The following is a 57,671-nucleotide window of genomic DNA, read 5'->3' as shown; positions in this document are numbered from 1 at the left end:
AGGCAACCCGGCGTCCTTGGCCACCCGCGCCACATCCAGCAATTCGGCGCGCGGCAACCCGCCACCCTCCAGAAGCTCGACCCGAAAGAAGGAATAGACCGACTTGGCGTCCGGTTTCGCACGCACATAGTTGCCCGACCCCTGCACGCGTTCCAGCAGGCCCTTGTCGGTCAGATCGGCCAGCGCCTTGCGCAGCGTCCCGACCGAGGTGCCAAGCTGCGCCGCCATCTCACGCTCGGGCGGAAGCCGCTCGCCACTGACCAGCCGCCCCGCGCTGATTTCGCGGATCAGCATCTCGCTCAGCTGCACATAGAGCGGAAGGGCATGGCGGTCGGCAGTCACGGCTGGGCGCATCCAGAGGATATTGATACACTATTGATCTACATCATTGACGATGCTACGCAAGTGAAAACCCGGCTACCCGGAAAGTGCCCAGATGACCGTCGTGCCCATCACTTCGCCCGATCTTGACGCCGCCGAGGTGTCCTGGTTCTCGGCCCTCTGCTCGGACGATTATGCCTATCTGGGTGTGCCCGACGGGGCGCTGCGCTCCAGCTGGCAACATTGTTCGGACATCGTGAAAGAGGCCGAGGCGCAGGGCTTTCGCAACATCCTCTGTCCCTCGTCCTATCAGGTCGGGCAGGACACCCTGTCCTTTGTCGCGGGCTGCGCACCGATCACCGACCGCATCAACATGCTGGCCGCCGTGCGCTGTGGAGAGATGCAGCCGATCATGCTGGCCCGCACCATCGCGACGCTGGATCACATGTTGCAGGGGCGTCTGACGGTGAACATCATCTCGTCGGACTTCCCGGGGCAAAAGGAACCCTCGCCCTTTCGCTACCAGCGGTCGCGCGAGGTGGTCGAGATCCTGAAACAGGCCTGGACCCGGGACGAGATCAATTACACCGGCGATGTCTATGATTTCAAAGGCCTGACCACCGACCCGGTCAAACCTTACCAGACCGGCGGCCCGCTGCTTTATTTCGGCGGTTATTCACCGGATGCGCTGGAATTGTGCGGCCAGCACTGCGACGTTTACCTCATGTGGCCCGAAACCAAGGACGCCCTTGCCCAACGCATGCAGGATGTTCACGCGGTCGCGGCCAGATACAACCGCACGCTGGATTATGGCCTGCGCGTCCACGTCATCGTCCGCGACACCGAGGCCGAGGCCCGCGAATACGCCCGCCACCTTGTCAGCCAGCTTGACGATGATCAGGGCAAGGTGATCCGCGACCGGGCGCTGGATGCCGGGTCGCTGGGTGTGTCGCATCAGGCAAAAAACCGCGAGCTGGCCGATATGGAAGGCTTTATCGAGCCGCATCTGTGGACAGGCGTGGGCCGCGCCCGGTCAGGCTGCGGCGCGGCGCTGGTGGGGTCGACCGATCAGGTGCTGTCAGAACTGGAAAGTTACCAGAAAATGGGCATCCGGGCCTTTATCCTGTCGGGCTATCCGCATATCGACGAATGCAGGCACTTTGGCAGCCGCGTATTGCCGCAGATGAAAACCTGTTCGCTTCCGCACGCCTACGGTCGCGTGCCTGCAACGACACCCCAAACGCCGCTTGGCGTAGGAGAAAGACGCTGATGGACCGCATTTCCCTGACCCCCGATGTCACGTTCAGCCGCCTTGTCTATGGCATGTGGCGGCTTGGCGATGACAAGGATCACGGCCCCCAGCATGTGCGCGCCAAGATCGACGCCTGTCTGGATCAGGGCATCACCACCATCGATCAGGCCGACATCTACGGCGGCTACATGGCCGAAGAGATCCTGGGCGACGCGCTGACACCCTCCCTGCGCGCCAAGATTGAAATCATCACCAAATGCGACATCGTTGCGCCTGCGGGGCGGTATTCGAATGCGCGTGTCAAACATTACGACACCAGCCGCGCACATATCCTTGCCTCGGTCGACCATTCCCTGCGGCTGATGAAGACCGACTATATCGACGTGCTGCTGATCCACCGCCCCGACCCGCTGATGGACCATGTTGAAACGGGCACCGCGCTGGATGAACTGGTTGCCTCCGGCAAGGTCCGCGCCGTGGGCGTGTCGAACTTCCGGCCATGGGACTGGACCCTGCTGCAATCGGCGATGAAGACACCGCTCTGTACCAACCAGATCGAGATTTCGCTGCTGGAATATGGCGCATTCACCAATGGTGACATCGCCTTTTTGCAGGAACGTGGCGTCCCGCCGATGGCCTGGTCGCCGCTTGGTGGTGGCTCGCTGTTCTTTGACACCAAACATGCCTCTCTGCTGACCGCGCTCAAGGACGTTGGCGCGGCGCACGGCACGGATGAAACCGCCGCCGCCATCGCCTGGCTCTTGGCACATCCCGCGCGCATCCTACCTGTTCTCGGCACCAACAATCTGGACCGCATCGCCCGCATCGGTGATGCTGCCAAGATCAACATGGATCGGGAGACCTGGTTTGAAATCTATACCCACGCCATTGGCGAAGAAGTGCCGTAGCGCCATGTCCCCGCAAAAAAAGGCCCCGGCATGACCGCTCCATCCCTCAGCTTTGATCCAGCGACAGAGGATGCCCGCACCTTCCGCGAGGCGCTTGGCCAGTTCGGCACCGGCGTCACCATCGTCACCTGCGCGACCAATGACGGCCCGCTGGGGATCACCGCCAACAGCTTTGCAAGCCTGTCGCTCGACCCGCCGCTGGTGCTCTGGTCGCCGGCCAAATCGTCTTCGCGCTACCCGTTTTACGCCGCCGCAGAGCACTTCGCGATCCATGTGATCGGCGACGATCAGCTGGACCATTGCAAGGGTTTTGCCCGCAGCGGCGATGCCTTCCATGAATTCGACTGGACGACAGGGGCGCATGGCGTGCCACTGCTCAGCGGCTGCCTGTCCCGCTTTGAATGCGAAAAGACCGCTGAACATGAAGGCGGCGACCATACGATCATCGTGGCGCGTGTGACGCGCGTGACCACGCGCCCCGGCACGCCGCTGCTGTTCTTTGGCGGCACTTACGGGGGCTTTGCACCAGCGTCATAGACCGCCCTCAGAGACAACAAAACGTGGGGGCATGAGTGGGAGGAGGAGACCGATGGCCATGTTGCTGGGGATTCTACGCCCCCTGCAAATAGCGCTGGACCACGTGCTGCGGCTGGGCCGCGCGCTGGCCATTGTCGCGATTGCGCTGATGGTGGTCTGCATCCTGTTGCAGGTGTTTTTCCGCTACGTCCTGAACAACGCCCTGCCCTGGCCGGAAGAGGCCGCACGGTTCCTCATGCTCTGGATGACGGGGCTGATTGCGCCTTCGGCCTACCGTCGGGGCGGATTCGTTGCCATCGACATGCTGACAGCCCTGCTGCCGCGCAGCCTTGGCGCGGCGCTGTCGCTGCTCCTGCTGCTGCTGTCCGGCGCGGTCCTGATCATGGGTCTGGAACTGGGTCAGAAGCACGTCACCTCGGGATGGATGTTTGCGTCTTCGTCCCTGCGCGTCCCGATGGAATGGATCGGCATGAAGGGCTTCAAGATCAAGCTCGCCTGGATGTATCTGTCGCTTTACACCGGGCTGATCCTGCTGCTGGCGGTGAATGTGGAACTGGTTCTGCGGTCCCTGATCGCCATGCTGGGGCATGGCGCGCGCCTGCGTCCGGTGATGGATGCCGAGTTGAGGGTCGAATAGATGCTGGTCTGGTTCCTGCCCCTGTTTCTGCTGTTCCTCATGCTGGGCCTGCCGGTGTTCTTTGGAATGCTTGCCGCACCCGGAATCCTGCTGCTGCTGAACGGCCAGGAACGCGATCTGTCGCTGCTTTACCGCAATGTCTACAACGGCATGGACAGCTTCCCTCTCATGGCCATTCCGTTCTTCATGCTGGCCGGGGAACTCATGAACCGCGGCGGCATCACCCTGCGGCTGGTCGAGTTTTCGCAGGCCATGATGGGCCACTTTCGCGGTGGCCTTGCCCATGTGAACATCCTGTCTTCGATGCTCTTCGCGGGGCTTTCCGGCTCTGCCGTGGCGGATACATCTGCGCTGGGGTCGATGCTGATCCCCGCGATGGAGCGTGAGGGCTATACCCGCCGTTTCGCCGCCGCCATCACCGCCGCCTCATCCGTGATCGGCCCGATCATCCCGCCCTCTGGCATCATGATCATCTATGCCTATGTCATGGGTGAATCCGTCGCCGCGCTGTTTCTGGCCGGGATCGTCCCGGGCATCCTCGTCGGGCTGGGGCTGATGCTGATGGTCAAGGTCATGGCCAACCGCTACGATTTCCCCGCGTCACGGACCAAGGCGACCTGGCCCGAACGCGGGCAGGCGTCGCTCAAGGCATTCTTTCCGCTGCTCACACCAGTGATCATCCTTGGCGGCATCCTTGGCGGCGTCTTCACCCCGACCGAAGCCGCAGCCATCGCCGTCGCCTATGCCATCCTCATCGGCATGTTCGTCCTGCGCACGCTGACCCTGCGCGACCTGCCCGACGTGCTGTCCCGCGCGGCCATGACATCGGCGGTGGTGCTGCTGCTGGTCGGGGCCGCCATGGCGTTCAAGACGGTGGTAAGCCTGTCCCACGCCCCCGAACATCTGGCCGCCTTTATCCTCGCGCTCAGCGACAATCCACTGATCCTGCTGTTCCTGATCAACCTGCTGCTGTTCGTCGTCGGCATGTTTCTGGACGCCGGCCCCGCAATCATCATCCTTGGCCCGATCCTTGGGCCGATCTTTGTCAGCCTTGGCATCGACCCGGTACATTTCGCGATCATCATGTCGGTCAACCTGACCGTTGGCCTTGCCACGCCGCCGATGGGGCTGGTGCTGTTCGTCGCAAGCTCGGTCTCGGGCGAACGGGTCGAAACGATTGCCAAGGCCATCCTGCCATTTCTGGCTGTCGAGGTGGTGGTGATCTTCCTGATCACCTTCATCCCGGCGCTTTCGCTGACGGTCCCGCGCCTTGCGGGATTTGTCCAATAACCGACCAAAGATACGACCACACAACAGGGAGAGAGAAACATGTTCAAAGGTCTGACAAAGGTGGCGCTTACCGCCGCACTGCTCGCCACCAGCGCGATAGGCGCCGCGGCGCAGGATTTCACCATCCGCGCCACCGCAAATTCCAACGAAAATGACGAAGATTACGACGGCCTCGTCGTGTTCAAGAATTACGTCGAATCCGCATCGAACGGCGCCATCGCGGTCGAACTGTTCATCGGCACGCAGCTGTGTTCAGGCGGGGCGGAATGCCTTCAGGGCGTGGCGGACGGGTCCATCGACGTCTTCGTCACAACCTCGGGCGGCGCTGCGGGCATCTTTCCCTATGTGCAGGTTCTGGACCTGCCGTACCTCATGTCCAGCGACCGCGTGGCCGAGGCCGTGTTGTCGGGCGACTTCACCCGCACCATGCGCACCATGGCGCTGGCATCGTCGGGCGACTCCATCCGCATCATGACCATCGGCAACACCGGCGGCTGGCGCAACTTTGCCAACACCCAGCGCCGCGTGACCAAACCCGAGGATCTGGCCGGTCTCAAGATCCGCACAGTTGTCGCCGACCTGCCGCAGGAACTGGTCAAGGCAATGGGCGCATCCCCCACGCCGATTTCCTGGCCCGAGCTGTTCACATCCTTGCAAACCGGCGTGGTCGAAGGGTCCAAGAACGGCATCACCGACATCATGAACATGAAGTTCCCCGAGGCGGGGCTGAAGTACATGACACTGGACGGGCACGCCTACATGGGCGCGATCTGGGTGATGAACAACGAAAAGTTCCTGTCCATGCCCGAAGATATGCGCCGCGTCGTGGTTGACGGCTTTGCCGAACTCCAGCAGGCCACATTCGCCAGCCCCAAGCGCAAGTCGATCCAGGCCTATCAGGATTTCGTGGCAGACGGCGGCGATCTCTACGTGCCGACGCCCGAAGAAAAGGAAGCCTTCCGCAAGGCCGCCGAGCCGGTCTACGACTGGTTCCAGGAGAACGTCGAAGGCGGACCGGAAATCTTTGACGCGCTCACCTCGGCCGTATCCGAAGCCGAAGCCGACCTGACCAAGGGCTACGCCAGCGACCTGAACTGATCCGCCGGACGTCCCAGACAAACGGCCGCAGTTTCCACGCAAGCCGTTTGCATACATCATGATGATTGCGCTCCCATCGGGCGCAATCATTCCGCCACGAATGCCTGCATTGAGCCCACTTTGACGGATGTTGCATCCGCAGAAATGGTGATAGTCAGGCGTATGGTTGCCGTACTTCATACCCAGACAAGCCTTCTCGATGATCTTATATCGCTCGGCGTTCACGCGGGAGACGGACTTTTTGTGCATGGCTCGATGAGTGCCGTAGGCGCTACCGTGGGCGGTGCCCGAACAGTTGTGGAAAGCCTTCTGAAAACGGTGGGTGGAACAGGTCTTGTAGGAATGCCCGGGTTCTCTTCCGACGCCTACTTTCCTGCTGGAGTTGATCCGTCCCGTTTAACCCAAGACCAGACTGCCGAAATCGAAGACGCGGTCCCCGGTTTCGATGTAGCGAAATCCCCAACGTCTGGCATGGGTGTCATTGCGGAGACTTTCAGAACCTGGCCGGGAACCCAACGCAGCGACCACCCGGCTGTATCGATCTGCCTCAATGGCGAGAAAGCAAACGACTTTCTCAAGGAGCACAGCCTCGCGTGGGCAACGGGCGAGAAAACGCCCCTTGGGAAGCTTCGTGATCGCCATGCCATGAAGATCTTGCTGATCGGGGTCGGCTGGAACCGATGCTCAGCCCTTCACACAGCCGAGACCTTTGCACAACACAAGCGGACCAAGACGCGGCGCTTCAAGAACGGTGGCCCCAACGGGTCATGGATCGAAACACCCGACGTAGCAGATGATATGAACCGACTGTTTCCGGCAATTGGTGAGGCGTTCGAAAAAGCCGGCGCCGTTTCTTTCGGAAAATTCGGAGGTGCCGAATGCAAGGTATGCGATTTTCGATCTCTAGTCGATTTCGCCTCTGACTGGATCGACTGCGCCAACAAACGAAGCGGTGATCTCAGCTAAAGGAGCTGTGCTGCCCAATGGCAGGTTTGTCACGCACACCCGCCGAACACACCCCCTCTCACTCTGGCAGAGAGCGTCGTGGCCGCGCCGCCGGTATGGCGGCGCAGCCATACGAAAACCATACGGTTTCCATACGCATGCCATACGAGGGTTTCACGGCCCCTCCGGCCCAAGGGTCGCCACATCAGGCAGGCGATTGCGCCCGCGTCTCTGCCTTTTTCCGGTCACCCTGCGCCCCTCATCAACCTGTCACAAAACCCAAATAAAACTGTCACAGAACCCGACTACCCCGGCCCCACCGAAGTATTCAGGAGTCTCCCATGACACGCACCCTTCTTGCTGGCGTTGCGGCAATCGCCCTCGCCGCACCCGCATTCGCTCAGACCACAATCGCCCAGGCCGACGATCCCTGGTTCACCGCCGCGCAGGAAGTGATCGCCGCGCATATGGCCAACCAGCCCAACACCAACCGCGCCAAGAACGTGATCCTGTTCACCGGTGACGGCAACGGTGTCGGCACCAACTACGCCATCCGCCTGTTCGAGGGTCAGTTGAACGGCGGCACCGGTGACGATTTCGTCCAGCCGCACGAAGCTTTCCCGAACTCGGCTCTGGTGAAAACCTACACCACCAACGGCCAGACGCCTGACTCTGCCCCCACCGCATCCGCGATGAACACCGGCGTCAAATCCAAGAACACCATGATCAACGTCTCTGACGCCGTCGCGGTGAACGATTGCGCGGGCATGAAGGGTCACGAACTGACCACCTTCGCCGAGATCGTTTCCGGCATGGGCAAATCTGTCGGCGTCATCTCGACCGCGCGCCTGACCCACGCGACCCCTGCGGCTGTCTACTCCAAGACCGTGAACCGCAACTGGGAAGACAACACCGCCGTCCCCGAGGATTGCACCAATCAGGAAGACATCGCAGCCCAGCTGATCGCCGCAATGAAGGCCGGCACGATCGACGTGGCCATGGGTGGCGGTCGCCGTCACTTTATCGGCACGGACGTGACCGATGCCGAAGGCAAGACAGGCAAGCGCACGGATGGCCGTAACCTGGTCGAAGAAGCACAGGCCATGGGTGCCCAGTACGCCCAGACCGAAGAAGAGTTTCTTGCTCTGACCACGGCAGGCAGTAACGCTCCGATCCTCGGCCTGTTTGAACCGTCGCACATGATGTACGAACAGGACCGCACCGGAGAGCCGTCGCTGGCCGAAATGACCGAGGCGGCAATCAAGACGCTGTCATCCAACGAAAACGGTTTTTACATGTCGGTTGAAGCCGGCCGTATCGACCACGCCAACCACGACGGCAACCTGCACCGCACCCTGACGGACGGTGTTGCCTTCAACGCCGCCATCCGCAAGGCGATGGAGATGACCAACCCCGAGGACACGCTGATCATCGTGACCGCGGACCATGAACATGCCATCGCGTTCAACGGCTATTGCGGTCGCGGGTCGCACATCACGGGCCTCTGCATGGATATCAACGACAACGGCATGATGAACACCGGCGAACCGCTGCTTGGCGCCGATGGCAAGCCCTACACCGTTGCGGGTTACCTGAATGGCGTCGGTTCGGTCCTGACCGAACAGGCCGATGGCACATACGCCGGTTCGCGTCCCGACGTGACCGACGAAGAGGCGATGGACGCCGACTACATCCAGCAGGCGCTGATCCCCACATCCTCCGAGACCCACTCGGGTGAAGACGTCGCCGTCTTTGCACAGGGTCCCTGGGCGCACCTCTTCAACGGCGTGATCGAGCAGAACGTGATCTTCCACGTGATGAACCAGGCCGTCACAGCCGAATAATCCCCGGCTGACACGATCCGAACCGGGCCGCCCGTCGGCCCGGTTTCCCGTTTGGAACCGCTACACCGGAGAATGCAGATGCAGCGCCGCACCTTCCTGACCTCCCTCGCCGCGACTATGGCCCTGCCCTACCCCGGACATGCCGCCCAGTCCGGCGTCATCAAGATGCGCGATCTTTACAACAAGGATCTCAGTTTTTCGGACCTCGCCCTCACGAACCAAGGCGAACAGATCACCGTCTCCGGCTTCATGGCCCCACCGCTCAAGGCGGAATCGCAATTCTTCGTGCTGACCAAGATGCCCATGGCCATCTGTCCGTTCTGCGAACCCGGCACCACCTGGCCGCGCGACCTGCTGGCCATCTATGCCCGCCGCATCGTCGATGTCGTTCCGTTCAACGTTTTGATCAACGTTACCGGAACGCTGGAACTTGGCGACTACGTTGACCCCGATCTTGGCTTTTATTCCAAGGTGCGGATCGCTAACGCCACCTTCGCGCGGGCCTGACCATGACCTCTGCCCTGTCCCTCTCCCTGCGCGATGTGCGTGTCACAGCACCTTCCGGGCGTATGCTTCTTGACCTGCCATTCCTTTCGCTGCCCGCCGGTCAAAGTCTCGCCATCCGTGGCCCTTCGGGTGCCGGTAAATCCACGCTGCTGCATGTGCTTGCCGGATTGCAGCCTGTCCAGCGCGGCGAGGTTCTCTGGGATGGCACCGACCTTGCCCGCCTGACAGAAACACAACTCAGCACATTTCGCCGCCTGCACATCGGGCAGATCTTTCAGGATTTCCTGCTGTTCGACGAACTCCCGGCGCTGGAAAATGCCGCCGTTGCCCGGCTGTTCGCCCCTCGTTCCGCCCGCGACAGCATCTTGCAGCGGGCCGATCATTGGCTGACCACTCTTGGGATTGATCCAAGGGATCCGCGCCGGGTCGCGACCTATTCCGGCGGCGAAAGACAGCGCATCGCCGTGGCCCGCGCACTGGCCCAGAACCCCGCCGTGTTGCTGGCGGATGAGCCCACGGCCAGCCTTGACCGCGCCACTGCCGACCAGCTGACGGATGACCTGATCGCCGCCGCACAAACCACGGGCCTAAGCCTGATTTGCGTCACCCATGACGAGGCCCTGTCGCGCCGTCTGAACCGGGTTCTGACGCTAAGCGATGGCACACCGGAGGCCGCCCATGCTGCCTGAAACACTGACACGCCTGTGGGCTGACCTGCCCAACGCCGCGCAGGACACCGTGACCTTTGTTGCCCTGCTGCTGCCGGCCGTGCTGATCGGCATCTGGGTTCTGCGTGGACTCGCGCCCGGGGCGCTGATCACGTCGATGCTGCGCCGCTACGCCGCCGTAAACCTGGTCTTTACCGGCCTTGTCGCCGTATCGGTCGCGCTGGGTGTCGGGCTGATCGCGCAGGAACGCGGCTTGCGACAGGGCAGCGCCCGCGCGGCGGACAAATTTGACCTGATCGTCACCGCGCCGGGATCCGAGATCACCGCGATGCTTGCCGCCGTCTATCTGCAGCCCACCGACCTGCCGCTGCTGAACGGTGCGCAATATGCCGAAATCGCCGGGGCCGAAGGCGTTACATTTGCCGCCCCTCTGGCGTTCGGCGACAGCTGGCAGGGGCACCCCGTCGTTGGCACAACCACAGACTTCATCACCCACCTGTCGGGCGCGTCCGTGCAGGGCCGGATGTTTGCCGACCACGAAGAGGCCGTTGTCGGGGCGCTTGTCCCGCTGGGCATCGGGGACGAAGTCGTGCCCACCCATGGCGCGGTCGAAACGATGGACGAAGAGGATGATCACGGCCACCATGATATCCACTACAAAGTCGTCGGCAAACTGCCCGCCACGGGCAGCCCCTGGGACCGTGCGATCCTTGTTCCGGTCGAGATTGTGTGGGAACTGCACGGCCTTGCCAACGGCCACACGCCCGAGACCGCAGAACAGTTGGGCCCGCCCTTCGCGCCCGAGAACTTTCCCGGCACCCCGGCAATTCTGGTCAAGCCGGAAAAGCTGTTTCAGGCCTACGCGCTGCGCACCGAATTTTCGCGCGCTGACATGATGGCCTTTTTCCCCGGCGCGGTGCTTAGCCAGTTGCACGGGCTGGCATCGGACGTCCGCGAGGCGATGTCGCTGCTCACTGTGGTCAGTCAGATCCTTGTCGCCGCCGCGATATTGGCGGGGCTTGTCCTGATCACCCGGCTGTTTGCGCGCAATCTGGCGGTGCTGCGTGCACTTGGCGCGGCACCACGTTTCCTGCTGGCCGTGGTCTGGAGCTATGCGGCGACACTGCTGACCCTTGGCACGGTTGTCGGCTTTGGCCTTGGCATCGGGGCGGCGGCGGTATTGTCGCGGATCCTCACGGCGCGCACTTCGGTGCAGATCAGTGCGACACCGGGCTGGAGCGAGTTGCACCTTGCCGCCGCGTTCCTGTCGCTGTCGCTGATCTGCGCGCTGTTGCCCGGCCTGCTGGCCATGCGCCGCCCGCCCCTCGCGGATTTGCGGGCATAAGGGTGCCGGAATAAACAACGCCCGCCCGACAGCATACTTGCTTTTGGTCCGGGTTTGTTTTTCTATGTCGCGAATTCTGTAAACCATGCCTATAAAGCGCCCCCTATACATCCTGCGAAAGAAGGATTAGGGAACGACCCTTGCCCGGGCCCCGTCCGGACCACCCGTTTCCAGGACGCCCCGCTGCCATGATTCAGACACTCGCCGATGCACTAGCCGAAAAAGGCTACACCACCCTCACCCCCGTTCAAGAGGCGGTCACCGACCCTGCCCTTGAAGGACGCGACCTTTTGGTCTCGGCCCAGACTGGGTCTGGCAAAACGGTGGGCTTTGGCCTCGCCATTGCCGACACACTGCTGGACGGCAGCGAAAAGATGGGCCGGGCCGGTACGCCGCTTGCGCTTGTCGTTGCCCCGACCCGCGAACTGGCCTTTCAGGTCATGCGCGAACTCACGTGGCTATATGCGCGCACCGGCGCCATTGTCGCCACATGCGTCGGCGGCATGGACATGCGCGCCGAAAAGCGCACGCTTGAACGCGGCGCGCATATCGTTGTCGGCACCCCCGGTCGTCTGGTCGATCACATCAAGCGCGGCTCGCTCGACATGAGCTCCCTGCGCGCCGTGGTATTGGACGAAGCGGACGAGATGCTCGACCTCGGCTTCCGCGAAGATCTTGAATTCATGCTGGGCGAAGCCCCTGCAGACCGCCGCACGCTGCTGTTCTCGGCCACCGTGCCGCCGATGATCGCGACGCTGGCAAAGCAGTACCAGAACAATGCCGAACGGGTGAACACCACCACCGGCACGAAACAGCATGCTGACATCTCTTATCAGGCGATGGCTGTTGGTGAACGCGACGGCGAAAATGCCGTGATCAACCTGCTGCTGTTCCATGACGCTGAAAACGCGCTGGTCTTTGCCAACACCCGCGCCATGGTCGCCCGCCTCACCGCGCGGCTGTCCAACCGCGGCTTCGCCGTTGTGTCGCTCTCGGGCGAGCTGTCCCAGTCCGAACGCACCCACGCCCTGCAGGCGATGCGCGACGGTCGGGCCAAGGTCTGCGTCGCCACTGACGTCGCCGCACGTGGCATCGACCTTCCGAACCTCGACCTTGTTATCCACGCCGAACTGCCCAGCAATGCGGAAACTCTGCTGCACCGCTCTGGCCGTACAGGCCGCGCCGGTCGCAAGGGCGTTTCTGCGCTGATCGTGCCGCAAAAGGTACGCGGCAAGGCGATGCGTCTGCTGAAATTTGCCAAGCTGAACGCCGAATGGACCGTACCGCCTTCGGCCGATGATATCGTCGCCCGCGACGAAGAGCGTCTGCTGAACGACCCGGCCTGGACCAATACCCCCAACGAATCCGAGGCGACATTCGCCGCCAAGCTGACAGAACGGTTCACCCCCGAGCAGATCGCAACAGCCTATCTGCGCCTGCATCAGGCCCGCCGTTCGGCGCCCGAAGACCTCTCGGCGCCAGACTCAAAGCCCGATCGCAAGCCGCGCGAATTTGGCCCATCGGTCTGGTTCAGCCTGTCCGCGGGTCGTGATCAGAACGCCGAACCCCGCTGGCTGCTGCCGCTGCTTTGCCGCGCGGGCAATATCGACAAGGACAGCCTGGGCGCGATCCGCGTGCAAGAAAACGAATCCTTTGTCGAGTTGCGCGCCTCTGATGTCGACAGCTTCATGGCGGCCATCGGCCCCGACGGTGCGCTCGAGGACGGCATGACGATCCGCAAGCTGGACAAGGCACCCGACATCGGCCCGCCCCCGCGCCGCGACAGCAAGCCGCGCAGCCCCCGCCCGGATTCAAAGCCCCGTTCGGAATACAAACCGAAATACGATGCTGAGCCCCGCGCCGAACAAGCGCCGCGCCCGGCAGCACGCCCCGCAGGCGAAGACGCCCCGGTCGCGCCGCCTGCGTTCGACGATACCGCCGAGGCGCCCGTAAGCCCCCGTGCCCCCGCGAAAAAACCCTATGCGCCGCGTGACGACAAGCCGGGCAAGCCCAAGCCCTACAAGCCACATCGTGACGACGAAGAGCGCCCGCGCGCCAAACCCTACAAGGCGCGCAGCGACGATAAGCACGAAGGCGCCAAAGCCCCCTACAAGGGCAAACCGGCTGGCAAGTTCGGCAAGCCGGGCGACAAGCCCTATGGCAAACCGGCAGACGGCGGCGGAAAACCCTTTGGCAAACCCGCCGGGAAATTCGGCAAGCCGGGTGGAAAACCCGCAGGCAAACCTTATGGCGATGCCAAGCCCAAGCCCGCTCCGGCCAATGCAGGCGACACGACCAAACGCTTTGTTCCGCCGGGCACCAAGGGCAAACCGCGCGGCCCCAAAACGGGCAAACCCGCCGGTCGTCCGGGTGGCCATGACGTGCCACGCCGCAGCAAGGACTAAACGCAGAAATTACTCGGCCGCTGATGCAAGTTCAGCGGCCGAGTTTCGATATTTGAATTGACCACAAGCCCAAGCACTTCGAGCGCACTGATGTTCGGAATATTCAGGGTCCCTTCGCTGCAGCTTAACAGCAGCTGTTCGCACTTCCGTGCCAGGGTTTGTTTGGCGTCCCAGTGACAAGCCCACAGCATCTGCTCGCTCTGCGTTTGCTGCCTTCGGAGGTCGCGTGTGTGGCTCACCCCGTCAGCGCCACTTTGACGGCCGTGTCACCCTGTACCAATAACACAATCCGGTTATCGCTGGAACAACGCGCTGATCCTACGGCACGGGTCTGAATAGGTCCGGCGGCATCTTCCCGGGCATGCCCTGCTGCTTCAAATCGGATTAGCCGCTCACGAAGATCCGTGTAGGAAAAGAACCCAGCCCCGCTTTAGTCGGAGCGGCCTTGATGTCTTTTCCACCGCTCAGACCTTCAAATTCGACGATCTTTCAAATCCGGCGAATTGGAAAACAAAACTTGTCGGTCTGCCGGCCAGTAGGCTGCATCAACAAGGATTCCTCCTATCCGGCGCGCAGAAGATTCTGGATAACGGGCTGTTTGCGAGGACGTTTGACAAGGGTCGCAAGCAAATCAGACAGATCCTGTTCGGCCACCTGCTTGGCGGCGGACTTCGGGCTGAACCACTGGCGTTTGCGTTCCTTGCGCTCTTTCCAATTGCGTTTCAGCTTTTCCACGATCATCGGGTAGACCTGCACCCGGCACGGCACAATGGCTCCGCCGTCCATTATTTTGGGATAGCGATAAGAGCCGATTGCCTGTTTCGATATGTAGCCAACGGCACCGGCCTCTTCCAGCGCTTCGATTTCCGCGGCGGCCCAGGGTTTGTACCCATCCATGGTCCAGCCCTTGGGCATTACCCAGCGGCCTGTGTCACGTGAGGTGACAAGTAAAATCTTCAAGTCGCCATTGCTGTCCCAGCGCATTGGCAAGGCCGCAATCTGCTCTCCTGTTTCTGGCATTCAACTACACCGTTCTCTTTACTAACTGCTTAATAAATGTTCGCATAACCTTAACAAAAAATCTACATATAGTTAAAATGTCAACTTTTTATACAAGTCCCTGCGTCATGTTGTGGGTTGCAGAATTCTCCGGGCCAGGTCGCCCATTTCGGCCACTTTCAGGTCTGGTTTGAACCCCGCAATAGGCGTGCGCTGATATCCACCTTCGAAATAGGCAAAGCGGATTCCGGCTCGGCGGGTAGTCAGATAATCCGTCTCGCTGTCGCCGACGTACAATGTTTCAGGCGCGGTGCCGCCAAGCGCCGCAACCACATGACGCAACGGTGCCGGATCGGGTTTGCGCACGGCCAGCGTATCACCTCCCAAAATAACCTGAAAAAACTTATCAATATCAAGAGACTGACACAGATCACGCGCCGGTTTTTCAGGTTTGTTGGTGCATAACCCAAGGACAAGACCGGCCTCCCTCAGCGTTTCCAGCAATGTGAGCACACCGGGATAGGGCCGGGTCAGCGTCGTCAGGTCACGTGCATAATACCCCTGAAACAGCGCCAGCGCGCGGCCAAGATCCTGTGGATCCTGCCCGACATGACGCAGACAGCGGCGCACCAGCATTTCGACGCCGTTGCCGATAAAGCCGATAACGGTTTCAAGTTCGATCGGTCCATGCCCCAGATCGCCAAGCATCCGGTTCGCAGCAGCCTGCAGGTCCGGGGCGCTATTCACGAGCGTGCCATCAAGATCGAAAACGACTGTGCGAATCATGTATAAACTCCGGGACTTACAGCGTGCCAATACGGCCTGCACATGGTGGCGACCTTAGGCAGAAGGTTCCGCCGCTAAAACCCCACCATTCCCCGGATGGGGCATATTTTCCCGAACTCTTTGGACCCGGCACAGCCCCGCAGAAACCCGGTACACTGGGACCAATGGCCGAATGTCTTTTCTGCCGCCCCCATGTTTCTATCCCACCGAAGGACAAGCAGGGGGGAGACTGCAATGAAGGATGCAACAGCACTTTCGCGCGAAACGCCGGAAAACGCATCGGCTCGGGCGCTCGCTGCGCGGATGGAGAGCGGCCTTATCGGCCACGAGGCGCTGGTCGAGCGCCTGCTGATCGCTCTGCTGACAGGGGGCCACCTGCTTATCGAAGGGGCACCTGGGCTGGCCAAGACGCGCTCGGTCCGCCGCCTTGCCGACAGCATGGAGGCGCGTTTTGCCCGGATCCAGTGCACGCCAGACCTTATGCCTTCGGACATCACCGGCACACAGGTCTTCCGTGCCGATGCGGGCGACATGGCCTTTCTGCCCGGGCCGGTCTTTCACGAATTGCTGCTGGTCGACGAAATCAACCGCGCCCCGCCCAAGGTGCAGTCCGCCCTGCTCGAAGCCATGGGCGAGGGTCAGGTGACGGTCGGTGGTACCACGCGCGCACTGCCCGAACCCTTCATGGTGATCGCCACCCAGAACCCCCTGGAAAGCGAAGGTACCTTCCCCCTGCCCGAGGCGCAGCTTGACCGGTTCCTGATGCATGTCATCCTTGACCTGCCGGACGAAGCGCAGGAACTGGCCATCCTCGATTTGGTCGAAAGCGAGCTGAAACAGCCACCGCTGGCACCGACTGAGCGACTGACTGCCAGCGGGTTGGCGGCGATGAAGAAGGCGGTGGCCGCGGTCCACCTGTCGCTTGCCCTGCGGCAGTACATCGTCGCGCTGGTCATGGCGACGCGGCGCGATGGCGAAGGCATTGCCGTGACCGACCGCATCCGCCACGCAGTTTCCCCGCGCGGCTCTCTCTCGCTCGCGGCCTGTGTGCGCGCCCGGGCCTTTTTGCACGGGCGCGACTACGCCATCCCCGAAGATGTGGCAGCACTTGCACCGGACGTGCTGTGCCACCGTCTGGCCCCGACCTGGCGCGCGCTCGCGGCTGGCGAAACGGCCCGGTCGATCTTTGCCGAGGTCCTGCAAAAGGTCGCGCCGCTGTGACCCAGCCGGACGATGGCATCCACCTGAGCCTTGACCGGCTCGTCGCGCTCCGCCGTCTTGCCTTCGGGGTGCAACAGGGGGGACACGCGCAAAGCCACAGCGGCGGGACTGCTGGCCGACGGCGCGGACAGGGCGGCGACATCCATGACCTTCGCCCGTTTCAGGACGGCGACGATCCGCGCCGGGTCGACCCCGCCGCCACCGCCCGCAGCGGTCGCCCACACGTTCGGACCTATCACGAGGATGTGGACCGGACCCTGCTGCTGGTCGCGGATTTCCGCAGCCCGATGCTGTGGGGAAGTCGGGGCCGTCTTCGGTCGATCGCAGCGGCCGAGGCGCTGGCGCTGGAAGGCTGGCGCACCATCGCCGCCGGCGGACGTGTCGGGCTGCACGGCGAACATGACGGCGGGGGCGTCACGCTTGCCCCCCGCCCGCGTGAAGCGGCGATGCTCGACATCGCGTCGGCACTTGTGCGGATGCACGAGGCGGCAGTTGCGTTGCCCGCCGACGGGGTAACACCCGATCTGGGCACACTTCTGGCGCAGTCAATCGCGCGTGCGGTGCCGGGTACTCAGGTGGTTCTGGCGACCGGCTATGACCAGCCCGGGCAGGATTTTGCCGAAGTGGCCGAGGCGGCGATGCGCAAATGCCGCCTAAGCATCCTTCTCATACAGGACCGGATCGAACTGGACCCACCGCGTGGTGTGCTCCCCGTGAGGACACCGCAAGGTCTCCGTCAGGTGCGGTTCAGCGCGGGCACGGCCCGGGACACTCTTGAACGCATCGGTGTTCCGGTCGTTGCCGTATCCGCCGAGACCGATCTTTTTGCAGACCAATCCCGGGCGCAGGCATGAACGAAGGCGACCTTCTGTCCCAACTCGCGCCAGTGCGCATCCCGGCAGAATTCGCCGCCTTCGGCCTGCGGGATGCACTGCTGCTGATGGCACTGGGAATACTTACCGGCGTCCTTCTGTCGCCCCTTCTTCGGCTTCTGACACGACCACGCCCATCGCGGCTGTCTCTGGCGCGCACAGCGATCAGCCGCTTCCGGCAAGTCCCAGACGAGGCACGGGTCGTCGCTTTGGCAAATCTTCTGCGCAAACTCGACCCATCTGCGCCCCTGCCGGATGGCATCCACGACGGCCTCTATGACCCGCGAAACACTATGGACGCGGAACTGCTGGAACAGGCGGTTCTCGCGGCGGCTCGCAAGAGGGCACGCGCATGACCTTTGCCGCCCCCCTTGCCCTGCTACTTTTGCCGCTCCCGCTGCTGGCGCTGTTCCTGCCGCCCGAAAAGCTACGCCACGGTGCCATGACCCTGCCCCCGGCAATCCTCGCACAGGCCCGCGATGCTGTATCGGGCCGCGCCGCGCGCCATCTGGGCCTTGTCGCTCTGACGCTGGCCTGGATCTGCGCGGTGCTGGCGCTGTCCGGGCCGCGTATCCTTGTGACCCTTGACACTTTGCCCGCAACGGGGCGCGACATCGTGCTGGTGCTCGACCTGTCCGGGTCGATGGAGAAAGAGGATTTCGACATCGACGGGACACGCGTTTCGCGCCTTGCCGCCGTGCAGTCGGTGGCCGCGCAATTTGTGCGCGGGCGTGTCGGCGACCGTGTCGGGCTGGTGGTGTTCGGCGATCGCGCCTATGTCGCGGCGGCCCCCACCCACGACGTCTCCGCGGTTGCGCAGGTGATCGAAACCTCGGTGATTGGCGTGTCGGGCAAGGCAACCGCAATTGCCGATGGTCTGGGGCTTGCCATCAAACGTCTGCGCGACCGCGATGCAAAATCCAAGGTGGTCATCCTGCTATCGGACGGACGCGACACCAGCGGCGTGGTCGACCCCGTCGCAGCGGCGAAAAAGGCCAGCGAACTCGGCATCCGGATTCATACCATCGCCCTTGGCCCGGACGACGCAGGCACCGCCGCACGGCCCGACGACGTTGTCGATACCGAAACGCTGGACCAGATCGCCGCTACGGCAGGGGGCGAGATGTTCCGCGTCCGCACCACCCAAGATCTGAGCGCCGTCACCCGATCCATCGATCAGCTGGAGCCGAGCGCCGCCGCGGCACCGCCCATCACCGCCTGGCGCGAGCTTTGGATCTGGCCCGCAGCAGCGGCGCTGGTCATGCTGCTGGGGTTGCTCTGCGCCCGCCCGGGGGCCGCCACATGATCGACCTTGGCGACCTTCTGATCCTGCGCCCGCTCTGGATTTTGGCTGTGCCGCTGGCGCTGCTTGGCGCGCTGTTGCTGGCACGCCGCTCGGACGGGTCGGCTGCATGGGCGCGGGTGATCGATCCGCAACTTCTCGTCTTTTTGCAGGGGCGCGGGATGATTGATCCGGCGTCGCGCAGCGCACGGCCCTGGCTTATCGGCACCTCTGCCGTGCTGTTGGCGCTTGGCCTTTCGGGGCCGGCAACACGCCGTGCCGACGCGCCGGTATTCCGCAATCTCGATGTCATCATGATCCTGATGGACCTGTCCCCCTCGATCATCCAAGGCGGCAGTCTTGACGATGCCCAGGCAGCCGTTTCGCGCCTGCTGGATGTGCATGGCACGCGGCCCGTCGCGCTGGCGGTCTATGCCGGCGAAAGCTTTCTGGTCAGTGTCCCGGTCGAGGAAACCGCGAGCCTGCAAACCGCGGTCGGCGCGATCGACGCCGAAACGATGCCCGTAACAGGCAGCCGCCCTGACCGCGCGCTCGCGCTTGCCCGCGGCACTCTGGCTGACGCGGCGGCGGAAAGCGCGGATGTGGTACTGGTGACCGATGGCGGCGCGCTGGGTCCGGATGCCCTGAGTGAGGCGCGGCTTCTACAGGCGGCAGGTGCACGGGTTTCGGCCGTGCAGATCATACCGCAGAACGCCCCCTACGGCATGACCCCGGCAGACCCGGACGGGTTGAACAGCCTTGCCGCGGCGGGCGGTGGCATTGTCGTAACACCAGACGACCTTCAACCGCTCCTCAAACAGTTGAACGCACGACAGAGCCAAAGCCAGGCTGATATCACCCGGCGATCCGTGCTTTATCGCGATCAGGGCCGTTGGATCGTTGCGCTGGCCTGCCTCGCCCTTCTACCGTTGTTCCGGCGCAGGAGGGTCGCATGAAGCACCGCAAAACCGCCCTTCTGGCGCTGGCCGTTGTTATGGCCGTCGGTGCCGGACCGGAAGCCTGGGCAAAATTGTTCATGCGGGTCGGTGCCCCCGCGCTTGCGCTGCCTCTGCTGACCGACGACGCAACCCGGGGTGCCGCTCTCTATGAACTTGGCCGCTACGCCGAGGCCGACTCCGCCTTTGAGGCGGTTGGACGCAGTGCAACTTTCGACAGGGGCCTTACGCTCGCCATGACGGGGGACTACCCACTTTCCGTCGCCTATTTCGACGCCTACCTGTTTTCCAATCGCTTCGACGAAGGCGCGCAACGCAGCCGCGCCGCCGTGGCGCGGTTGATCGTGCCCGTGGTGGGCGAGGCGATGGGCCATGGCCGCATCCGTGCGGTGCTGAACGCATCCGGTCTGACAACCGAGGCGTTTGATCCGGAAAACCCAGAACTAACTTTGATGTCTTCGGAGCGTAACGCCGCGCGGCGCAGTATTAAACGGGGCGTGGACAACGAACGCACCCTTTCAGCGGGGGATGACTGGTTGGATGCGCTGGCCGATGCCCCCGGTGCCTATCTGCAGAGCCGGTTAGAGGCCGAGATGGAGCGCCGGCGCGTCAATGGCACCGCCGCACAGCAGGAAGCCGACAGATGGTAAGGATTCTGCTGATCCTGTTTCTGGCAGCTACCGCCGCATCGGCGCAGGAGACGGACCTGCCAACGGAGCGCGCCCGGCTTGATCTGGTTCTGGACGATCCCGGTGCGCAACCGATGGTCGGGCGGATGGTGCTGGCCACGATCCGCGGAGTTTACGCTGTCAACATCACCCTGGAAGAGCTGAAATTGCGCCGCATGACCGGGGTCGATTGGGTCCGTCTCGGGCAGGACAACTGGTCACAACAGCGCATCGACGGGCGCAGCCTGCGGGTTTTTGAGCGGCGCATCGCGCTGTACCCCAAGGCGTCCGGCAGTCTGACGATCCTGCCCATCGCGCATGATCTGGAATATCTTGAGGCGGGCCAGCGCCGCCGTGCCATTGTGCGATCAGAACCCGTGACGATTGAGGTCCGCGCCGCGCCGGTGGCAAAGGGTGATACCTGGCTTCCTGCCCGCGCCGTGGAGCTTTCGGATTCCTTCAGCGCCGATGCCGCGCAGCTTGTCGATGGCGAAAGTGTCGAGCGGCGGGTGATCCTGCGCGTGTTTGGCGCCACTCCCGAAATGTTGCCGCCGCAACCCGCCATGCGTGCACCCTGGCTCATCACCTTCAGCCCCCCCGAAGAGCGCAGCCAACAGCTTACACCAGAGGGGCCCGTGACCACAGTTATCTGGCGATGGACCCTGCGCCCGACGACCGGCGAACTCGGCGTGCTGCCGGCAGTCACGATCCCGTGGTACGACACCGACCGGGACCAGTCACAGACGGTGACAATTCCCGCAGCCCCCATCGGATACAAGAGCTTTGCCGACAATTCCGCATCCTCCTGGAGCGAAGGGTTTGCCGGGGGCTGGCGCATCCTGTTGATCTGGATGGCGTCCGGCATAGTCTCTTTGACTTTACTTGCCGCCGGGCGCGGGTCGCGTCGGGCCGGGGTTTCCGCAGCCCGCAAGGTGCTGACGCGCTGGAAAATGCGCAGCCGGTTGCGGCGTGACGCGCGAAGGGACAATGACGCAGACTTCAGAAAGACCGCCGTGGCGATCCTGCGCTCACAGCAGGATTCCAGCAATAAACCCGAATTCCTGCTCCTCCGCCCGTTGGACGAACAGGTCTTCGGCAAAGGCCCGACGCCAAGCCGGATCGACCTGCGTGTTCTTGCCAAAACTATTCTGCACCGGCCACGCTGAGGGCCGGACGTTGGCGCGCGGCCAATATTCCTTGAGATCTTTAACGGTTGGCTCCGTGCGCCCCCTGCGGGGCGCCAGCCAATCCAGCGGTCGGCAAATCCGTATCAGCTCGCTAGCGGCATAAACCGGGGCCATCTGTCAGATCCACGGACCACAACAGCTCTGCGCCCGCACATTCACGGATCACCAGAGCATACTCAGACAAATATTAGCGTAACATCAGATCCGACAGAGTCACGAGACTCCGATAGGCATCGAGAAACCGAAAAATCTGCAGGTTCTCCACGCCGCTTTCGGTCCTGAGGATGTAGCCGGCGACATTCAGGTCATAGGCCGCATTTATGTCCTTCTTTTCGGACGAAGTGGATAGAACGAAAATCACCGAGCGACGGAGTTTCGGATCACTGCGGATAGTGGTCAGAAAATCATAGCCGTTCACCTGTGGGCTGCTGAGGTCCAGCAGGATGATGAATTTCCCCGACAGTAGACCATGTTCCCGCTGGAGGTATTCAAGCGCCTCGGTCCCATCAACACACCGCTCCATCCGGCAGTCGATACCATTCTCCAAAAGGGTTTGGCACAGCGCGTTGGTATCGAAATCGTCATCGACCACCATCAGGATGTCCAGTCGGTCGGAACTGCGTCTGAAGGTCATTTTCATCCTGCCCCCCCCCTGGCCAGCAGATAGCGATGCAAGATGCCATCATCCGGGTTCGGTTTATAATTTGTTCCAGCCGCCCCCGCAGGGCAGGTCAGCCGTCTGTTGTTGTTCAATGTCAAAACGTCAGCCCATCCACCATCACGAGCAAAGATTTCCCCTTGGTCAGTCTGCAAGGTTCGACTGAAGGAAGTCCTAATCTCTCGGTATGACGTCTAGTAAAGCCGATCCAATTTGAATGGTCGGGCAATTTCCCGCCTGCCCGGCGCCGGTTTACAGGACTGATCGCGCCGCCCCACCCCTGCAAACGACCAAGGCCAGATCGGCAACACGCCTATGGTATTTGGCACGGCAATCACTAACATCGCCAAAGGTATCCGAAACCATGTCGCTGGCGGCATCGTGTTACTCAGCCTTTACACAGCTGGATCATAGGGCCTTACTGACTGTACTTTTTGGGAGAGACATCATGAAATCCAGATTCACCTTGGCGGCCACTGTCGCCGTTCTGGCGCTGAACGCCCCGGCCCATGCCGACACTCTTCGCCTGCTGACCTGGGGCGGTTACGCACCGGATGCGGTCATCGACCTGTTCGAGGCAGAGACCGGCCACACGGTCGAAGTGACATTATCAAACAACGAAGAAATGGTCGCAAAGCTGCGTGCAACCGGCGGCGGCGGCTTCGACCTTGCCCAACCCAGCCAGGACCGCATCGCCGGCCCGCAGGCCGAATTCGGCATCTACAAACCGATCGACATGTCCAAGATCGACACCGCGCTCTTCATCCCCTCGATGCTCGAAGCGACCAAAACCAACACCACCGTCGATGGTGCCGTTTATGCGGTTCCTGACGTCTGGGGCACCTCGGGCCTGATCGTGAATGCGGCCGAGGCCAGCAGCGTCGCCGACTACACCGACCTCTGCAACGCGGATCTGACCGGCAAGGTCACCTACCGGCTCAAGCGTCCGACGCTGATCGGTTTTGCATTTTCCATGGGGCTCGACCCCTTTGCCGCCTATGGCGACATTGCCGCCTATCAGGCAATCCTCGACCAGGTCGAAGCCAAGCTGATCGAATGCAAGCCGGTGGTAAAAACCTACTGGAGCGGCGGCGACGAGCTGATCAACCTCATGCGTTCGGGTGAAACCGTGGCCGCGATGGCCTGGGACACCGGTGGCTGGAAACTGAACACCGACAATGCTGACATCAACTTCGTCGCGCCCACCTCGGGTGCTCTTGGCTGGGTCGACACCTTTTCCCTGCCCGCTCAGGGCCGCGCGGATGATGCCGCCTATGCCTGGATCAACTTTGTGATGCAGCCCAAGATCGCTGCGATGATCACCGAAGAGGCCGGCAATTTCACAGCCTCCGCCGGGGCCGACGAATTCGTCAACGATGCTCTCAAGGCACAGTACCAAAACAGCTTTCCGCCCGCAGCCGTGGACAACATCCGCTGGTATCCCCCCGTCCCCGCCGAGATTGAGCGGATCGAGGGCGAGACTCTGGATCGCGTTCAGGCCGCGGGCTAAGGTCTGATACGATCTTTGGCGGCCCGGAGTCAGATCCGGGCCGCCGCTATTTTTCGAAGGAATACCCGATGATGACGGACACGCCCCCGGATCTTGAATGCCGCGGACTGGCAAAGCGGTTCGACAATGTCACGGCTGTCGACTCGGTGGATTTCTCAGTCCCCGCAGGCTCCTTCTTTTCCATCCTCGGGCCATCGGGCTGTGGCAAGACCACGATCATGCGGATGATCGCCGGGTTTCTGGAACCCTCCAGCGGCGACATTAGAATCAAGGGCCGATCTGTCCTTGGCGTGCCACCGAACAAGCGCCCGGTAAACATGGTGTTTCAGCACCTCGCCCTGTTCCCGATGATGAACGTTGCCGAAAACATCGGCTATGGCCTGCGCCGCCAAGGCGTTTCGAAATCCGAAATCATGCGCCGCACTGGCGAAGTTCTGGAACGCATCAGCCTGCCCGGCATCGGCGGGCGCAAGGTGTCAGAACTATCCGGCGGTCAGCGACAGCGCGTCGCCATTGCCCGCTGCATGGTACTGGAACCCGATGTTTTGCTGCTGGATGAACCGCTTGGCGCGCTTGACCTCAAACTTCGCGAAAAGATGAAGGTCGAACTCAAGGCGCTTCAGGCCGAATTCGACACCACATTTGTCTACATCACCCACGATCAGGGCGAAGCACTTGTCATGTCCGACAAGGTCGCCGTGATGAACGCCGGACGGTTCGAACAGGTCGGCCCGGCGCGCGAACTTTACTACAATCCCGCAACCGCATTTGTCGCGGGGTTTGTGGGCGATGCCAACCGTTGGAAGGGACGCGTGACCGCCGCGCATGGTGCCGATGTGACCGTCCTTTTGGACAGCGGCCTGACGCTCTGCGCCCGGGGCACCGGCCTTGCGCAGGGTGACAGGGTCGAGATTTTTGTCCGTCCCGAGGCGATCAGCATCGCGCATGATCCGCACGCCATGGGCGAGGATGCCAACCAGATTGCCGTGCAGGTCACGGCGATGCTGTTCAACGGCGCCAATTCGCGCGTTCTGGTGCGCGACCCGCAATCCGGGGCTGAAATCGACGTCGCCCTGCCCCAGTCCGCTGCCTTTGCCGGGCTGGACAAGGGCGACGCGGTCCATATCGGTTGGAATCGCGACCAATCCCTGTGTTTCGCGGATTCGGGCACATGACCCCGGGTCGGCTAAGCTTTTTCCTGCTGCTCGCACCCTTGGTGCTGTGGCTGGGACTTCTGATCGTGATCCCGCATATCGACATGGCGCTGGTGTCCCTGCGCGCCCGCGTGGCCCCGGGGGAATATACCCCCAGCCTGCAGAACTACGCCGATTTCTTTACGCAGCCCCTGTATCTGGTGACCTTTGCCCGCACCGCGATCATGTCCATTCTGGCGACGGCGATCACCCTGATCATCGGCTTTCCGATCAGCTATTACATCGCCAAGATCGCCAAGGGCCGCAGTCAGGCAAGTTTGTTCCTGATGTGCCTGATCCCTTTTTGGGTGTCCGAACTGGTGCGCACCTTCGGCTGGATCATCCTGCTGCGCGAAACCGGGGTTATCAGCGGGCTGCTGCAGTGGGCGGGCCTTGCCGATCAGCCGGTCGAGATGCTGTATAACGACTCTGCGATGATGCTGGGGCTGGTCTATACCTCGATGCTGTTCATGGTCGTGCCGCTGACAACGACGTTGGAAAGCCTTGACGACGCGGTGATCGAAGCGGGCTATGATCTGGGCGGCAACGGCTTTTCCGTGCTGCGCGAAATCGTCATCCCCCACGCCATGCCGGGGATCGTGTCCGGCTGCATCGTCGTTTTCATGCTGTCGCTTGGCAACTACCTCACCCCGACGATGCTGGGCGGCAAGGATTCGCTATGGTTCACGCAGCTGATCTATTCACAGTTCATCGTCCGCTTTAACTGGGAATTGGGCGCGGCCTTTGGCTTCTGCCTGCTCGGGGCAAGTTCGCTGATCGTCTGGGGGATGCTGCGGCTCACCGGTCAGACGCTCGAACGCACGATGGGAGAAGGGTCATGATCCCCTCGATCCCGCAACCGCGCGGTGTGCGCCTGATCTACAAGGCCTACGTCGTGGCGTTTTTCCTGTGGCTGGCGCTGCCGCTGGTCGCTGTGTCGGTCTTTGCCTTCAACGACAGCCAGTTTCCGTCCCTCCCGTGGGAGGGTTTCACCTGGGGCTGGTTCTTTGGCGATGCGCGCCCGCAGATCGGGCTGTTCCACGAACGCCGCATCCTGTCGTCCATCTGGACCTCGGTCTTTGTCGCCTTTTGGGTATCGCTTCTAGCGGTCACGGTGGGCACCACAAACGCCTTCCTGTTCAACCGCTACAGCTTTCGCGGACGCGGCTTTCTTTACGTGCTCATGCTGTTGCCGCTGGTGGTGCCCGGGATCGTTCTGGGCATTTCCATCCTGATATTCTCGAGCCGGGTTGCGGGAACGGTTCAGGACCTGAGCGGCCTTTACGTCGAGGCGCTGCGCCCCGGCCTGCCGCTGGTCATCGCGGGGCAATTTTCCTTTATCACCACGATCGCGACACTGGTGATTTCGGCCCGACTGATCAAATTCGACCGGTCCTTGGAAGAGGCCGCACTGAACCTTGGCGCATCGCCGCTGACGGCTGTACGCACGATCACGATCCCCTATCTGATGCCTGCCCTCGTCGGGGCATTCGTAGTGGCCTTTCTGATGAGCTTTGAGAATTTCAACACAACACTGATGCTGGTCGGTTCTGACGCGCCCCTGACGATCACCATGTTCGACCGCCTCAAGGAAGGCTCGACTCCGGTATTGAACGCGGTGTCGCTGCTGCTGATGGTCGGCTCGGGTGTCCTGGCTCTGGTGATGATCTCGTTCCAGCGGCGCTGACGACACAAAAGCGCCCGCCTCTGACGAGGCGGGCGCTTTTGTGCCATTATTCCGGGCTGGTGCCCATCACAGGCGCGGCTTCAGAAACAGGCCTTCAGCAGGGCCGTGGTGTTTTCCACCGTCATCTCTACCGGGTTGCCACCAACGCTCGGGTCCTGCAACGCCGAAGCCACCAGCGCGTCGATATCCGGATCCTTCACCCCAAGTTCAGTCAAGTTGGCCGGGATCTTCAGCCCGGCATTCAGCTCACCGACAAAGTCGTAAAAGCCCTGAAACCCGCCCTCGATCCCCAGATACCGCGCCGCCATCTCCAGACGATCCTCGACCGCAGGGCGGTTGAACAGCAGCACCGGCTGCATCACCACCGCATTGGTCGTGCCATGGTGCGTATGGTGCCATGCGCCGATGGGGTGGCTGATTGCGTGGATCGCGCCAAGCCCCTTCTGGAACGCGGTGGCACCCATGGCGGCGGCTGACATCATCTGACCGCGCGCCTCGATATCGGTGCCGTCGGCAAAGGCGCGTGGCAGGTAGTCCTTGACCAGCCGCATGCCTTCCAGCGCGATGCCCTGGCTCATCGGGTGGTAATGGGGCGAACAGTAGGCCTCAAGACAATGGGCAAAGGCATCCATGCCCGTTCCCGCAGTGATCATCGGCGGCATGCCGACAGTCAGTTCCGGGTCACAGATCACCACCTTGGGCAGGATCAGCGGGTGGAAGATGATTTTTTTCTCGTGCGTTTCGGAATTGGTGATCACGCTGGCGCGGCCCACTTCGGACCCCGTTCCTGCGGTGGTCGGCACGGCGACGATGGGGGCGATCACGGACGCATCGGCACGGGTCCACCAGTCACCGATGTCTTCGAAATCCCACAGGGGCCGCGTCTGCCCCGCCATAAACGCAACCATCTTGGCAAGGTCGAGCCCCGATCCGCCGCCAAAGGCGATGACCCCGTCATGCCCGCCATCGCGGTACACCTTAACCCCGGCGGCAACATTGTGTTCGGTCGGGTTGGGATCGACGTCAGAGAAAATCGCACGGCCCAGACCGGCCGCTGCGATCAGGTCGAGCGTCGATGCGGTGATCGGCAGGTTCGCCAGCCCCTTGTCAGTGACCAGCAGGGGTTTCTTGATACCCGCAGCGGCGCAGGCTTCGCCGATTTCGGCGATGCGCCCGGCACCAAAGCGGATGGCGGTGGGATAGGACCAGTTGGCTTTGAGCGACATGGGTCAGGCTTTCTTGAGGTGATAGGATTTCGGTCGGGTCAGCGCACGATAGCCGAGTTCGGACAGGCCCGCGCCACGCCCTGTCTGCTTGCAACCGGTCCAGCACAGCGCCGGGTCAAGGTAGTCCGCCCGGTTCATGAACACCGTGCCGGTTTCAAGCCGCGCGCCAATCGCCTCGGCCGCGACAGCGTCCTTGGTAAAGATCGCAGCAGTCAGGCCAAAGACGGAATCGTTCATCAGCGCGATCGCTTCTTCGTCGCCGCTCACCGGCATGATGCCGACGACCGGGCCAAAGCTTTCGTCGCGCATCACACGCATCTTGTGGGTCACGCCCGTCAACACCTGCGGGGTGAGGTAAGCGCCGCCATCATCTGCGGGCATCTTGGCGATATGCGCGGTCGCACCCATGGCCACGGCTTCGTCGATCTGCGCGCGAACCTCTTTGGCAAAGCGCACATTGGCCATCGGGCCAAGCGTCGTCGCCTGCTCCAGCGGGTTGCCCAGATTCAGCGCGTTGACCCAGGCCACGGCCTTTTCCACAAAGGCGTCATAAAGGCTTTCGTGGACATAAATCCGTTCGATCCCGCAGCAGCACTGACCGGCGTTGAACATCGCGCCGTCCATCAGGCTGTCGACTGCCCCGTCCACATCCGCATCCGCGCGGACATAGCCTGGGTCCTTGCCGCCAAGCTCGGTTGCGACGCCGGTAAACGTCCCCGCCGCCGCGCGTTCCATCGCCTGACCACCGCCGACCGAACCGGTGAAGTTGATGAAATCAAAGGCGTTGTAGGCGATCAACTGCGACGTGGTGTCGTGGTCCAGAACGATGTTCTGAAACACGTCCTTGGGCACCCCGGCCGCCGCGTAGGCATCGGCAAGGTGTTCGCCCACCAGTATGGTCTGCGAGGCATGTTTCAGGATCACCGTATTGCCCGCAATCAGCGCCGGCGCGATGGTGTTGTTGGCCGTCATGTAGGGATAGTTCCAGGGGGCCACGACAAAGACCAGACCATGCGGTTCAAAGGCGATCTTGCGCAGGGCCTTTTCGCTATCCTCGATAACCTTGGGTGCCAGCGACTCGACCGCGATCCGACCCATGTGGCTGGCGCGTTCCTTGAACCCGCCGAATTCACCGCCATAACGCACAGGCCGACCCATCTGGTGGGCCAGTTCAAGGGTCATACGGTCCTGGGACTGTTCGATCTGGTCGATGGCCCCCATCACGATATCGATACGCTCTTGCAGCGGCCGCGCGGCCCAAGCCTTTTGCGCGGCACGGGCACGGGCCACGGCGTCCAGCGCGGCCTCTTTGCTCAGGCATTCGCGGGTGGCGTAGACCGATCCGTCGATCGGCGAAATACAGGTGATTGTGGTCATGTTCTCAGGCCCTTTCAAAGCCGCGGGCGATTTCCCAGTCGGTCACCGCGCGGTCAAATTCTTCCTGCTCCCATTCTGCTGCCCGGGTGTAATGGTCAACCACATCGTCGCCCAAAGCGGCGCGCAGGAAGGCAGAGTTGCGCAAAGTGGCAGTCGCGGCCACCAGGTTTTGCGGGATATCCCCGGCCTTGGCGTCCTCATAGACGTCGCCGCGCGTCGGGGCGCTCAGCTCCATCTTGTCCTCGATCCCCTTGATCCCCGCAGCCAGCATCACGGCCTGCGCGAGGTAGGGATTAAGGTCGGACCCGCCGATGCGGCATTCGACACGAATACCCTTGGTCCCTGCCCCGCAAAGGCGGAAACCGGCGGTGCGGTTATCAACGGACCAAACGGTTTTCGTGGGCGCAAAGGTGCCCTTGGAAAAGCGTTTGTAGCTGTTGACATAGGGCGCAAGGAAATAGGTGTAGTCGGGCGCAAAGGCGATAAGGCCGGCCATGTAGTGTTTCATCACCGCCGACATGCCGAGTTCGTCGTGCTTGTCCATGAAAGCGGGCGTGCCGTACTGCCAGAGCGACTGGTGGACATGCGAGGACGAACCGACACGTTTGGCGTCCCACTTCGGCAGAAAGCTTGCCGCATGGCCGTGCTGCCAGGAGATTTCCTTGACCGCGTGTTTTGCGATGGTGTGGTGATCGGCGCAGTCGAGCGCTGCGGCATAGCGAATGTTCAGCTCTTCCTGACCGGCCTCTGCCTCGCCCTTGGAGTTTTCGATCGGGATGCCGGCGGCGTAAAGGTGATTGCGCACCGGGCGCATGATCATCTCTTCCTTGGTGGTCTGGAAGATGTGATAATCTTCGTTGTAGCCGCTGATCGGGGTCAGGTCGCGAAAGCCGCCCTTACGGATCTCGTCCAGGCTCTTCTCGAACAGGAAAAACTCCAACTCGGTCGCCATCATCGCGTCAAAGCCAAGCTCTGTCAGTCGGGCAATCTGCTTTTTCAGGATCGCGCGGGGGGAATGGGGCACCGGCAGGTGCTTGTGGTGATCCAGCACATCGCAAAGGACCATTGCCGTACCTTCGAGCCACGGAACCGGGCGGATGGTCGTCAGATCGGGTTTAAGAACATAGTCGCCGTACCCCTGCTGCCAGCTGGTCGAGGCAAAGCCTTCGGGTGTCGACATTTCAAGGTCAGTGGCGAAAAGGTAATTGCAGCAGTGTGTTTCTTCGTACGAGGATTCAATGAAGTTCGCGACGTGAAACCGTTTCCCCATCAGCCGGCCCTGCATATCGACCGCGCAGACCAGAACGGTGTCGATCGCGCCGCTGGCGGCTTGGGATTTCAGGTCGTCAAAGCTGAGGATGCCGGTCATGTCTGTCGTCCATTCAGTTGGTGGGCAGGGGCGATATTGTCCGCCTCTGCGTTGTTTAAACCTGGTGCGTCGCGCCCGCCATCCCTGTGGGCCGGAGGGCATCGCCGGTCAATGTGACAGACGATGCCCGGCCTCAAGACGCCTTAAGGCCGGGCAGGCGCTTTGCTTATGCGTCAGGCTTTGCCGTAACGATAGGGGCGGCCGGCTTTGACCATATCGGCGTTGTACTTCTTCAGGATCTCGACAACCTTGGCCTTTGTCGGGCTTTCGGCGGCGATCTCGTCCCAGAACTTGACGGCGGCATCTTCGACGGTCTGCCATTCTTCGTCCGGAATGGAGGTCAGTTCCATCTTGGTGCCATCAACGCGCAGCGACGCCTCGCCGCCCCAGTACCACCACTGACGATAGTAGTGCGACTGGTCCATGCAGACCTTGAGCAACTCCTGGAGGCGCGGCGACAGCTCGTCCCAACGCTCCATATTTGCAAAGAATGACCCCGCCCAGGCACCCGAGATGTTGTTGGTCAGGAAGTAGTTGGTCACATCCGCCCAGCCGACGGTGTAATCCTCGGTGATGCCGGACCATGCGATCCCGTCCAACTCGCCGGTCTGCACGGCAACTTCGATGTCTTCCCATGGCAGGTTCACCGGGATGACGCCGAACTGCGCCATGAAACGGCCCGCAGTCGGGAAGGTAAAGACGCGCTTGCCCTTGAGGTCAGCCAGGGAACGGATCGGTTCCTTGGTCGCGAAATGGCAGGGATCCCATGCACCGGCGCTGATGTGCTTGACGCCAACCTTGGAATATTCCTCGTCCCAGATCTCGTTCAGACCATACTGGTTGAACAGCACCGGCACATCGAGCGAGTAGCGCGAGGCAAACGGGAAATAGCCGCCAAAGACCGTGACATCGGTGGGTGACGCCATGGAATCGTCATCAGACTGCACCGCATCGATGGTGCCGCGCTGCATCGCCTGAAACAACTCGCCCGTCGGGACAAGCTGGTCGGCGTAATAAAGTTCGATCTGCATCTCGTCGCCGGCGATCATGTTGAAGCTGTCGATGGCGGGCTTGATGACATGCTCGGCCAGCGCGGCACCGGCATAGGTTTGCAGGCGCCATGTGATCTTGGACTGAGCGAGGGCCGGAGCGGCGAGGGCAGCAGCGGGGGCCGCGGCGGCCGTGGTCAGAAACTTGCGTCTTGTAGTCATGGAACTTCTCCTTTGTTGGGGAATGGCTACCTTGGCGGCGGCTCTTAGGGTTTGTTGTATACGTATTCGGGCAACCATGTGGCGATCCCGGGGAACATCATCACCAACACCAGCGCCAGAACCATCACCGCAACAAACGGCGTGATCGACGCATAGATGTCGCGCAGGGTAATCTCGGGCGGAGCCATGGCGCGCATAAGGAACAGGTTATAGCCAAACGGTGGCGTCATATAGGCGATCTGCGTGGTGATCGTATAAAGGATGCCATACCAGATCAGGTCAAAGCCAAGCTCCCCGACCAGCGGCACATAAAGCGGCGCAACGATGACCAGCATGGCCGTGTCGTCCAGAAACGTGCCCATCAGGATAAAGCTGAGCTGCATCAGGATCAGGATCATCCATGGCGACAGGTTCAGGCGGTCGGTAAACAGCCCCTCGATCGCCTTGACCGCGCCCAGCCCGTCAAACACCGCACCAAAGGCCAGCGCGGCCAGGATGATCCACATGAACATGCAGGTGATGCCCAGCGTGTTGCGCACCGAATTCTCGAACACCTCTTTGGTCATCCGCCCCTTCAGGACGGCCGCCAGAAACGCCGCCAGCGCGCCGATGGCCGAACTTTCGACAAGGCTTGTCCAGCCGTTCACGAAAGGCACCATCATCGTGGCAAAGATCACCAGCGGCAGGATACCGGCGCGCAGCAGGCGCAGCTTTTCGGCGCGGGGGATGTTGCGCTCTTCGGCAGGCAGCACGGGACCAAGAACCGGATTGATCCAGCAGCGGATCACGATATAGGCGATGAACATTGCGGCCATCATCAGGCCCGGCACGACCCCGGCCAGCCACAACTGCCCCACCGGCTGACGGGCGATCATCGCATAAAGCACCAGCACGACCGAGGGCGGCACAAGGATGCCCAAACTTGATCCCGCCTGAATCACCCCCGTGACCATCCGTTTGTCATAGCCACGCTTCAGCAGCTCCGGCAGCGCGATGGTCGACCCGATCGCCATGCCCGCCACCGACAGCCCGTTCATCGCCGAAATCAGCACCATCAACCCGATCGTCCCGATGGCAAGCCCGCCGCGCAGCCCCCCCATCCAGACGTGGAACATCTTGTAGAGGTCGTCGGCAATCTTGGATTCCGACAGCACGTAGCCCATGAAAATGAACATCGGCAGGGTCAGCAGCGGATACCATTTCATCAGCTTCATGGCGGCGGAAAACCCAAGGTCATAACCGCCCCGGTCGCCCCACAGGAACAGCGCCGCGATCACAGCGACAAAACCGATGGCGCCAAATACCCGCTGCCCGGTCAGCAGCATCAGCATCATCGTCGCGAACATAAGCGTGGCAATCAGGTCATAGGACATCAGATCGTCTCACCCTTCAGACGCAGAACGTCCTTTAACAACTCGGAAATGCATTGCATCAACATCAGAAAAATCCCCAGGATCATCACCGATTTGATCGGCCACAGCCAGGGCCGCCAGGCCGTTGGCGAGGTTTCCATCCGGCCCACGGATTCAGCCCCGGTGATCAGACCACCAAAGAACGAAAACGGCTCGGAGCCGTAATATCCCAGCGAATAGGCCGTCGATCCCACGGCGCCGTATAACAACACGCCAAGATAGAAGATCAGAAACAGGACGGTGATCAGATCCACCCAGGCCTTCTTGCGCAGCGACCATTCGCCATACAGCAGGTCCATCCGCACGTTCGACCCCAGCTGGATCGAATAAGGCCCGCCAAGGATGTAATAGGTCACCATCGCAAACTGCGCCATTTCCAGCGTCCAGAGCGACGGCATAAAAAACGTCTTGCTGACCGACGACCAGATCAGGATGCCCATCAGCACAAAGATCCCGTACATCACGATCCGCCCGATCCGGTGGTTCACCGCATCGACACCACGGATGAATCCATAGGCATATTTACGCATCCTGCCCCCTGCCTATCTGCGCCAGGGCCGCCGCCAGCCATGCAGACATCATCGCCGCCATGGTGTTTTGCTGCGCTTCGGTCGCAATCAGGTCGTTGCGGATTTCGATCATCACGTTCAGATGCCCGCCCGGCAGCGCATGTTCACGCAGGGTATGGGTGACGCGATCCTCGGGGCCGTAGGGGGCATTGCGTTCGGTTCTATGCGCCGTGTGGTCCCCCGCGACGGCCAACATTGCATCGGCAAGCCGCGCATCGCTGTCGTGCAGCACGCCAATCTCGACCGATCGGGGCTTGCCGTAATAGACCGGCGTAAAACTGTGGATGGTCACAAGGACCGGCGCCGGGTGCGCTGCGACCTCTGCTGCCAGCGCGGCGCGGAAGGGTTCGTAATAAAGCCGCACACGCTCGGCCCGGTCAGCATCGCTCAGGGCGGCGTTGCCGGGCACCACGATCACCTCGCTTTGCGCGGGCATCGCATCGGGGGCCTCGGGCGGGCGGTTACAATCATAGACCAGACGCGAGATTTCAGACGAGACAAGCGCCCCACCCAATTCGGCTGCCATTCCTTTGGCCACAGCGACTGCGCCCGGATCCCAGGCGGCGTGGCTCAGACGGTCAGCATCTGACAGGCCCAGAGCCTTCAATTCCGGCGGGATCATGGCGGACGCATGTTCGCAGACAAGCACCAGACCAGAGGCGCCGTGGCCGGGGCGCACGGTCACAACCGGTGACAAGTCTGGCGTTGCATTCAAAGGCATCTGATCCCCGTCCCCTCCATGTTGTGTCCATGGGTTGGTGCAGACACTCGGGTGAGCAAGGGATTCTGTCAATCACTTAATGTAATAAATCCCACATCTGATATAACGCTGTAACGAATATCATCAAAACAGGCGATTCCCTTGTCCCGGACTGACCTCACCATCGCAGAGCGTATCCAGTCTCAGCTCGACACGCTGACCCGTGCCGAAAGGCAGCTGGCCCATGCGATCCTTGAGAATTATCCGGCGAGCGGCCTTGGCCCCCTGTCGGCGCTGGCAAGGGATGCCGGGGTGTCGGGGCCGACGGTTCTGCGCATGGTTCAGAAACTGGGCTATTCAGGCTATCCCGATTTTCAGGCCGAATTGCGCGAAGAATTGCGCGCCAAGGTCAAGAGCCCCATCGCCAAGTATGACAACTGGGCCGAGGGCGCACCGTCTGGCCATATCCTGAACCGTTTTACCGAAGCCGTGATCGACAACATCCGCCATTCACTGGCCCAGATCGAACCCGAAGCCTTTGATGCCGCCTGTGCCCTGATCGCCGATCCCGACCGCAAGGTGCATATTGTCGGCGGGCGGATCACCCATACCTTGGCGGAATATCTCTATCTGCACATGCAGGTCATCCGGCCGGGGGTGACGCATATTCAATCGACCTCGAACACCTGGCCGCATGACCTTCTCGATGCCGGACCGGGCGATATATTCGTGATTTTCGACATGCGCCGGTACGAAAACAACACCCTGAAGCTGGCCGAAATGGCCGTTGCCCGGGGCGCGCAAATCATCCTGTTCACCGATCAATGGCGTTCGCCCATCCACGCGCTGGCCGGGATCTGCTTTTCCAGCCGCATCGTTGTGCCCTCGGCCTGGGATTCGCTCGCCACCCCTCAGCTACTGGTCGAAACGATGATTTCCGCCGTCCAGGGATTGTTATGGGAAGACACCCGCCGCCGCATGGAAACGCTGGAAGAGATGTTCGACCAGACCAAGCTGTTCCGGAAATTCACCTGACATAGACCCGCGCCACAGAGGGCAGTGCCCAACCGTGGCCGGGTCCGGCCCGGCGGTGCCAAACCGACTTGATTCCGGGCTGGACCTACTGCGGCACGGTTCACGCCCGCGCCTCTCATTCTGGACCTACTGTGCCAGAACCGCCCGCACCACCTGACCATACCGCTGCGCAATTGCATCCCGTGCCCTGTGCCGCCCATCCTGCACCAGATGCGCCCCCCGCACCCAGACGTCGCGCACCCGAATATCCCGGCCAAAAATCCAGCGATCAAGCGTCTGCGCCCCGCCAGTGCCCAAATCAAAAGGATCCTCCAACGCCACCAGATCCGCCGGGGCGCCCACGGCGATCACAGGCTCCGGCGCGCCAAGCGCCTGCGCGCCCCCTGCCAGAGCGGCGGTAAATAGCTGCTCGCCGGTTGACCCGGGCACGGGCGTCAACACGTTGCGCTCGCGCAAACTCAGGCGCTGTGAATACTCCAGCGCCTGCAACTCCCCCGCCAGCCCGATCTGCACATTGCTGTCGGTGCCAATCCCGAACCGCCCCCCGGCAGACAGGAAATCACGCCCGGCAAAGATGCCGTCGCCCAGATTGGCCTCAGTCACCGGACACAGCCCCGCGACCGCGCCGGATTTGGCCATGCGCGTGACCTCATCCTCGCTCAGATGGGTGGCGTGGATCAGGCACCAGTCGGGCGTGACCTCCATATGGTCAAACAACCAATCGACAGGGCGCGATCCGCTGAAGGCAAGGCAATCCTCGACCTCCTTTACCTGTTCCGCGATGTGGATATGCACTTTGCGGTCGGTCAGTGCAGCCGTCAGCGCCATCAGGTCCCCCTTGCTGGCCGCACGCAGGGAATGTGGCGCATAGCCGACCACATCCCCGGGCCGCGTCGCCATCGCATCGCAGCGGCGCACCAGATCGACAAAGCCATCCACCCCGTTCAGGAACCGCCTTTGCCCCTCAGTCGCAGGCTGCGGGCCAAATCCGCCACGGGCATAGAACACTGGCAGATGTGTCAGCGACAGACCCGTCGCATCGGCGGCGGCAAAGATCCGCGCCGACATCTCAGCCCGGTCGTCAAAGGGCCGCCCATCAGGCGCATGATGCAGATAGTGGAATTCGCCGACGCGGGTAAAACCGGCCTCAAGCATCTCGACATAAGCCATCTCGGCAATCGCCTGCGCCCCGTCGGGGTCAAGCTGGAGCGCAAAGCGATACATCATCTCGCGCCAGGTCCAGAAGCTGTCCCGCGCCGCGCCCCGCTGTTCGGTGAGCCCGGCAAAACCGCGCTGAAACGCGTGGCTGTGCAGATTGGCCATCCCCGGCACCACGGTTCCCGCATTGGCGGCAGCGCCCGGTCCTGCAGGTGCCACCGAAGCGATCAGACCATCCTGCACCGTGATGGCAACGCCTTCTGCCCACCCTTCGGGCAGCAGGGCCTGTTGAGCGATGATTTGCATGACAACTCTCCCGACCACTATGTTTTGCGCTATGCCGATGCCGCTTTAATATGTATATACTTAATATGGGCATAGGAAAAGGCGGAAGATTGGGATGTTGAGACTCTGGACCAATGCGCGGGTGATCACGGGGCAGAGTGAACAGATCCACCCGGAAACTGTGGATGCACTGTGTGACAACGGCCGGATTGTTCAGGTGGCGCCCGGTATTGACGCGCCCGGGGCCGAGGTTGTCGATTGCGGCGGCGCGTTGTTGACGCCTGCGCTGGTGGATTGTCACACACATCTGGTGTTTGGCGGCGACCGCGCGCGGGAATTCGAATTGCGCCTTGAGGGTGCCAGCTATGAACAGATCGCCCGCGAAGGCGGCGGGATTGCGTCGACCATGGCGGCGACCCGCGCGTTGACTGTGGAGGAGCTGGTAGAGACCGCCCTGCCCCGGCTTGACCACCTGCTGGCCGAAGGCGTCGGCACGGTCGAAATCAAATCGGGTTATGGTCTGGATATCGAGGCAGAGCTGAACATGCTGCGCGCGGCCCGCCGGTTAGGCCAGCTGAGGCCCCTGCGTGTTGTGACCACCTGGCTCGCGGCACACGCATTACCCCCCGCCTACAAGGGCCGCGCAGCGGCGTATATACAGGAGGTGGCGATCGCCGGCCTAGACCGCGCCCTGACCGAAGGGTTGGTCGATGCCGTGGACGGATTCTGCGAAGGCATCGCCTTTTCGGTGGATGAACTGGAGCCGCTTTTTGCACATGCCGCTGCTTTGGGTGTGCCGATCAAACTGCATGCGGAACAGCTTAGCCGGTCCGGCGGGACGCTTCTGGCAGCGAAATACGGCGCGCTGTCGGCGGACCACGTGGAATACGCAAATGCCGAGGATGCCGCCGCGATGGCCGCTGCCGGATCGGTCGCGGTTCTGCTGCCGGGGGCGTTCTATACCTTGCGCGAAACCCAGTCGCCCCCCGTCGCCGCCTTTCGCGCGGCGGGTGTGCCGATGGCGCTGGCAACCGACTGCAACCCGGGAACATCGCCCGTCACCTCAGTTTTGCTGACCATGAACATGGGGGCGACGTTGTTCCGTCTGACGGTGCCTGAATGCTTTGCCGCCGTCACACGTCACGGCGCGCAGGCCCTGGGCCTGCAAAATAAAACCGGGCGTATCGCGCCAGGGATGTCTGCGGACTTTGCGCTTTGGGACGTGGACAGCGTTGCCCTGCTGGTCAACCGCATCGGGTTCAACCCGCTGAAAGCCCGGGTCTTCAAAGGGGAATACGTCTGATGGCCGATACCTTGACATTGATCCCCGGCACGGTGGATCTGGCCACGCTGGCACAGATCTACTGGCATCGGACTCCGGTCACGCTGGATGCCTCTGCCCTGCCGGGGATCACCGCCGCCGCCGCCCGGGTGGCTGAGGTCGCGGCCGGTGATGAACCGGTCTACGGCATCAACACCGGCTTTGGTAAACTCGCATCAATGCGGATCGCGGCCAAGGATGTGACGACCCTGCAGCGCAACCTGATCCTGTCCCACTGCTGCGGCGTTGGCGAGCCGCTCGCGCCTGAGATCGTTCATCTGATCCTGACGCTAAAGCTGATGTCGCTTGGGCGCGGCGCGTCTGGCGTGCGTCCCGAACTGATCACCCTGCTCGAGGGAATGCTGGCGCGCAGTGTGCTGCCGGTGATTCCGGAAAAGGGATCGGTAGGCGCCTCGGGCGATCTGGCACCATTGGCGCATATGGCCGCCGTGATGATCGGCGAAGGCGAGGCTGATTTTGACGGCGACCGCCTGCCGGGGGCCGAGGCGCTGTCGCGCGCCGGGCTGGCCCCTGTGGTATTGACCGCCAAGGAAGGTCTGGCGCTGATCAACGGCACACAGGTGTCCACCGCGCTGGCGCTGGCCGGGCTGTTCCGTGCGATGCGGGCGTTGCAGACATCGATCGTCACGGGCGCGCTGACCACGGATGCGGCGATGGGATCCACGGCGCCCTTTGCCGAGGAAATCCAGACCCTGCGCGGCCAGCCCGGACAGATCGAAGTTGCCGCCTGCCTGCGTGCGCTGCTGGACGGGTCGGACATCCGCAACAGCCACGCAACGGGCGACGAACGGGTGCAAGACCCCTATTGCATCCGCTGCCATCCGCAGGTGGGCGGCGCCTGCCTTGACCTGCTGCGCCAATCCGCGACCACCCTGCGGATCGAGGCGAATGCCGCGACGGACAATCCGCTTGTCCTGTCGGACGGGTCCATTGTGTCTGGCGGGAACTTTCATGCAGAACCGGTGGCCTTTGCCGCCGACCAGATCGCACTGGCGGTGGCCGAAATCGGCGCGATTTCCCAGCGCCGTATCGCGCTTCTGGTGGACCCGACACTGAACTACGGGCTGCCCGCGTTCCTGTCGCCCGCGCCCGGGCTGAATTCGGGCCTGATGATCGCCGAGGTCACGACCGCCGCCCTGATGAGCGAAAACAAGCAGCTGGCCCATCCCGCCTCGGTCGATTCCACGCCGACCAGCGCCAGCCAGGAGGATCACGTCTCGATGGCCTGCCACGGCGCGCGGCGGCTGTTGCAGATGACGCAGAACCTGTTCTGGATTGTCGGGGTCGAGGCGATGACCGGCGCGCAGGGTATCGACATGCGCGCCCCGCTGGTCACATCCCCGGTTCTGCAATCCGTCATCGCCACACTTCGCCAGACCGTGCCTGCACTGGCCGAAGATCGTTACATGGCACCCGATCTTGACGCCGCCGGTGCGCTTGTCGCAAGCGGCGCGCTGGCGCAGGCCGCGTCAATATCGGGCGGCATTCCCCTACCGGAGGTTTTCTGATGCATCCCGTTACCGTCACCCGGGGCGACAGCCCGCTGGTTCTGGGCTTTCCCCATACCGGCACCTATGTGCCCGGCGATATCCGCGCCCGCCTGAACGGCGAAGGCCAGCTGCTGCGCGACACCGATTGGCATATCGATGCGCTCTACCGCGATCTGGTGCCGGGGGTGACCTGCGTTGCCGCGAATTTCCACCGCTACGTGATCGACGCCAACCGCGACCCCGGGGGCGCGAGCCTGTATCCCGGACAGACCACCACCGGGCTGATCCCGCAAAGCACCTTTGACAACGCTCCGATCTGGCGCGAGGGGCAAGAGCCGACCAAGGCTGATACTGCCGCACGCCTGACCGCCTGGCACCGCCCCTATCACGCAGCACTTGAGGCTGAACTGGCCCGGGTCCGCGCACGGCACGGCGTTGCCATCCTGTATGATTGTCATTCGATCCGCTCGGTCATCCCATGGCTGTTCGACGGCACCCTGCCCGATTTCAACATCGGCACGAACGAGGGGGCGACCTGTGCACCCGCTCTCTCCGACGCGGTCAGGGCGCGCTGCACCGGCTCGGGTCGCAGCACCGTTCTGAACGGGCGGTTCAAGGGTGGCTGGACCACGCGGCAGTATGGCACGCCCGACGCTGGCATCCACACGATCCAGATGGAGCTGGCACAGTCCAGCCATCTGGCGCGCGAAGAGCCGGATTTCGCACTGGACGCAGACAAGGCCGAAGCGCTGCGCGGCGTCCTGAAACACATTTTGCAGGATCTCATCGACCTTGCCCCCACGCTTGCCTGAAAGGATCGAACCCATGCCAGAGTCCCGCCACAACCTGCGTGACATCTATCCGCCCACCGGCCCGGAGCTGACCGCCAAAAGCTGGCAGACCGAAGCGCCGCTGCGGATGCTGATGAACAACCTGCACCCCGACGTGGCCGAAAACCCGCACGAATTGGTGGTTTACGGCGGCATCGGGCGCGCGGCCCGCACATGGGAGGATTTCGACGCCATCTGTGCCAGCCTGCGCGACCTTGAGGCGGATGAGACACTGGTGGTGCAATCGGGCAAGCCCATCGCCATCATCCGCACCCATACGGATGCCCCCCGCGTGCTGATCGCCAATTCCAACCTTGTGCCGGAATGGGCCAACTGGGACCATTTCAACGAATTGGATAAAAAGGGCCTGATGATGTACGGCCAGATGACCGCCGGGTCCTGGATCTATATCGGCGCGCAGGGCATCGTTCAGGGGACCTATGAGACCTTTGCCGAGGCTGGCCGCCAGCATTACGACGGCAACCTTACCGGAAAATGGATCCTGACGGGCGGGCTTGGCGGCATGGGTGGCGCACAGCCGCTGGCCGCCGTGATGGCCGGGGCCTGCTGTCTTGCGGTGGAATGCGACGAAACCCGCGCGGATTTCCGCATCCGCACACGGTATTGCGATGAAAAGACCCATAGCCTTGATGAGGCGCTGGCGCTGATCGACCGCTGGACCAAGGCAGGCGAGGCCAAATCCGTCGCGCTGATCGGCAACGCCGCCGAGGTTTTTCCCGAAATCCTGCGCCGGATGCAGGCGGGCGAACCTTTGCCAAACGGGCGGCCCGATATCGTGACCGACCAGACCTCGGCCCATGACCCCTATCGCGGCTATCTGCCGGCGGGATGGTCGGTGGCCGAATGGCACGCCAAACAGGAAACCGACCCCAAGGCGGTCAATGCCGCCGCGCGTGCGTCGATGAAGGTTCACGTCGCGGCCATGGTCGGTTTCTGGAACGCCGGTGTGCCGACACTGGATTACGGTAACAACATCCGGCAGGTGGCCAAGGATGAGGGGCTGGACGATGCCTTTGCCTTTCCCGGCTTTGTGCCCGCCTACATCCGTCCGCTGTTCTGTCGCGGCGTCGGGCCGTTCCGCTGGGTGGCGCTGTCTGGCGATCCCGAAGACATCTACAAGACCGATCAGGCCATGAAGGAACTCTTTCCCGAAAACGAAGGGCTGCACCGCTGGCTGGACATGGCACGCGACCGCATCGCGTTTCAGGGACTGCCGGCGCGGATCTGCTGGATCGGTCTGGGTGACCGGCACCGCGCGGGACTGAAATTCAACGAAATGGTCGCCAGCGGAGAGCTGTCCGCGCCAGTGGTCATCGGACGCGACCATCTGGATGCCGGTTCGGTCGCAAGCCCCAACCGCGAAACCGAAGCGATGCGTGACGGATCGGACGCGGTCAGCGACTGGCCATTGCTCAACGCGCTGGTCAATACGGCGTCGGGGGCGACCTGGGTATCAATCCACCACGGCGGCGGCGTCGGCATGGGATATTCCCAGCACGCCGGAGTGGTGATCTGCGCCGATGGCACGCCCGAAGCCGCGAAACGGCTGGAGCGTGTGCTGTGGAACGACCCGGCCTCGGGCGTGTGGCGGCATGCAGATGCCGGGTACCCCGAGGCGATCGACTGCGCGCGCGCCAACGGATTGCGCCTGCCCCGGATCCTTGGGTGAAAATCTGGCGCGCAGCGGACCGGGTGTCTGCGCCGTGGAAGAACGGCGCGGGCACGATGTCCGTCATCCTCACCAGCCCGGAAGGTTCCGGCTGGGACACCCTTGACTGGCGGGTGAGCACAGCCCTGATCACGCGCTCTGCCGCGTTTTCGCATTTCCCCGGGCTGGAGCGGGTGTTCTCGCCCTTTCAGGGCGGGGCGGTCACCCTGCGCCTGCCCGGAATGGAACAACATATCGGCCCGGGCGATGCGCCCTTTGCCTTTTCCGGCGACGCAGACTGTTTCTGCACCCATGACGGGCCCAAGACGCAGGTTCTGAACCTGCAGACCCGGGCGCCGTACCGCGCAGTTGTCGGCTATGACGCCTCGATCCTGGGCGCGGCCGCCGTGGCGCGGTATCTCTTTGCGCTGGAGCCTGTGGCCGAGATGGGTCTGGAAGCGGGCGATCTGGCCGCAGTCACGGGTACAGAGGTTCGCGCAGGCAAGGCGCTGTATGTGGCAATCCGGAAACAGGATTTGGCCGTTTCGTCCGATTGAACAGAGAAGCCGGGTGAGCGCCTGCCCGTGGGGTGGCGCTGCCAACGGTTGAGCGAGGCGCTTTATGGTCAGGTGTTGGTCGTCACTCGGATCTGCGCGCTGGCTTTACCAAAGCGCCAAAACGGCTTTATTCCGGGCGGCCCTGCTGTTCCAGGGACTGCCCTACCCCTGATCGCTCTGGTCCCTCGGTGCAAAGGCCGCGTGCAGCTGATGGCTGTCGCCCGGGTAAACCAGCCGCGCCCAGGTGACCCAGCCTTCGGCGGTGCGGGTGCGGCGGACGATCTCAAGACAGGCATCCCCATCATTCAGCGCCAGACTGGCCGCTATATCCGCATCGGCGTTCAGGGCGCGGATGCGGTGGCTTGCCTCGCTCCACGGCACCTGCCGCAGCAGCCATGTGCCCGGCGGCGTGGCGCTGAAATCCTGTTCCAGCACGCCGGGCGCCTGATCGGGATTCACCAGACGGGTTTCATGGCAGAACGGCTGACCATCGGCACTGTGCAATCCTTCGACCCGCAGGGCGCTCTGACCTCTGACCGCACCGCAGCCGACATCTGCCGCCTCGAATTCGCTCATCGCGATCACCTTTCGCGACAACAGCACAAAGCGGTAATCCTGCCCCATCGAACCGACCTCGGCCTCGATATCCGCGATTTCCATGACGGCGGACTGGGCGCGCGGCTGGGCGACAAAGGTGCCGCGTTTCTTGCGGCGGATCAGAAACCCCTCGCGCGCCAACCGGGTCAGCGCCTTGTTCATCGTCATGCGCGACACGCCATAGAGCTGCGCCAGATCCGTCTCGACCGGCAGCTGATGCCCCGGCAGCCACCTTCCCGACACGATCAATTCGCGGATTTCAGCGGTGATTTTGTCGTGCTGGCTGATCCGTCGTGGCTGGGTCATCTATGCTCCTCCGCGCTGATCTCTGACCCGCGCTACTGCACCAGAAAGGCACCGCGATCCAGATAGGTATCGAGAAACTGTTCCAGCCGTGGATTGCGCGGGGCGGCGAAAACCTTTTCCGGCGTGTCATGGAACAGCAGCCTGCCGTGATCCAGGAAACAGACATTGTTGCCAACCGATGCCGCAAATCCGATCTCGTGAGTCACGACGACCATGGTCATCCCCTCATCGGCAAGGGTGCGCATGACGTTCAGCACTTCGCCCGTCAGTTCCGGATCCAGCGCCGATGTGGGTTCGTCAAACAGCATGATCGTGGGGTCCAGCGCCAGCGCGCGGGCAATGGCCACCCGCTGCTGCTGGCCACCCGACAGCTGCGATGGATAGTGATGCGCGCGGGGGGCAAGATCGACCTTTTCCAACTGCGCCATCGCCTTTTCCTCGGCGTCCTTGCGCGACATCTTGCGCACCCGGCGCAGGGACGCGGCCACATTCCCCAGCGCCGTCATATGCGGCCAAAGGTTGAATTGCTGGAACACCATACCGATCTTGCTGCGCGTCCGGCGCAACTCTGCTGCCGTCTGCTTGCGCCTCCCATTTGGGCCTTCGACAAAGCCCAGCGGCTCGCCCTCGATCAGGATCGTGCCTGCATTGGCCTCTTCCAGAAAAGCCATGCAGCGCAGCAGGGTCGATTTGCCGGACCCCGACGGCCCGATGAGGCAGGACACCTGCCCGCGCGGCACCTCAAGGTTGATGTCGCGCAACACGACCGTGTCGCCGAACTGTTTCGAGACGTTCTTGATGCTGATGGCGCTGTCGGTCATGTCAGGTCAGTCTCAGTTTTGATATTTTGCGTTCTGCGATGCGGCCCAGGGCGTTGGCCAGTTCGACAAGGCCCCAATAGACCAGCGCCAGCACCACGATGGATTCAACGAAAGCGTATTGCTGTGATCCGATGGCGCTGACCGTCATCGTCATTTCCGGCACCGTGATCAGTGACAGCAACGCCGTGTCCTTGAGCAGGATCACCACCATGTTCAGCGACGGCGGCAGGACCAGCAGGGCCATTTCCGGCAGCTGGATGTACAGGATCGTCTGCACCCGCGAAAACCCGACGCAATCCGCTGCCTCGACATGGCCCGGCGGAACCGAAAGGTAGCCGGCGCGGAAAATCTCGGAATAATAGGCCGCGCCATAGATCGACAGGCCCAGCAGGCCCGCCGTGATCGGGTCAAGCCGCAGACCGATATAGGGCCCGCCGAAATACAACAGGAATATCTGCACCAGGAAGGGCGTGCCGCGCAGCACCTCGACCGGGATCATCAGCGCCGTGTTGACAAGGCGCCCGCCAAAACGACGCGCGGTGGCGACAAGAAAACCTAGCACAACGGCCAGCGCAGTGCCCACCACCCAGATCAGGATAGTGACACCCAGACCGGCCAGAATCTGCGGCCCCTTGGCAAAGATGACGGCGAAATCAAAACTCATTTGGCTGGCAATCCGGGCAGCGCGTCTTCGGCCCGGCGGGCGGCAAAGGCGACGGTCAGGTTGATCACAAGATAGATAAGGCCGGCCGAGGCAAAGATCGGCAGCGGCTGATAAGTCGATGCCGACAGGTTCTGCGCCATCTTGGTCAGCTCGACCAGCCCCACGACCGAAACAAGGGATGAGGATTTCAGGATCAGGATCGCCTCGTTCACCAGCGCAGGAAAGGTCAGGCGCAGGGCGATGGGGGTGCGGATATAGATGAATGTCTGCACGCGGGAAAACCCGGCCATTTCGGCGCTTTCGATCAGGCCGATGGGCACGCCCTCAAACCCGCCCCGCAGATTTTCCGCCTGATAGGCGGCGGTGCACAGCGACAGGCCGATGATCGCGGTGGCAAGGCTGGGCAGGGTGATACCGATGATCGGCAGCAGGTTGAAGATCAGCAGAAGCTGGACCAGCAACGGCACACCGCGAAAGAACGATATGAAAAGGCCCGCGCCATTATACAGCCAGCCATTGCCGGACATGCGCATGGCCGACAGGAACACGGCGAAGACCAGCCCGGCCAGGATCGAAATCGCGCTGACAAAGATCGTCATCAGCGACGCCTGCAGCAGCAACTGGAATAGATACCAGGTCATCGGGGGGACGCCTTGTCAGTAGGTGCGCGGCGGGAAGACATAGCTGCCCCGCCACGCATTTTCACAATCAGATGCTGGGATCTGTCACATAGTCGGGCATGTCAAAGGTGGTGCCGAACCACTTTTCCTGCAGCGCACCCATGCGTCCGTCGGCCTTCATCGCCAGCAGGATCTCGTCGATTTTGTCCATCAGGCTGGCGAATTCCGGTTCGATACGGCCGGGAAAGCCAAAGTAGGTCGGGGTGCCGAATGCGGGTGTCACGACCTTGAACACTTCGGGGCGCTGGCTGGCGACAAAGGCGATGTTGGGCAGCGAATTGGCCATCGCGTCGATACGGCCAGCGGCAAGGTCGGCATAGGCTTCGTTGAACGAAACGTATTCGCGGTATTCGGTCGGGGCCGGGTCAAGCGTCGCGCCAAAGGCCTGAAGCTGTGCCAGCTGCGCCGTACCGGTGCCAGAGCCCACAGGCTTGCCCGCGATGTCGGCGGGCGCTGCGATATCGCTGTCCGCACCGACCAGCAGGGCGACGGTCGCCTCTGCAATCGGGCTGGAGAAACGGTAACGCGTCATGCGTTCCTTGGTGATGGTCGCAGGGCCGGCAACGACGTCGAAACGGCCCGCTTCCAGACCGGGCAGAACGCCGGTCCAGTCCAGCGTGATCCACTCGATCTCGACGCCCATTTCCTTGCCGATCTCTTCGTAGATGTCCATGTTGAGACCGGTGTGGGTGCCCGCATCGATATAGTCGAACGGGGCAAAGGCTGTTTCGGTGCCGACCTTCAGCGTACCGGCCGCCATGACGCGTTCCAGCGCGTCCTCAGCCTGCGCGGTGAGGGTGGTTCCAAGAAGAAGGGCCGCTCCGGTGAGGGCGGCAAGTAAGGGCTTGCGCATGGATAGTCTCCCTGTGCGCCCCTGACGGGGCATCTTTGTTGATGGTTCGTGTGGCCGTGACGTCGCAGAACGCCGCATTTATTTTGTGTATACAAATGGCAGTGAACAGCAAAATGAGGCGTGTGGGAAGTGGGTATCCGTAGGTCACCGCCCGCCCAATGAGCACCTTTTCCGCTGACCGCCCAACAATTGGGCGCATGCCACAACCATGCCCAAAGGTCTATGAACGACAGATCCCGGCCCGATACGCCCGGGATCAAGCCGGTGGCAGGTGCCTTTTGCGCCGACCGGTAGCTATTGACCTCTGCCCCAGTCCCTACAGATCGAAAATCTTGCCCGGATTGAGGATGCCCTTTGGATCAACCGCCTGCTTCAGTCGCCGCATGAGGTTCAATGCTCCGCCGTGCTCGGCCTCCATGAAGGCCTTTTTGCCCAGACCGACGCCATGTTCTCCGGTTGCGGTGCCGCCGCATTCCAGCGCCATCGCGACAAGACGTGCGTTCAGTTGTTTTACGCGGGTCTGTTCCTCAGGAACTTCGGGATCAAAGAGCATCACGAGGTGGAAATTCCCGTCACCGACATGACCATGCAGGGGGGCCACCACCCCCGCCGCCGCGATTTCGGACTGAATTGCGTCGATGATGCCGGGCAGTTCCGACACCGGCACGCAAACATCCGTGGACAGGCTCTTGCACCCCGGGCGCAGGGCACGCGCCGCATAAAGTGCCGAATGTCGCAGCGCCCAGAGGGCATTATATTCCTCGGTCGTGTGGCAAGGCGCCAAAGTCGCCCCGTTTTCGGCGGCAAGCTGGCCGAACGTGTCCTGATCTGCCGCGACCTGCGCCGCACTGCCGGTCATGTCGATCATCAGGGTCGCGGTTTCTGGATGATCGGTCTTGTTGTAGGCATTGATCGCGCGCATCTGCAGCGCGTCCAGCAGCTCGATCCGGTTGAGGCTCAGCCCGCATTGCAACGCCTCGACCACCGTCTGCGTGGCATCGGATATCCGGGCGAAACTGTACATCCCCGCCCGGGCCGCTTCGGGTATTCCGGTCAGGCGCAGGGTCAATTCGGTGATGATCCCCAAAGTGCCTTCGGCACCGACAAACAGCGCGGAAAGGTCGTAACCCGATGACGATTTGCGCGCCCTGCCCCCTGTGTGGATGACCTCACCATCCGGCAGCACCACAGTCAGCCCCATCACCAGCGCGCGCATGGTTCCGTGGCGCACGGTCATGGTGCCCGACGCCCGGGTCGAGGCAAGCCCACCCAGAGTGGCATGGGCGCCCACGTCGATTGGCAGGAACAACCCGGTGTCACGCAGGTGTTCGTTCAGCTGCTGCCGGGTGACACCGCATTCCACTGTGGCATCCATATCTTCGGGTGACACCCGCAGGATCGCGGTCATGGCGGTCAGGTCGATGCTCAGCCCGCCGTGAACCGCCTGTGTCTGCCCCTCGATCGAGGACCCGTGCCCAAAGGCCACAACCGGAAATCCATGTTCATGGCAGATTGCCAGCGCGTCCGAGACATCTGCGGTGGTGGTTGCAAACAGCACGGCATCCGGGGGCGCGGCGGCGTGCCAGCTGTCGCCCGCGCCGTGCTGGTCGCGCAGGGCGCTGCCGGTTTCGATCTGTGCGCCGAACCGGGCAGTCAAAGCGACAAGAGCGGGATGGATCATTTCGGGCACCCTACTCGGCCGCATCGCGCGCTGCGGCGTAGCGGTTCACAGGAAAGGACAGGCCAAGGTTTTCGCGCAGGGTTTTGCCTTCGTACGCATCGCGGAACAGACCGCGGCGGCGCAGTTCTGGCACCACAAGGCGCGTGAAATCCTCCAGGCTTGATGGCAGCGTGGGGCACATCAGGATGAAACCGTCTGCGGCCTCTGCCTCGAACCACTCCTGCATGTAGTCCGCGACCTCAATATACGATCCGGTCAGACCATTGCCGGTGTGCTGGCGGGCATAATGCGTGATGAGTTCGCGCAGGGTGTGCCCCTGCTCAACGAATTCCTTTACGCCCTCGAACATCGCAACCGATCCTTTGGCCTTGGCGGGCATCCGATCCATCGGAAAGGGTTGATCAAGATCGGCGCCATGCAGGTCCGTCTCAAGGAACTCCTGAAGCATCAGCAGGCCCACCTCGGGGTGCATCACATCGACCATTTCCTGCGCGCGGGCCTCTGCCTCGGCGCGGGTTTCGCCGACGTTGACGACAATGCCCGGCATGATCTTCAGGTCCGACGGGTCGCGGCCATATTTGCCCATGCGTCCCTTGACGTCCGCATAGAACGCCTTGTTCTTGTCGATGTTCGAGGCAAGGGAAAACACCACCTCGGCGGTGCGCGCGGCGAGTTCGCGGCCGCGTTCGGACCCGCCCGCCTGGGCGATCACCGGCCGGCCCTGAGGCGTGCGCGCGATGTTCAGCGGCCCGCGCACCTGGAAATGCTTGCCCACATGGTCCAGTGTGTGCAGCTTGTCCTTGTCGTGATAAACACCATTTTCGCGGTCGAGCAGCAGAGCGTCATCTTCCCAGCTGTCCCACAGGCCCAGCACCACATCCAGGAATTCCTCGCCCCGGTCATAGCGGTCTGCGTGGGGGTCCAGCCCTTGGCGGTTATAGTTGTAGCCCGTTTCGTCATGATCCGAGGTCACCACGTTCCAGCAGATCCGCCCACCCGAGATATGATCCGCCGAGGCGAACAGCCGCGCGATATTGTAGGGTTCGTAATAGCTGGTCGAAGCGGTTGCGACGAAACCGAGGCTTTCTGTGACCATGCTAAGCGCGGTGATCGCCGTGATCGGCTCGAACCGGTTCATCTTGGTCGGCTGGCGGGCCAACGCCTCTGGATGGCCCACGGCGGCGGCGGGGCTGTCGGCAAAGAACATGAAGTCAAGGCAGGCAGCTTCGGATATCTGCGCGACCTTTATCATGTGGTCGATGTTGTTGGCCCCCGTCACATCCGACCCCGGATGAAGCCAGGCGGCAGGGTGGAAGCCGAAGGTGTAAACAAAAGTGCCCAGTTTCAGCGTATCGGTGCGCGCCATGCCCGTTCTCCTGTGTGCGGATGTTGCCGCACTATGCCCAGCAGGCCCGCCGTGCAAAAGCCGATATCCTCGCAATCCCTTAAGATGGCGCAGAAAAAACCGCCCCGGCGCGGTTTTATGCCACTCCTTTGATCGCCTTTGTTGCACCAAACGAGACGCACTATGGAACATGGAAGAACGGATGGTCAGCCTTGCCAAAACTGTGTGGTGAAATCGCAGGGTTTTGTATTCTGGCTGTAGAACCCTTGTGAATTCCAGAGCCGTGATGAGGCCTCATCTCTGACGCGGTGGCGCAGGCGGATCTGGGAGGACGTGGCCGAATGGTTGCTGACCCAAGCAGCCAGCTTCACCCGACATAGAACGCAGTAGGTCGGGTGAAGAGCTATGGTCCGGAATACATCAGCGGCATCACACCGTAGTGAAAACCGAAAATGGCTGCGTAGGGTCTACGACCTCGTCCCGTTCAAAACGGGAGTATTACCCTGTTTTGTACCTTGGCTGGGCTCAAACAATTCGCCGAATAGAGGGTTTGTTTCGAGCAGAGACTGGGGGGTGTCAAACGCGACCAAATGGCCGCCGTCCAATAGTATCACCTTGTCCACATGCTCAAGCGTAGACGCGCGGTGGGTGACGAAGAACGCCGTTGCGTCCGACAGAGCTTCGTCAAGCGCCTCCATCACCGCGCGCTCGGTCTGGCCATCCAATGCGCTCGTCGCTTCGTCGAAGATGTAGATCTTGGCATTTTTGACGAAGGCTCTGGCGATTCCGACGCGCTGTTTCTGACCACCCGACAGCGCACGTCCGTTCGGTCCGACCTGACTATCGAGTCCTTGCGGCGCTTCGGCGATCAGATCGCCAAGTTGCGCCAACCGTGCAGCCTGTTCGATCTGTGCGTCGGTGGCGGCGACGTTGCCATCACGAATGTTGTCGCGGATGGACCCATCGAAGAGGAAAACGTCCTGCGAGATCAGCGCGATGTTACGACGAAGCGACTCCTCTTTGATTTCGCGCAGGTTAATTCCGTCAATCTCGATGACACCCTCGGTAGGGTCATAGAACCGCTGGATGAGGTCGATGAGCGTGCTCTTACCTGCCCCAGAGCGCCCGACAATGGCAATGCGCTGGCCAGCGACCGCTTCGAAACTGACCCGGTTCAGAGCGGGCACTTTTTTGCCGTAGGCAAAGCTCACATCACGAAAGCTGACCGAAGCGACCGAGTCGTCGATTTCCGTGGTCCCGTCTGTTCTCAGGGTCGGCTTTTCATCCAGAAGGTCATACATTCTGCCGGCCTGGACGAGCGTCTTCTGCAGTTCCACCCAGATTTTGGAAATGCGTTCAGCAGGTTGATAGGCCATTAGAAACGCCGTGATGAAGGCAGTAAATTCACCGGGCGTCTTGCCATGATTGACCGTCTGCCAGGCCGCATAAATAACGAACAGGCCAATGACAACACCGCCAAGCAGCTCCATGATTGGCACGGTCGCTGAGGTCACTTTGGCGATGCCGAACAGGCGCTCTTCGAGCTTGTCGACCGCCGCTTCGAAGCGGCGTATGGACTTGCCCTCAAGCTGATAACTTTTGACCGTCTTGATCCCGTCGATCGCTTCGGTACCCAAGCTGAAAAAGGCCCCCGTCAGCTCGGTCTCTGCGTTTGCCGCAGCGCGGACACGCTTGGAGAGGTGAGCCACGAGCCAGAAGATGATCGGGATAAGCGTACTTCCGACAAGCGTCATGACCGGATCCTGGAACAGCATGACGCCGAAAAGCGCAATCAGCGTGAGCGTATCGGTCAGCATCTTGTTGCAAAGGTTGATTACGCTTGAGCCACACGCCTTCCCGAGAATCTTGATCTGGGACATTTGTGTCGAGCCATGTTTACCCGCGAACTGTTCGACATTCTTTGCGATGGTGGCCTTGAAGATGCGCTTTTGGTAATGAGCGGAAATCGATCGGTCAAAGAGCACGGCAATCACTGAGTTCGCATACTGGAAAAAGCTCTTGCCGATGGAAACGCCGATTACCAACAAGGCCACCCAGATAGCTTTGTTCGTGTTTTCGTCGACAAAGACATCATTCACGATCAGCCGGGTGGAATAGGCGAGCGCGCCGGTAAAGGCTGCAACGCCAAGCATGCAGATCAGCGAGATCGCAAAAAGCTTCCAGCGCGTGGCAAGGGCCTCGCTTACCAGTCGGCGCGCCGTCGAAACCGCTTGGCCGGCAGATACCGTTTTATCTTTGGCCATCAGTTCAGAGTCCTTTTGGGCCTTGCGATACCAAGCTTGCTTAGAATCCGATATCCAATGCCGTTAGATTTGCGCTGCCCCGCCGGCAGATCAAACCGTTTGGCAAAATCCTGTAGCCAGATTGTGTGTTCGGTGCTGCGAAATTTCTTTGCCTTGGCAAGGTCACCGACCATGTCCGCAAGCCGGGTGCGATCGACGTTTACTATGTCGGTTACATCGCTTGGTGTTTCAATAGGCCCGGCGAAATCACCACGTTCCAGCCTGCCGTAATCAAAATCACGGAACTCGATACCGTAGGAATCGCGCAGAATAAGCGGGCTGGGCGAGGAATAGTCGATGGAGTCGCGGATCTCGGCTTTTAAACGTGGTCTGGGCACGTTGTGCTCTTTTTCAATCTTTTGCAAAAGGCGAAAAAGTCTCCCTGATCCAGACTTAAAAACGTCGTCGTCATGAGGGAAAAACGTCCGCCGGTAATCCTGCAGCAAAGCCATTCCTTCGGCCGAGCTCGATTCATTGCTCCACGCAGCTTGCGCTGCTGTCAGAAGTGCGGCGCGGCAATTAGGGGCATAATTTGATGCAAAGTCCGCAACAACATCTCCTTCTTCGAGACTATTGCGATCAAAGAGTCTTACCGTAATATCTGCTGCGGGAAACAAAGTGCGGAAGTTTTCAAGTACACCACACACATCCCGCGGTTCTTGCGCAGAAAGCTGCGAGGACGCTCTCAACCGTTGCTGAGAGGCGGACAGATAATAATCTGAGGGGCGGCGGATATATACCAGAATTTCAATTTGATCTGCACCGAGATCCGTAAAGAATTTTAAGAAATCCTCTGCGTTCTCTGACAAGTAGAATCGGCTTAAATACTCGGATGATAAAATCAAAAGGTTGTGAGGCACATCGCGAATTTGGCGACGCAGGCCTTCAAGAAACACCTCGGTACGTTCTTGTAGATCACTTTCCTCAAGAAAGCGGTATTCCCGGGGCAGTTCATCCCTGGTCATCATCGCCGCGGCGAGAAGGCCGTGATTGTAAGCCTTGGGGACAGTCGGATCAGGATACAGGATGCCCTGCGACCTCAGATCCATCTGCGCATCATGCAACGCATGCTGCAGAGCCGTGCTGCCCGTCTTTGGCAATCCGATATGAATCAGTGTCTTCATTCTGCATTCCCAGATTTCGTTAGTGAGGTGGTCGCTCCGGTTACCCCACGCTTCTACCTAACCGCCACCAGAGCGCAATGCCATCATGGGGCGGAAAACAGGCAGGCGCATCAGCCGACAAAGACACATGTTCGCCTGATCGCGCCATGAGAGACGAAGCTAGTGGCACAAGACGTCGGTGATCAAATGGCTTGATCTGTGGCAACGTCCACGTGGTCGTCGCCTCGTTCAGCAACCAACTGGTGGCAACCACGAGCCTCTGCCCCGCTTGACTGTTCCATGGGTGCAGACCTGTCCCTTCGAGCAAATCAAACAGATTGATCCAGCTTTGCAGATTGAAGACGCCGTAGTGCAGCGTCAGAGTGCGCGCGAATTCATGCGGTTGGTCCCCGTCCTGAGTGATACTCGCCAGGAGGCGCGCTTGCGCCCGATGATTGATCTGCTGCAATTTGTCTTCGTCGCCAAGAAAGGCAGCCAGAGCGGCGCATTGCAGGTCGTAGCAGGTACCATGATTGTTCAGCGCAGACCGTTCTTTGGTGCCCTGCTCGCTGTTTTCGAGCCAATCGAGGAACTTAGTGCACCAGGCCCGCATTCCGGCTGTCAGATCCGGGTCGTCAAGCAGGGTGATTGCATCAAGAAAGTAATAGAAATCCTTGGTCTCGATTAGACCTGATGGCTGACCACGATCTCCTTGATGGCCGCGCCGCACTTGTGACGATGTCAGGTTCGGGGCCATGCAGGTTTCAGGATTTATGAACCAGGTTCGGACAAGATTGCAGGCGTGATCGTGATGCTTCTGCGAAGCGCCAAACCGGACGGCCAGCGCAAGAGTCGTGGTATCATCGAAGACACGCTGCAAACCGCTTCGATCATACTGCTCGCTGCCAGCTTCGTACATTTCTGTTCCCGGCACACGTTCGCCGTCTTTCCGAATGTAGGGCAGACCGCCCGGCTTTTTCGGATCAGGCCACCAGTACGGGGCGGGGTGGTAGTAATCATGCAGGTTGCCGCTGGGCCCCGGTTTTGGCTTGTCCGTCACAGAAAACGGCCCACGGGTCATCGCTTCGTCTGCCGCTTGGTGCAATACTTGCTCGTCAAAACCCTCAGATGATCGCCCGGCGAGCTGATAAAACACTGGAGCTTGCGCGGCATCACCAGCCCGAATGGCGCGTTTTTCAAGTGTATCGAGTGTCAGACAGATCGCCTCATCCCGAGCAATACCGCGTTGCGCGGTATTCTTTTTGCCAGACCCCTCAAGTTTTGCCTCGCCGGAAAACAGCCGGGCCACCCACCCTGCTGAACCTACGCGATACCCTTCGGCGCTGACTTTACGGGGCGGCTCGTCGAAGTCATTTACCGGCCAATCCGTCCATGGACCTTCGATCCCAAGGTGCACAAATAACTCGACCTTCGGTCGGCGGCCATACGGATAGGCCGTATCGAATCGCGCAAGCGCATCATTGCGGAACGCGATCTGAGGTTCATCCTGCGCGATGGGTGCACAACCATCCACGAGCAGACTTTGATTGTCGAGCATCCGCGCCATTGGAACTGTAAAATACCGCTTGTCACGGTTTGCCAGGATGCCAGAACGAAGCGCTTCCCAGGCATCTTGCGTAAAGTAGCAGTTTCCGTCGAAGGGCAGCGCCCATTTCGCATGCATACGGCACATCTCGAGCGCGTGATTGCGCGCGCCGTTGTTGTTCATGACATAGTTATTGCGTGCACGATACGTCTGCAACCGCAGGCGCAGTGCAATTGCATCGCCCATCTCATCCAAACGGCCATCCAAGAAGATGGACCCGTCCCGGATCGTTGCGAAATCATATCCTATTCGCGGTACTTTCCCAGGATCGAAATTCAGCCGCTCATAGGTCTGCCCGTGTGCTTCGAGAAGGTCGATCAAGGCCACCTCGGTATCGGGATCGAATATCCGGTTAAGCAACCAAAGCTTTTTGCAGTCCGCCAGCTCTGGTTCGTTTTCGAGAATGAATTTCACATTTTCAAGCGCCTGACCGGATCTGTGACGCGGAACAAGGTCGTTGCCGATGATCCGGCACAGCGCAAAGGTATCCACCATTTCGTCCATCCGCGCTTCGGCTTGGGCATCGCGCAGAGGCGGCGACAGCGACGAAAGTTTGCCTGCCAACTCACCCATTTTCGGTCGGTTGTCAGTTGCGCGGCCTGCCTTTGCGGCCTTCCGTGCCTTCCTCCTCCGGTTACGGATCACAAGATAGATCGGGAGGCTCACCGGCAGTGTCGGCAGCAGAAATGGCGAGACGACAAGAAGTGCTCGATTGCGTGGCTTGCTCCAGAGTCTTCGGAGCTTGGCTCTCAACATTTTTCAGAGACGTCCTTTTACTTCGGCGCAATTGTTAATCAACGCACACACCCGATCTTGATGAATTTGATATGCTTGACCGGATATATCTTCGGCACTCATCTTTAGAAGAGAGCCCCCTATCGCAACAGATTACCAGCGCATCAAGCCAGCGTCGATCAATTGCTGGGGGTTTTCGTAGCGCTGAGACCGATCAGTCAGGAACCCGTCCTCGACATCCGACATCCTATCGAGAAGTTCCTGATAGTACCGATATTTGGCGGCGCCCTTCACGTGCGCCTTCCACTTGCGCGCATTCTGGATCTTGCGCGCAAAGTTCGATGTGAAGACGAAATGAGCCAAGGTCAGAAGAATTTCTCCCTTGGGAGGGGTGATGGCATCATGACATGTGAACAGAAAAGAGTCATCCGTGCGTTTAAGGATAGGAGTTTTGTGCCGAGCAGATCGGTTGAACTCCTGATTTTTCTTTTCCTTTGATGACAGATATATTTTTTCGCGCAATGTCTCTCGGATGATTGACGGTTGCACCCCATAGTGTTCGAACAGGCGCATGGATTTCGAAGGATTGACGAAAATCGGTTTTCCTCTGCCATCCATTTCTGCCATGGGATCGAACAGAGGCTCCGCCTCGAACCAGCCATAAGCGTCCATCAGGCCGTCAAAAGAATGCGGTAGTGGCTTTTTAAACTCAGCCGTGGAGCGCGGGAAAAACTCCACCATCGTCGCCAATGCGCCCGAACTTCCGATTTCCTCGATCCGATCATAGACCTCTCGGATATGAGTGACACCCGGCGGTAATATCAAAAACTCGTCAGCGTCGAAATACGCGACAAATTTTCCATTCATGAAGTACGGCGGGATGGCCATTTTAGCGAATGTTCCGAACCGCTGAACCCGCGAGTTCTTGTGCGTCTCGCCAGTGTATATCAACTCTTCTCCGAAGGTCATGGCTGTATGGATTACCACACAGTCCTTCTGTTTTCGAAGGTACTCGAACGTGCCGTCATTTGATCGGTCATCAAAGACAAGAAACTGCTCAAATCCCAGTCTGCGGTAATGGGCTAGAAAGGCTGGCAGGAGCGGTAGCTCGTTCTTGACAGGCACAAACGCTGACAACTTTTCGGGATCTACATCACCGAAAACCTGCGAAATGAGCGAACCAACATCCTGAATATCATATTCTGGAAGAGTGGGTTTGCGAAACATGTAATGACCTGTTATTTTGTTGATCCGCTCGTAAATCACATTCAATTTTTCAAGTCAATTATGAGGGGACCGACCAACTGTACTTATTCGACTGACTAAAGCCGCCAACGGGGGTGGTCCAGTTCTTTCGACCCCATAGCGGCCGTGTCAAGGTGAAGCAGGGCTTCAAATCAGGCTGCCGCCTTTATGGTCTCGGCTTTGCTTGCATGGACCACCTCGCGGATCAAGATTCCGTGATCTCATGGGCGAGCACCACGCATTGAAGTACAGATATGGTGCCTTATGCGCCATTTCCGGGCGCACTGTGACGCTGAGACGGCAACATGGGTATAGTTCGGCTAAGTGCTGTTCAATACGCGTATAATACCCACTGATCTGGCCGATCAAGGGCCGTTCAAGGGCTAGCAGGCTGCGGAACTGGAAACTCCGCTTCCCAGTTATGTTCATGCCTCCCAGAACAGGATAACCGATATGAAAACATTAGGTTACTAGTTTTTCAAGGTGCTACAGCGCAGAGCTATTTGAGAGCAAATTTTCGCCAGGAGCGCGCAACATACTCGATCGCCCATGCGACGCTTGAGTCCCCGACTTGCCCCTTATGTGAGGGTCTGCGTATGATCTACCTCAGCCCTTCTCGAACATTCCGACGGGCATTGTTGCACAACTCTGACTATGGACGATTCACAACGTGAATCTATGCGGTTAGAGGGTCTTTATGAGCAAGCCACCTCCCGCCCGCTACCG

Annotated in this window: 52 protein-coding genes (1 of these 52 running past the window's edge); 29 read left to right on the top strand and 23 right to left on the bottom strand. The window is 61.2% G+C overall.

Annotated elements, in window-relative coordinates:
* Positions 1-342, bottom strand: the start of a protein-coding gene (locus CHB75_RS18115; RefSeq protein WP_281253238.1) for a GntR family transcriptional regulator. Its footprint begins 363 nt before the window's first position; only the first 342 of its 705 coding nucleotides appear in the window; the start codon lies at positions 340-342; the stop codon falls past the left edge of the window.
* 94 nt (positions 343-436) lie between these two features.
* Between CHB75_RS18115 and CHB75_RS18110 the strand changes: the two genes are divergently transcribed.
* From CHB75_RS18110 to CHB75_RS18055, 12 genes are all read left to right on the top strand, one after another.
* Positions 437-1,591 carry an LLM class flavin-dependent oxidoreductase gene (locus CHB75_RS18110; protein WP_089273091.1) on the top strand — a complete coding sequence of 385 codons (1,155 nt, stop codon included), beginning with the start codon at positions 437-439 and terminating at the stop codon, positions 1,589-1,591.
* Entirely contained in the window at positions 1,591-2,481 is an 891-nt protein-coding gene (locus tag CHB75_RS18105; RefSeq protein ID WP_089273089.1) for an aldo/keto reductase, read from the top strand. The genes CHB75_RS18110 and CHB75_RS18105 overlap by 1 nt, the downstream gene beginning before the upstream one ends.
* 30 nt (positions 2,482-2,511) lie before the next feature.
* Entirely contained in the window at positions 2,512-3,018 is a 507-nt protein-coding gene (locus CHB75_RS18100) for a flavin reductase family protein (RefSeq protein ID WP_089273087.1), read from the top strand.
* A gap of 52 nt (positions 3,019-3,070) precedes the next feature.
* A complete protein-coding gene (locus tag CHB75_RS18095; RefSeq protein WP_089273085.1) occupies positions 3,071-3,655 on the top strand; it encodes a TRAP transporter small permease in 585 nt (194 codons plus the stop codon).
* Positions 3,656-4,945 carry a TRAP transporter large permease gene (locus CHB75_RS18090; protein ID WP_089273083.1) on the top strand — a complete coding sequence of 430 codons (1,290 nt, stop codon included), beginning with the start codon at positions 3,656-3,658 and terminating at the stop codon, positions 4,943-4,945. It begins immediately after the preceding gene.
* A 39-nt stretch (positions 4,946-4,984) separates the two neighbouring features.
* Positions 4,985-6,043 carry a TRAP transporter substrate-binding protein gene (locus CHB75_RS18085; protein ID WP_089273081.1) on the top strand — a complete coding sequence of 353 codons (1,059 nt, stop codon included), beginning with the start codon at positions 4,985-4,987 and terminating at the stop codon, positions 6,041-6,043.
* Positions 6,044-6,163: 120 nt separating this feature from the next.
* Positions 6,164-7,009 carry an AAC(3) family N-acetyltransferase gene (locus CHB75_RS18080; RefSeq protein WP_141135143.1) on the top strand — a complete coding sequence of 282 codons (846 nt, stop codon included), beginning with the start codon at positions 6,164-6,166 and terminating at the stop codon, positions 7,007-7,009.
* Between the two features lie 320 nt (positions 7,010-7,329).
* Positions 7,330-8,832, top strand: coding sequence for an alkaline phosphatase (locus CHB75_RS18075; protein WP_089273077.1), 1,503 nt, complete (start codon positions 7,330-7,332; stop codon positions 8,830-8,832).
* 78 nt (positions 8,833-8,910) lie between these two features.
* A complete protein-coding gene (locus tag CHB75_RS18070; RefSeq protein WP_089273075.1) occupies positions 8,911-9,339 on the top strand; it encodes a hypothetical protein in 429 nt (142 codons plus the stop codon).
* 2 nt (positions 9,340-9,341) lie between these two features.
* Positions 9,342-10,028: an ABC transporter ATP-binding protein gene (locus CHB75_RS18065; RefSeq protein WP_089273073.1), complete on the top strand. Its 687-nt coding sequence runs from the start codon at positions 9,342-9,344 to the stop codon at positions 10,026-10,028.
* Entirely contained in the window at positions 10,018-11,352 is a 1,335-nt protein-coding gene (locus tag CHB75_RS18060; RefSeq protein WP_245841056.1) for an ABC transporter permease, read from the top strand. The genes CHB75_RS18065 and CHB75_RS18060 overlap by 11 nt, the downstream gene beginning before the upstream one ends.
* A gap of 188 nt (positions 11,353-11,540) precedes the next feature.
* Complete coding sequence (locus CHB75_RS18055; protein ID WP_089273071.1) at positions 11,541-13,757, top strand: DEAD/DEAH box helicase; 2,217 nt, start codon at positions 11,541-11,543, stop codon at positions 13,755-13,757.
* 561 nt (positions 13,758-14,318) lie between these two features.
* On the opposite strand, the gene CHB75_RS18050 is transcribed toward CHB75_RS18055, so the two are convergent.
* Both CHB75_RS18050 and gph read right to left on the bottom strand, forming a co-directional pair.
* Complete coding sequence (locus tag CHB75_RS18050; protein ID WP_089273069.1) at positions 14,319-14,777, bottom strand: NUDIX hydrolase; 459 nt, start codon at positions 14,775-14,777, stop codon at positions 14,319-14,321.
* Positions 14,778-14,882: 105 nt separating this feature from the next.
* A complete protein-coding gene (gene gph / locus CHB75_RS18045) occupies positions 14,883-15,542 on the bottom strand; it encodes a phosphoglycolate phosphatase (protein ID WP_089273067.1) in 660 nt (219 codons plus the stop codon).
* Between the two features lie 234 nt (positions 15,543-15,776).
* Here gph and CHB75_RS18040 point away from each other — a divergent pair, with 234 nt between their 5' ends.
* From CHB75_RS18040 to CHB75_RS18010, 7 genes are read left to right on the top strand one after another with little or no spacing between them, the layout of a single operon-like run.
* Entirely contained in the window at positions 15,777-16,763 is a 987-nt protein-coding gene (locus tag CHB75_RS18040; RefSeq protein WP_089273065.1) for an AAA family ATPase, read from the top strand.
* A complete protein-coding gene (locus CHB75_RS18035; RefSeq protein ID WP_176439194.1) occupies positions 16,760-17,617 on the top strand; it encodes a DUF58 domain-containing protein in 858 nt (285 codons plus the stop codon). Before CHB75_RS18040 ends, CHB75_RS18035 begins: the two co-directional genes overlap by 4 nt.
* Positions 17,614-17,991, top strand: a complete 378-nt coding sequence (locus CHB75_RS18030) for a hypothetical protein (protein ID WP_089273061.1) — start codon at positions 17,614-17,616, stop codon at positions 17,989-17,991. The genes CHB75_RS18035 and CHB75_RS18030 overlap by 4 nt, the downstream gene beginning before the upstream one ends.
* Positions 17,988-18,941, top strand: coding sequence for a VWA domain-containing protein (locus CHB75_RS18025; protein WP_089273059.1), 954 nt, complete (start codon positions 17,988-17,990; stop codon positions 18,939-18,941). The genes CHB75_RS18030 and CHB75_RS18025 overlap by 4 nt, the downstream gene beginning before the upstream one ends.
* Positions 18,938-19,873 (top strand): vWA domain-containing protein, encoded by a 936-nt coding sequence (locus CHB75_RS18020; RefSeq protein WP_245841054.1) that lies wholly within the window; start codon positions 18,938-18,940, stop codon positions 19,871-19,873. The genes CHB75_RS18025 and CHB75_RS18020 overlap by 4 nt, the downstream gene beginning before the upstream one ends.
* Positions 19,870-20,523, top strand: coding sequence for a hypothetical protein (locus CHB75_RS18015; protein ID WP_089273057.1), 654 nt, complete (start codon positions 19,870-19,872; stop codon positions 20,521-20,523). The genes CHB75_RS18020 and CHB75_RS18015 overlap by 4 nt, the downstream gene beginning before the upstream one ends.
* Positions 20,517-21,707 carry a BatD family protein gene (locus CHB75_RS18010; protein ID WP_089273055.1) on the top strand — a complete coding sequence of 397 codons (1,191 nt, stop codon included), beginning with the start codon at positions 20,517-20,519 and terminating at the stop codon, positions 21,705-21,707. The genes CHB75_RS18015 and CHB75_RS18010 overlap by 7 nt, the downstream gene beginning before the upstream one ends.
* 208 nt (positions 21,708-21,915) lie before the next feature.
* On the opposite strand, the gene CHB75_RS18005 is transcribed toward CHB75_RS18010, so the two are convergent.
* Positions 21,916-22,362: a response regulator gene (locus CHB75_RS18005; protein WP_176439193.1), complete on the bottom strand. Its 447-nt coding sequence runs from the start codon at positions 22,360-22,362 to the stop codon at positions 21,916-21,918.
* A 472-nt stretch (positions 22,363-22,834) separates the two neighbouring features.
* On the opposite strand from CHB75_RS18005, the gene CHB75_RS18000 reads away from it, so the two are divergent.
* The 4 genes from CHB75_RS18000 (at position 22,835) to CHB75_RS17985 (ending at position 26,776) form a co-directional block, all read left to right on the top strand.
* Complete coding sequence (locus CHB75_RS18000; RefSeq protein WP_089273051.1) at positions 22,835-23,896, top strand: extracellular solute-binding protein; 1,062 nt, start codon at positions 22,835-22,837, stop codon at positions 23,894-23,896.
* Positions 23,897-23,967: 71 nt separating this feature from the next.
* On the top strand, positions 23,968-25,071 hold the full coding sequence (locus CHB75_RS17995) for an ABC transporter ATP-binding protein (protein WP_089273125.1): 1,104 nt from the start codon (positions 23,968-23,970) through the stop codon (positions 25,069-25,071).
* A complete protein-coding gene (locus CHB75_RS17990; protein ID WP_089273049.1) occupies positions 25,068-25,931 on the top strand; it encodes an ABC transporter permease in 864 nt (287 codons plus the stop codon). Before CHB75_RS17995 ends, CHB75_RS17990 begins: the two co-directional genes overlap by 4 nt.
* Positions 25,928-26,776 carry an ABC transporter permease gene (locus tag CHB75_RS17985; protein WP_089273047.1) on the top strand — a complete coding sequence of 283 codons (849 nt, stop codon included), beginning with the start codon at positions 25,928-25,930 and terminating at the stop codon, positions 26,774-26,776. Before CHB75_RS17990 ends, CHB75_RS17985 begins: the two co-directional genes overlap by 4 nt.
* A gap of 80 nt (positions 26,777-26,856) precedes the next feature.
* Here the strand turns inward: CHB75_RS17985 and CHB75_RS17980 are convergent, their stop codons facing one another.
* From CHB75_RS17980 to CHB75_RS17950, 7 genes are all read right to left on the bottom strand, one after another.
* Positions 26,857-28,002 carry an iron-containing alcohol dehydrogenase gene (locus CHB75_RS17980; protein WP_089273045.1) on the bottom strand — a complete coding sequence of 382 codons (1,146 nt, stop codon included), beginning with the start codon at positions 28,000-28,002 and terminating at the stop codon, positions 26,857-26,859.
* A gap of 3 nt (positions 28,003-28,005) precedes the next feature.
* Positions 28,006-29,379 (bottom strand): aldehyde dehydrogenase family protein, encoded by a 1,374-nt coding sequence (locus CHB75_RS17975; protein ID WP_089273043.1) that lies wholly within the window; start codon positions 29,377-29,379, stop codon positions 28,006-28,008.
* Positions 29,380-29,383: 4 nt separating this feature from the next.
* A complete protein-coding gene (locus CHB75_RS17970) occupies positions 29,384-30,748 on the bottom strand; it encodes a glutamine synthetase family protein (protein ID WP_089273041.1) in 1,365 nt (454 codons plus the stop codon).
* Positions 30,749-30,921: 173 nt separating this feature from the next.
* Positions 30,922-31,959: a TRAP transporter substrate-binding protein gene (locus CHB75_RS17965; protein ID WP_089273039.1), complete on the bottom strand. Its 1,038-nt coding sequence runs from the start codon at positions 31,957-31,959 to the stop codon at positions 30,922-30,924.
* Between the two features lie 44 nt (positions 31,960-32,003).
* Entirely contained in the window at positions 32,004-33,332 is a 1,329-nt protein-coding gene (locus CHB75_RS17960) for a TRAP transporter large permease (protein ID WP_089273037.1), read from the bottom strand.
* Positions 33,332-33,901: a TRAP transporter small permease subunit gene (locus CHB75_RS17955; RefSeq protein ID WP_089273035.1), complete on the bottom strand. Its 570-nt coding sequence runs from the start codon at positions 33,899-33,901 to the stop codon at positions 33,332-33,334. Before CHB75_RS17955 ends, CHB75_RS17960 begins: the two co-directional genes overlap by 1 nt.
* Positions 33,894-34,661 (bottom strand): N-formylglutamate amidohydrolase, encoded by a 768-nt coding sequence (locus CHB75_RS17950; RefSeq protein ID WP_089273033.1) that lies wholly within the window; start codon positions 34,659-34,661, stop codon positions 33,894-33,896. The genes CHB75_RS17955 and CHB75_RS17950 overlap by 8 nt, the downstream gene beginning before the upstream one ends.
* A gap of 141 nt (positions 34,662-34,802) precedes the next feature.
* Between CHB75_RS17950 and CHB75_RS17945 the strand changes: the two genes are divergently transcribed.
* Positions 34,803-35,675 carry a MurR/RpiR family transcriptional regulator gene (locus CHB75_RS17945; protein WP_089273031.1) on the top strand — a complete coding sequence of 291 codons (873 nt, stop codon included), beginning with the start codon at positions 34,803-34,805 and terminating at the stop codon, positions 35,673-35,675.
* A 126-nt stretch (positions 35,676-35,801) separates the two neighbouring features.
* Here the strand turns inward: CHB75_RS17945 and CHB75_RS17940 are convergent, their stop codons facing one another.
* Complete coding sequence (locus tag CHB75_RS17940; protein WP_089273029.1) at positions 35,802-37,139, bottom strand: formimidoylglutamate deiminase; 1,338 nt, start codon at positions 37,137-37,139, stop codon at positions 35,802-35,804.
* Positions 37,140-37,233: 94 nt separating this feature from the next.
* Here CHB75_RS17940 and hutI point away from each other — a divergent pair, with 94 nt between their 5' ends.
* From hutI to CHB75_RS17915, 5 genes are read left to right on the top strand one after another with little or no spacing between them, the layout of a single operon-like run.
* On the top strand, positions 37,234-38,421 hold the full coding sequence (hutI, locus tag CHB75_RS17935) for an imidazolonepropionase (RefSeq protein ID WP_089273027.1): 1,188 nt from the start codon (positions 37,234-37,236) through the stop codon (positions 38,419-38,421).
* Positions 38,421-39,968 (top strand): histidine ammonia-lyase, encoded by a 1,548-nt coding sequence (hutH, locus tag CHB75_RS17930; protein ID WP_089273025.1) that lies wholly within the window; start codon positions 38,421-38,423, stop codon positions 39,966-39,968. The genes hutI and hutH overlap by 1 nt, the downstream gene beginning before the upstream one ends.
* On the top strand, positions 39,968-40,762 hold the full coding sequence (hutG, locus tag CHB75_RS17925) for an N-formylglutamate deformylase (protein ID WP_089273023.1): 795 nt from the start codon (positions 39,968-39,970) through the stop codon (positions 40,760-40,762). Before hutH ends, hutG begins: the two co-directional genes overlap by 1 nt.
* Before the next feature lie 13 nt (positions 40,763-40,775).
* Entirely contained in the window at positions 40,776-42,470 is a 1,695-nt protein-coding gene (hutU, locus tag CHB75_RS17920; RefSeq protein ID WP_089273021.1) for a urocanate hydratase, read from the top strand.
* A complete protein-coding gene (locus tag CHB75_RS17915; protein ID WP_089273019.1) occupies positions 42,467-43,006 on the top strand; it encodes a HutD/Ves family protein in 540 nt (179 codons plus the stop codon). Before hutU ends, CHB75_RS17915 begins: the two co-directional genes overlap by 4 nt.
* 162 nt (positions 43,007-43,168) lie before the next feature.
* On the opposite strand, the gene CHB75_RS17910 is transcribed toward CHB75_RS17915, so the two are convergent.
* From CHB75_RS17910 to CHB75_RS17860, 11 genes are all read right to left on the bottom strand, one after another.
* Entirely contained in the window at positions 43,169-43,909 is a 741-nt protein-coding gene (locus CHB75_RS17910; RefSeq protein ID WP_089273017.1) for a histidine utilization transcriptional repressor HutC, read from the bottom strand.
* Between the two features lie 32 nt (positions 43,910-43,941).
* Entirely contained in the window at positions 43,942-44,730 is a 789-nt protein-coding gene (locus CHB75_RS17905) for an amino acid ABC transporter ATP-binding protein (protein WP_089273015.1), read from the bottom strand.
* Position 44,731: 1 nt separating this feature from the next.
* Positions 44,732-45,394 (bottom strand): amino acid ABC transporter permease, encoded by a 663-nt coding sequence (locus CHB75_RS17900; protein WP_089273013.1) that lies wholly within the window; start codon positions 45,392-45,394, stop codon positions 44,732-44,734.
* A complete protein-coding gene (locus tag CHB75_RS17895; protein WP_089273011.1) occupies positions 45,391-46,035 on the bottom strand; it encodes an amino acid ABC transporter permease in 645 nt (214 codons plus the stop codon). Before CHB75_RS17895 ends, CHB75_RS17900 begins: the two co-directional genes overlap by 4 nt.
* Positions 46,036-46,102: 67 nt before the next feature.
* A complete protein-coding gene (locus CHB75_RS17890; RefSeq protein ID WP_089273009.1) occupies positions 46,103-46,927 on the bottom strand; it encodes a transporter substrate-binding domain-containing protein in 825 nt (274 codons plus the stop codon).
* A 316-nt stretch (positions 46,928-47,243) separates the two neighbouring features.
* The gene (locus CHB75_RS17885) at positions 47,244-48,608 is read right to left on the bottom strand and encodes an FAD-binding oxidoreductase (RefSeq protein WP_217898806.1); all 1,365 of its coding nucleotides are present in this window, start codon (positions 48,606-48,608) and stop codon (positions 47,244-47,246) included.
* 10 nt (positions 48,609-48,618) lie between these two features.
* On the bottom strand, positions 48,619-49,974 hold the full coding sequence (locus tag CHB75_RS17880) for an LLM class flavin-dependent oxidoreductase (RefSeq protein ID WP_089273005.1): 1,356 nt from the start codon (positions 49,972-49,974) through the stop codon (positions 48,619-48,621).
* Positions 49,975-50,420: 446 nt separating this feature from the next.
* Complete coding sequence (locus CHB75_RS17875; protein WP_089273004.1) at positions 50,421-52,217, bottom strand: ABC transporter ATP-binding protein; 1,797 nt, start codon at positions 52,215-52,217, stop codon at positions 50,421-50,423.
* A complete protein-coding gene (locus CHB75_RS17870) occupies positions 52,217-53,380 on the bottom strand; it encodes a hypothetical protein (protein ID WP_089273002.1) in 1,164 nt (387 codons plus the stop codon). Before CHB75_RS17870 ends, CHB75_RS17875 begins: the two co-directional genes overlap by 1 nt.
* A gap of 40 nt (positions 53,381-53,420) precedes the next feature.
* On the bottom strand, positions 53,421-55,721 hold the full coding sequence (locus CHB75_RS17865) for an alginate lyase family protein (protein ID WP_089273000.1): 2,301 nt from the start codon (positions 55,719-55,721) through the stop codon (positions 53,421-53,423).
* 132 nt (positions 55,722-55,853) lie between these two features.
* Positions 55,854-56,927, bottom strand: coding sequence for a glycosyltransferase family 2 protein (locus CHB75_RS17860; protein WP_089272998.1), 1,074 nt, complete (start codon positions 56,925-56,927; stop codon positions 55,854-55,856).
* Between the last annotated feature and the right edge of the window lie 744 nt (positions 56,928-57,671).

This window comes from Puniceibacterium sediminis (genome assembly GCF_900188035.1).
In the GTDB taxonomy this organism is placed as follows: Bacteria; Pseudomonadota; Alphaproteobacteria; order Rhodobacterales; family Rhodobacteraceae; genus Puniceibacterium; species Puniceibacterium sediminis.
Note: the sequence above shows the minus strand (reverse complement) of the source record. Positions and strands in the feature narration are given on the sequence as shown.

Bases quoted from the DNA above. Each gene is read 5' to 3' on its own strand.
- CHB75_RS18110 (WP_089273091.1), top strand. From the start codon at position 437: ATGACCGTCGTGCCCATCACTTCGCCCGATCTTGACGCCGCCGAGGTG.
- CHB75_RS17870 (WP_089273002.1), bottom strand. From the start codon at position 53,380: ATGAAGACACTGATTCATATCGGATTGCCAAAGACGGGCAGCACGGCT.
- CHB75_RS18015 (WP_089273057.1), top strand. From the start codon at position 19,870: ATGAAGCACCGCAAAACCGCCCTTCTGGCGCTGGCCGTTGTTATGGCC.
- CHB75_RS17865 (WP_089273000.1), bottom strand. From the start codon at position 55,721: ATGTTGAGAGCCAAGCTCCGAAGACTCTGGAGCAAGCCACGCAATCGA.
- CHB75_RS18100 (WP_089273087.1), top strand. From the start codon at position 2,512: ATGACCGCTCCATCCCTCAGCTTTGATCCAGCGACAGAGGATGCCCGC.
- hutI (WP_089273027.1), top strand. From the start codon at position 37,234: ATGTTGAGACTCTGGACCAATGCGCGGGTGATCACGGGGCAGAGTGAA.
- CHB75_RS18000 (WP_089273051.1), top strand. From the start codon at position 22,835: ATGAAATCCAGATTCACCTTGGCGGCCACTGTCGCCGTTCTGGCGCTG.
- CHB75_RS18005 (WP_176439193.1), bottom strand. From the start codon at position 22,362: ATGACCTTCAGACGCAGTTCCGACCGACTGGACATCCTGATGGTGGTC.
- CHB75_RS17990 (WP_089273049.1), top strand. From the start codon at position 25,068: ATGACCCCGGGTCGGCTAAGCTTTTTCCTGCTGCTCGCACCCTTGGTG.
- CHB75_RS17940 (WP_089273029.1), bottom strand. From the start codon at position 37,139: ATGCAAATCATCGCTCAACAGGCCCTGCTGCCCGAAGGGTGGGCAGAA.
- CHB75_RS18075 (WP_089273077.1), top strand. From the start codon at position 7,330: ATGACACGCACCCTTCTTGCTGGCGTTGCGGCAATCGCCCTCGCCGCA.
- CHB75_RS18020 (WP_245841054.1), top strand. From the start codon at position 18,938: ATGATCGACCTTGGCGACCTTCTGATCCTGCGCCCGCTCTGGATTTTG.
- CHB75_RS17960 (WP_089273037.1), bottom strand. From the start codon at position 33,332: ATGTCCTATGACCTGATTGCCACGCTTATGTTCGCGACGATGATGCTG.
- CHB75_RS18090 (WP_089273083.1), top strand. From the start codon at position 3,656: ATGCTGGTCTGGTTCCTGCCCCTGTTTCTGCTGTTCCTCATGCTGGGC.
- CHB75_RS18085 (WP_089273081.1), top strand. From the start codon at position 4,985: ATGTTCAAAGGTCTGACAAAGGTGGCGCTTACCGCCGCACTGCTCGCC.
- CHB75_RS17975 (WP_089273043.1), bottom strand. From the start codon at position 29,379: ATGACCACAATCACCTGTATTTCGCCGATCGACGGATCGGTCTACGCC.
- CHB75_RS18050 (WP_089273069.1), bottom strand. From the start codon at position 14,777: ATGCCAGAAACAGGAGAGCAGATTGCGGCCTTGCCAATGCGCTGGGAC.
- CHB75_RS17895 (WP_089273011.1), bottom strand. From the start codon at position 46,035: ATGACCTGGTATCTATTCCAGTTGCTGCTGCAGGCGTCGCTGATGACG.
- CHB75_RS18040 (WP_089273065.1), top strand. From the start codon at position 15,777: ATGAAGGATGCAACAGCACTTTCGCGCGAAACGCCGGAAAACGCATCG.
- CHB75_RS17955 (WP_089273035.1), bottom strand. From the start codon at position 33,901: ATGCGTAAATATGCCTATGGATTCATCCGTGGTGTCGATGCGGTGAAC.
- CHB75_RS17995 (WP_089273125.1), top strand. From the start codon at position 23,968: ATGACGGACACGCCCCCGGATCTTGAATGCCGCGGACTGGCAAAGCGG.
- CHB75_RS18010 (WP_089273055.1), top strand. From the start codon at position 20,517: ATGGTAAGGATTCTGCTGATCCTGTTTCTGGCAGCTACCGCCGCATCG.
- CHB75_RS17985 (WP_089273047.1), top strand. From the start codon at position 25,928: ATGATCCCCTCGATCCCGCAACCGCGCGGTGTGCGCCTGATCTACAAG.
- CHB75_RS17890 (WP_089273009.1), bottom strand. From the start codon at position 46,927: ATGCGCAAGCCCTTACTTGCCGCCCTCACCGGAGCGGCCCTTCTTCTT.
- CHB75_RS17950 (WP_089273033.1), bottom strand. From the start codon at position 34,661: ATGCCTTTGAATGCAACGCCAGACTTGTCACCGGTTGTGACCGTGCGC.
- CHB75_RS17910 (WP_089273017.1), bottom strand. From the start codon at position 43,909: ATGACCCAGCCACGACGGATCAGCCAGCACGACAAAATCACCGCTGAA.
- hutU (WP_089273021.1), top strand. From the start codon at position 40,776: ATGCCAGAGTCCCGCCACAACCTGCGTGACATCTATCCGCCCACCGGC.
- CHB75_RS18055 (WP_089273071.1), top strand. From the start codon at position 11,541: ATGATTCAGACACTCGCCGATGCACTAGCCGAAAAAGGCTACACCACC.
- CHB75_RS17970 (WP_089273041.1), bottom strand. From the start codon at position 30,748: ATGACCGGCATCCTCAGCTTTGACGACCTGAAATCCCAAGCCGCCAGC.
- CHB75_RS17900 (WP_089273013.1), bottom strand. From the start codon at position 45,394: ATGAGTTTTGATTTCGCCGTCATCTTTGCCAAGGGGCCGCAGATTCTG.
- CHB75_RS17885 (WP_217898806.1), bottom strand. From the start codon at position 48,608: ATGATCCATCCCGCTCTTGTCGCTTTGACTGCCCGGTTCGGCGCACAG.
- CHB75_RS18025 (WP_089273059.1), top strand. From the start codon at position 17,988: ATGACCTTTGCCGCCCCCCTTGCCCTGCTACTTTTGCCGCTCCCGCTG.
- gph (WP_089273067.1), bottom strand. From the start codon at position 15,542: ATGATTCGCACAGTCGTTTTCGATCTTGATGGCACGCTCGTGAATAGC.
- CHB75_RS17860 (WP_089272998.1), bottom strand. From the start codon at position 56,927: ATGTTTCGCAAACCCACTCTTCCAGAATATGATATTCAGGATGTTGGT.
- hutG (WP_089273023.1), top strand. From the start codon at position 39,968: ATGCATCCCGTTACCGTCACCCGGGGCGACAGCCCGCTGGTTCTGGGC.
- CHB75_RS17880 (WP_089273005.1), bottom strand. From the start codon at position 49,974: ATGGCGCGCACCGATACGCTGAAACTGGGCACTTTTGTTTACACCTTC.
- CHB75_RS17980 (WP_089273045.1), bottom strand. From the start codon at position 28,002: ATGTCGCTCAAAGCCAACTGGTCCTATCCCACCGCCATCCGCTTTGGT.
- CHB75_RS18030 (WP_089273061.1), top strand. From the start codon at position 17,614: ATGAACGAAGGCGACCTTCTGTCCCAACTCGCGCCAGTGCGCATCCCG.
- CHB75_RS17905 (WP_089273015.1), bottom strand. From the start codon at position 44,730: ATGACCGACAGCGCCATCAGCATCAAGAACGTCTCGAAACAGTTCGGC.
- hutH (WP_089273025.1), top strand. From the start codon at position 38,421: ATGGCCGATACCTTGACATTGATCCCCGGCACGGTGGATCTGGCCACG.
- CHB75_RS18060 (WP_245841056.1), top strand. From the start codon at position 10,018: ATGCTGCCTGAAACACTGACACGCCTGTGGGCTGACCTGCCCAACGCC.
- CHB75_RS18065 (WP_089273073.1), top strand. From the start codon at position 9,342: ATGACCTCTGCCCTGTCCCTCTCCCTGCGCGATGTGCGTGTCACAGCA.
- CHB75_RS18070 (WP_089273075.1), top strand. From the start codon at position 8,911: ATGCAGCGCCGCACCTTCCTGACCTCCCTCGCCGCGACTATGGCCCTG.
- CHB75_RS18095 (WP_089273085.1), top strand. From the start codon at position 3,071: ATGGCCATGTTGCTGGGGATTCTACGCCCCCTGCAAATAGCGCTGGAC.
- CHB75_RS17965 (WP_089273039.1), bottom strand. From the start codon at position 31,959: ATGACTACAAGACGCAAGTTTCTGACCACGGCCGCCGCGGCCCCCGCT.
- CHB75_RS18105 (WP_089273089.1), top strand. From the start codon at position 1,591: ATGGACCGCATTTCCCTGACCCCCGATGTCACGTTCAGCCGCCTTGTC.
- CHB75_RS17875 (WP_089273004.1), bottom strand. From the start codon at position 52,217: ATGGCCAAAGATAAAACGGTATCTGCCGGCCAAGCGGTTTCGACGGCG.